The organism is Nonomuraea sp. NPDC049714, from assembly GCF_044465295.1.
Lineage (GTDB): Bacteria > Actinomycetota > Actinomycetes > Streptosporangiales > Streptosporangiaceae > Nonomuraea.
In genome coordinates this window covers 1-55,565 of sequence record NZ_JBITLM010000011.1, presented here as the reverse complement: position 1 = coordinate 55,565, position 55,565 = coordinate 1, and the positions used below count along the sequence as shown (strand labels likewise).

Below are 55,565 nucleotides of genomic sequence, written 5' to 3'. Positions count from 1 at the left end.
CGCGTGGGCTCGCAGCTCGCCCTGGACTCCTCGCAGGCCAAGGTCTTCCTGGCCTTCCTCCCCGACCAGTTCCACGCCGACCGACTCACCGGCAGCCTCCCCGAGTCCCAGCGCACCGAGACTCGCCGTCGTATCGAGGCGATCCGACAGGCCGGCATGAGCAGCTACGTCAACCACCGCGGCATCTGCGTCGTCGCGGCGCCGGTGTTCGCGGCGACCGGGATCTGCGCCACGATCGCGGCCGTCGGCACCGAGCGGATGCTGCCGGAGGCGCTGGACTCCCGGGAGGCCACGGCGTTGAAGGCCGCCTGCAAGCGACTGACCAAGGAGATGGGCGGCACGTGGCCCGAGGAGACCGACTGATTGCTGCCAGCACGACAACCGAGGCGCGGGCAGCCTGCGCTCGAACCAGGTGAGGAATGACAGACATGCCGACCAGCACCGACACCGACTGCGTGATCCGCTTGGACTCGCTGTCCATGCTCTACCCGACGAAGTCCGGCGGGACCGTCCAGGCTCTCGACGACGTCTCCCTCAGCGTCCGAGCCGGTGAGTTCATCTCCATCGTCGGCCCCAGCGGCTGCGGCAAGAGCACGCTGCTGCGGATCATCATGGGCCTGTCCCGCCAGACCTCCGGACAGGTCACCTTCGGGCCGTCGGAGGACACCCACCGCAACCAGCTCGGGATGGTCTTCCAGCAGCCGCTGCTGCTGCCATGGCGCACCGTGCGGAAGAACCTGCTGACGTCGCCGGACCTTCACCACGCCCGGGACGCCGCGACCCACGCGAAGGCCGCCGAGCTGCTGGTGATGCTCGGCCTGGAGGAGTTCGGCGACCGGTACCCCAACGAGCTGTCCGGCGGGATGCAGCAGCGGGTCGGGATCGGCCGCGCCCTGATGCACGACCCGCGCATCCTGCTCATGGACGAGCCGTTCGGCGCCCTCGACGCGATGACCCGCGACCAGATGGGACTGGACCTGCTGAAGATCTGGGACCAGGACCGCAAGACCGTGCTGTTCGTGACGCACAGCATCCCCGAGGCGGTGCTCCTCGCCGACCGCGTCGTGGTAATGACACCGCGACCCGGCCGGTTGGCGGACGTCGTCGAGGTCGCGCTCCCTCGACCGCGGCGGCTCGAGAACATCAACACGCCCGAGTTCGGCGAGATCGTCCTGAAGATCCGCAAGCTGCTCGACTCCGAGCACAGCGCCCACTAGGAGTCCTGATGTCCACCAACACCAAGCGCCACGCAGCCGGCCGCGAGGCACTCGCCGCCCCGGACGGCGGGACCGCGCCGGTGGATGCGCCCACGAGCTCGGACACCCCGACCCGACGCCGACGCCGCCGAATGCCGGAGATCACCTACAGCGTGCTGGTGTTCATCGGGCTGTTGGTGGTCTGGCAGGCCGTCGTGGAGATTTTCGACGTCTCCAACATCCTCGTCCCCGCGCCCACGGCCGTCGCCGGCTCCCTGGTCGACGGCTTCCAGGACGGCAGCCTGGTGACCCACTCGATCGTCACCCTGAAGGAGATCCTGATCGGGTTCGGCATCGCGGTCGGCTCGGCGCTGGTCTCCGCGGTGCTCATCACCCAGTTCCGGACGGTGGAGCGCGTGCTCTTCCCGCTGCTCATCCTGACCCAGACCATCCCGAAGGTCGCCATGGCGCCTCTGCTGATCGTCTGGTTCGGCATCGGGATCAGCTCGAAGGTGCTGACCGTGGCCCTGATCGCGTTCTTCCCCCTCCTCATCAACGCCATCCTGGGATTCCGGTCCGCCGCCTACGAGCAGGTCGAGATGCTCCGATCCTTCGGCGCGTCCCGCATGCAGGTCATGCGGCACCTGCAGATCCCGTCGGCGCTTCCGCACATCTTCGCGGGACTGGAGGTCGCCGTCATCCTGTCCGTGACCGGCGCCGTGGTCGCGGAGTTCGTGGGCAGCTCCGAAGGTCTGGGCTACCTGATCCAGGCGAGCAACTTCACTCTGGACGTGGCCAGGACCTTCGCGGTGATCGTCGTGCTGTCGGCCGTCGGCATCGCACTGCACGCGGTCGTCGTGCAGCTCGGCAAGTGGCTGGTCTTCTGGACCGCCACCCCCACCAACACCGCCAGCGAGGTCTGAGCCATGACACGGATGCGCGACGGGATCAACGGCGGCACGCTCGGGACCTGGATCAAGCTCTCCAGCCCCGAGAGTGTCGAGATCATGGCCCACGCGGGCTTCGACTTCGTGGTCATCGACCTCGAGCACACGACACTGGACCTGGGTGCCGCCTCGACCCACATCGCGATGGCCCGCGCCCTCGGGGTGGACCCGCTCGTCAGGGTGCCTGACCACGGCCTCAGCGTGATCCAGCGGGTCCTGGACGCCGGCGCGGCCGGTGTGGTCGTGCCGCACGTCGACACGGTTCAGCAGGCCCGGGCGGTCGTGCGGGCCACCTGCTTCCCGCCGCGCGGCGACCGCGGGTCCGGCGGCACCAGCCGCGCGGGTCGCTGGGGGCTGCTGCCACGGGCGGACTACCTCGAGTACGGCAACGAGCAGGCCCTGTGCGTCGTCCAGCTCGAGAGCGAGGTGGCGATCAGGAACACGAGGGAGATCCTGGCCCTCGACGGCATCGATGCCGCGTTCGTCGGGACGGCCGACCTCTCGATGTCGATGGGCGTCGCGGCGGGAAGCGACGAGGTGGACCGGCTCGTCACGTCCGCGCTGGCGGCTGCCGCCGCGGCAGGTGTTCCCATCGGCACCGCGTCCGCCACGAGTGACCAGGCCCGGGCCGCGCTGGCCCGGGGCTACGACTACGTGGTGGTCAGCAACGACACCTCGATCCTCGCCAGCGGAGGCCGGGCGATCGTGAACGCGCTGAAAGCGCCCGTCGCCGAGCGAGTCGCCCGGTGAGCGCGCCACGTGTCGCCATCGTGACGGGCTCGAGCTCCGGGATCGGAGAAGGGATCGCTCGCGCGCTCGCGGCCGACGGCTTCACCGTCGTGGTGAACTCGGCCACCTCGGTCGACGCCGGTGAGCGGCTCGCGGCCCAGCTCCCGGGGGCGAGCTACGTCCAGGCCGACATCGCCGATCCCTCCGACGCCGTGCGCCTGGTGGAGACGGCCGTGGAGCGGCACGGCCGGCTCGACCTGCTGGTGAACAACGCCGGGGTGTCGCGACCCGTACCCCACGCCGACCTGGATGCGATCACCGCTGACGACTGGCACCGGATCCTCGGCGTCAACGTCGTCGGGACGTGGCAGGTCTCCGTCGCCGCCGTGAAGGTCATGGAGCCCGGCGGCCAGATCATCAACATCACCTCGGTGGGCGGCTCGCGCCCCCTCGGCAGCTCGATCCCCTACTCCGTCAGCAAGGCCGCGCTCGACCACCTGACGAGGCTGCTGGCCAAGGCCGTGGGTCCAGACATCCGGGTGAACGCGATCGCCCCGGGGCCGCTCCAGACCCGACTGACCTCGGACAGCCTCGCCACGCGGGCGGCGCGCACCGGGGCGATGACACCGCTGGGCCGGCTCGGGCAGCCATCCGACGTCGCAGCGATGGTCCTGGCGCTCATCAAGGCCACCTTCGTCACCGGTGAGGTGATCCACGTCGACGGCGGCATCAACCTCGTCACCCACATGGACGCGCCTCGCAACGACGACGCGTGATCCGTCTTGGCCCTTGTGGTCAACCGGGGCGCTGCGCTGCGCCGATGGCACGCGCGACACCTTCAAGCCGGCCGGATCCTCGAAGCGCTCGGCCCAGGCCCGTTCGAGCACTTGGGTGAACACCTCGCTCGGCTGGGCGCCGGGGACGCCGTACTTGCGCGGTCACGCATGCGGACGCGGACGTACCGGGTGACCTCGGAAGGCCGCGTAGAGATCGGCGAAGGCATCGCGGTCGCCGCGCTGCGCGCGTTCATGTTGTCTTCGTCGCGGTGTGACGTCGGTGGATGCGTTCTTGGGCGTCGGCCACCTCGTTCCGGTACCGCTCACGCATGGCCGGGGTCTGGTCGGCCAGGAATGCCTCACCCATCGCGGTGTTGCGGCGGAAGGCTTCGGCCATCGCCACCACGATCGCATCACTGTGGGGGTCGTTGCCGGCCTCCTGGCCGGCACTGTCGCTGTCGCGGGCGGGTGTGTCCTGGCCTGGTTCGTCGTCTTCCAGGCGCGATGGCGAGCACGTCGTCAGTCACCGCGGCAGGGTGGCCGCCGACGCGGCCGACGGCGCGGGCGGCGTCCAGGCCCTCGCTGGTGGGCTCGCTGATGAGGTTGCGTTCCATCTCAGCCGCCATCTCCGCGACCATGAACAGCATCTTGTCGGTCGGAGGCGGGCCTGCCTTGACGGTGTTCAGCTGGTGGCCTCGATCAGCGTCGCCAGTACGGCGGCGACGGCGGGCGGGTCGGGTGGTTCGCCGTAGGTGACGGCGTGGATCCGGCGGCGGAAGCCGGTCAGCTCGGTGGCGTGGATGTCGGGCCGGCGGTGGGCCTGGAGCGCGAGGCCGGGCAGGGTGGTGATGCCCCTGCCGGCGGCGACGAGGGCCTGGACGACGACCATGTCATCGCTGAGTGAGGCGATGCGGGGGGTGAAGCCTGCTTGCCGGCACACGGCGATCAGTTCGTCCTGGCAGCGGCGGCAGCCGCCGATCCAGGCGGACTGGCGGTGGCCGGCGAGGTCGTCACCGGGTTGCCGGCTGATGAGGTAGATGGGGTCGTCGCCGAGGTGGACGAGGCGGAAGTTCTCCTCGTTCTCGAGTGGCGCGTCGGCGTGCTGGAAGACGAGTGCGATGTCGATCTCGCCTTGGCGGAGCATTTCGAGCGCCTCCACGGGGTGGCGGTCGATGAGGATCAGTTCGAGTCCGGGATGTGCCCGGTCCAGGAAGGCGGCCGCCTTGGGCACGATCGTGCTGAGCGCCGACGCGTTGGCGGCCAGGCGGACCCGTCCGGCCTGCAGGCCTACCTGTGCGGCGAGTTCGTTGGTGGCGGCGTCGACCCGTCCGATGATCTCGCCGGCGCGGAGGGCCAGCAGCCGTCCTTCGGGGGTGAGCCGGATGCCGCGGCCGATGTGCTGGATGAGCTTGGCGCCCGTGGCTGCTTCGAGGCGGGCCAGGTGGTGGCTGACCGACGATTGAGAGTAGTGCAGCTCTTTGGCCGCTTCGGTCACGGAGCCGTGTCGCGCCACCGCGGCCAGGACCTTGAGGTGGGTCAGGCTGAGCATTCATCGAAGATATCGATGATTTCATCGAAATATCAGCATTAGACGTCATGGATCGTGGGGTTCATGCTGGTGTCGACCAGAAAGACCCGCCCGAGAAGGAGCGCTCTGATGTCGGCATTACGCGTGCACAATTTCTCGATCTCGCTCGACGGCTTCGCCACTGGTGAGGGCCAGGCCGCCGACGCCCCGTTCGGGCACGCCGGTGAGCGCCTGCACGAGTGGATGTTCGCCACCCGGTACTGGCACGAGATGGGCGGCCGCAGGGAGGGCGGCAGCGGCGCCGACCACGCGTTCGCCGCGATGCACGGCCGGGGCATCGGCGCCGAGATCATGGGCGCGGGCAAGTTCGGCCCGCCCGGCTGGCAGGACGACCCCGACTACAAGGGCGCGTGGGGCCCCAATCCGCCGTTCCATTCGCCGGTCTTCGTGCTCACCCACCGGCCGCGGCCCTCGGTCGAGATGGACGGCGGCACCACGTTCCACTTCCTGAGCGCCTCGCCCACCGAGGCGCTCAGGGAGGCCCGGGAGGCGGCCGGCGGTCTGGACGTGCGCCTGGGCGGCGGTCCTTCGGTGGTCCGTGACTTCCTGGCCGCAGGGCTGGTGGACCATATGCATGTGGTGCAGGTTCCGCTCCTGCTCGGCCGCGGTGTCCGGCTCTGGGACGGGCTTGAGGCGCTGGAGGAGTCGTACAGCATCGAGGCGGTCTCGACGCCGTCCGGCGTCACGCATCTGACGTTCACGGCCAGGAACCGATGACCCCCTCGGCGATCGAGCCGGAGGCGGCGGACATGGAGAGCTTCATCAGGGACGTGACGTCGCTGGTCGGCACCATCGACGACCAGTATGAGCTCACCAGGCGGGTGGCGGCCCGGTTGTCCGCCCTGCTGGCGAGCGGCTGCCGGCTCCCTCCGGAGGTCACGCGGCCGTCGGACGAGCGTCACGTCACGTACCCGCTCCACATCGCCCCCGACGGGAGCTGGTCACTGGCGTCCGTCGTCTGGAACGTGGGCCAGCGCACCCCCGTGCACGGGCATGAGACGTGGGGGGTCGTCGGCATCTACGCGGGGGCCGAACGCGAGATCCGTTACCTCAAGCCCGCGGCGTCCGGGCCGTGCCGGGCGCTGACGCCCGCGGGTGAGCAGGTGTGGGAGCGCGGGCAGGTCACGGTCTGCTGCACGACCGACGACGACGTCCACGCCGTCGCGGCCGTCGGCGACGAGCCCACCGTCGGGATCCACGTCTACGGGGGCGACATCGGCGCCATCCGCCGGCGGCTGTACGACCCGGCCACGGGGGCGGTCCGCTGGTTCGTCTCCGGCTGGGACAGCCCGTCCGGCGCATGACCGGAGTCCCGCGGGCCCGCTGTCGTCGAGGCCTCCTGACATGCGTACGTCGAAACGCGTACGCCGGTACGGTCTTCAGGCGGACGACGGGGGACAGGTCGCGCCCGGCGCGGCCTGGCTGAACCTTCTGCACACGGCGCTCGCTGGTCACCACGTGTTCAGGTGTAGAGAACGTCCATGCCTGCCGCCAACGTTCAGCGAGTCCTGATTGCATCAGGACTCGCTGAAGGCCTCTCCCGCCCACAGCCCCGTGGGTGCGGATTCGCAGGGCTGCGGTGAGATCTCGGTGTGTCGGTCGGGCATGCAGCTGGCGAACGGTCCGGAGTCCTTGGACAACAGGACGGTCAGGTGCGGGTCATCGGGCGCGCATCGACGAAGCCCAGAAACGGGGCGAGTGTGACCAGCGGCCGAGAGTCGCCGGAACCGGTGCGGCCCACCCGCACCCGAGAGTGATCGCGGGAGCCCGAGAGAGGGGCACTGGCGAGGGCGAGATCAAGAAAGGCGGCCCAGGGTCACGGGCGCCCGGGCCACTTGAGGGAGCAGACATTGACCGTGCGGGTCGAGAACTTCGGGATCTGGATGAGCCTGGATCTCGGTGCGATCCGTCCGTTCGCGAGGCGCTTCACCCGGTAGGCGCCGGGCCGGCCCCGGAAGTAGTACGTGCCGTTGCTGTCGCGCGCGCTGCCCGCGACGCCCGGACCCACGACCGTGACCGACACGCCCCCCACGTGGGCACACCTGAAGACCAGCTTGAGGAGTCCGTACGGCGGTGTCGCCGCGGCCGAGGGAGGTGCGAAGCCGACGGTGGCCACGGCGAGGCTCATCGCGAGCGCGCCTGCAAGGGCAGAACGCCGGACAATGCTGAGCATGATGATCCTTTCCTGGAGAACTCGGCCACTCTAGCCTCGTCTCCCATATGCGCAGCGTGGTTCGGAAAAATGGTGCCGCGGGCGCAGAGGTACGCGTCCAGGTCGGCGGCACCCTTGAGCATGCCGCGGGCCCCGGACGGACTGGCGGGCCTGCTAGTCGCGCAGGGTCGCCTCCAGCGGAGCGGATCTGAACGATCAGCGGGGCGATCTGCTGCCGCGCGGCAGCAGGGCCGGGGCTTCGTCGGGGATCGCGGGTGCTTTCCCCGACCGCGCGGAGAAGAGGGAAGATCGCTCCTACCCCCGAAGCCCGAGTGGAGGGCCGGTATCGGTGCGTCCTGTGCCTGCGCTCTTGGCCCCGGTCCGTGCCGGGTCGTCGGCCTGCGGTAACGGTGTGAAAGAGGACCACTGTTTGGGCGACGAGAATGGGGACCACTCTGCACTGATGGTCTGCGACATGCCGCATTTGACGTAATGGGGTCCTTGGGCTATTCAACGGGTCACGCTGTGCGCGTTGATCAAGGTCGTGCCCGGAGACCTTTCCGTGTATGGATCGCGTTAATGGATCTTCGAGAGGATCCGCCGGGACCGTCGACCGCGAACTCGACGCCGGCGGGGTTTGCATATGCCGTAGCGGCATGTGGTCCAGTGAACGGTGAGCACGACGTTGAGAGGTTTCCTTCATGCACCTGCCTGCGATTCCCCGCTGGGTCAAGATCGGCGACGCTGCCGCATTCACCGGGACCACCCCCCGGGCCATCCGCCACTACCACGCCATCGGGCTGCTTGCCGAACCGGAGCGGGGCGCCGACAACCGCCGCCGCTACGGCTACGACGACATGATCCGCCTGCTGTGGATCCGCAAAATGGCGGACGCCGGTATCCCCTTGGACGACATCCGCACCGCCTTCGCGGGTGCCATCGACATCGAGCAGTCGCTCGCCCGGCTGGAGGAATCCCTCATCGCCAAGGCAGCCGCCATCGAACGCCGGCGGACCGCCGTCCGCCGCCTGCGCGAGTCCGGCAACCCCCTTGGCCTGCTCTCCCCGTTGGTCACCGACCGACTGCGCCACGTGCCGCCCGGGGCCCTGCGCCCTTCTGACCTCGATGCCCTCCTGGTCACCGAGCGCGTCTTCGGCCCGCTCGGCGCTGCCGTCCAGGCAGACCGGTTCATCGTTCTGGCCACCCAGCCCGACCTGCGGGCCGAGGACGACCGCCTGGCGGAGGCCGAGGCAGCCCTGGACGACAGTGTCTCCCCCGACGACCCCCGCGTGGACACCCTCGCCATCCAGCGGTGCGCACACGAGACCGCGTTGGACTCCGCCATCGAGGACGCCGGACTTGAAGAAACGTACGACGACCTCTTTGAGCAGTACGACGAGACTGCGGACGAGAACGAGAGCGAGACGACGATGAGCGCGTCGGAGGCCATCGGCAAGATGCCGTACGACTTCTCCCCGGCCCGCATCCGGTACGAAGAACGCGCCCTCGAACTGCTACACGCCCAGCGGCACGGCGACACCCCACAGACCAACTGATCAGCCCTCAACAGCCTCCACCGACAACGCCGACGACATCGGCTGATCATCCGACAACGGACCCGGGCTCTTCCGAACCGCGCCGGCCAGGGACCCGCGGGCCGACCTGGCCCGGCGACACGCACGCCATCGCCGCGCTCTCTCACTCGATAGGGGTGGCTCGATTTCCTTGCCGACCATGGCAACGGGCCGGTGGTGGTGGCCGCGGTGCACGGACTGGGCGGCATCGGCAAGTCGACCCTGGCCGCCCACTACGCCGCCGCACACGCCGGGACGTTCAACCCGGTGTGGTGGATCACCGCCGACACGCCGACAGCCGTGCAGGCCGGCCTGGCCGCTACGGCCACCGCGTTACCGCCGGAACTGGCCGCGGCGCTGCCGTCGGAGGCGCTGCTGCGCCCGGCACGCAGGCGAGCAATATCGTCGCGACGACCGCGAGTCCTCCGGCAGAGGGAGGCCACAGTTCGGCGCACATTCGTGCTGTCGCGCGCTGTCCCATGCCACCGATTGTCGCAAGCCGGATGCTACCGCTTTGACACCGATCGGTGCCGAACTGATACCGTCGCATTCTGTATCGATCGATGCGGAAATTTGTACAGTTCAGAGCCGCTCCATACGGCAAAGGGGAAACGAGGAACACCATGACCGAGAGTGATCTGCGTGACTGGTACATGCGCTACGCCGAGGCGCTCAACGCCCACGAGTTCCACCGCATGGACGAGTTCATCAACGACCAGGTGCTGCTCGGCGACCAGCCCGGTACCCGCGACGACGTCGTCACGGTCCTGAAGGGGATCGTCGACGCCGTTCCGGACATTCACTGGGAGGTCGACGAACTGCTGTTCGACCGGGACGGCATCGCCGTCCGCGCCATCAACACCGGCACCCCGGTGAAGGAGTGGCTCGGTGTCCCAGCCTCCGGCGCCTCGTTCAGGATCGTCGAGTACGCCATCTACAAGGTCCGTGACGGCCGATTCGTCCAGATGACGAACCTGCACGACTCGGCCGAGTTGCTCCAGCAACTGACCGCCTGACCGCCGAGAGGCTCTGGCTGATCCGCCGACCAGCCAGAGCCTCTCCGGGCGGTCAGTAGTCGTCTCCCTTCCGATGCGTCCGTGCTGCTCTTCGGAGTGCTGCCGCCTTCTGGGGTCGGGCTCTTGGGGCAGCGCCGTGCGTGCCTGGTCGGGGTCTGGGTCTCGGCGATCTCTTTGAGGTGGGCGTCCTGGGCTCGATAGGTGGAGGCCTTCTCGCGCGCGCCCGTACGTGCGAGGGTGGTCGGCGACGGAGGGGTTGAGCGATGAGATCGTTCACGGGAAAGATGGCCGTCGTCACCGGAGGCGGCGCCGGGATGGGACGCGAACTGGTCGTTCAGTTGGCCGCCGAAGGCTGTTCGGTCGCCGCGTGCGACGTCGACGAGGCCGGGCTGGCCGTCGCCGCCGAGCGAGCCGCCAAAGCCGCACCCGGCGGCGGCGATGTGCGGGTCACCACCCACCACTGCGACGTGTCGGACGAGGCTCAGGTGACGAGGTTCCGCGACGAGGTGGTCGAGCGGCACCGGACCGGCCACATCAACCTGCTGTTCAACAACGCCGGCATCAGCGGCGGCAGCAGCTTCGTCACCAGCCCGCGAGCCGAGTGGGAGCGTACGTTCGGCGTCTGCTGGGGCGGGGTGTACAACTGCACGCGTGCGTTCATGCCGCTCCTGATCGCCAGTGATGAGGGGTGCCTGGTCAACACCAGCAGTGTCAACGGGTTCTGGGCGGCCGGCCCCGGTGTGCCGATGAGCGCGTACAGTGCCGCCAAGTTCGCCGTGAAGGGCTTCTCCGAGGCGATGCTGACGGACCTGCGGATCAACGCGCCGCACGTACGGGTCGCGCTCGTCATGCCGGGGCACGTCGGCACGGAGATCGTGATCAACTCCCGCCGGATCCACGGCCACTCCGAGCCTGACGACATGACCGCCGAGGAGCTCGCGGACGCTCGCGTGCTCGCCGCCGCCGTGGCGGGCGTTCCCGCCGACCGGTTGAGTGATGAGGCGATTCGGGCTGCGGTCAAGAGCATGGGTGAGTGGTTTCGCGACAACGCGCCGCTGTCGGCCACCGACGCCGCGACCGTCATCCTTGATGGCGTACGCGCCGGCACGTGGCGCATCCTGGTCGGTGATGACGCCCGCGCGCTCGACGCGGCGATGCGTGCCGACCCGCTGGACCTGTACCGGCCCGACAGCCCGACCCTGGCGGCCGTGTTTCCCGACATGCGCCGTCGCGAGGAGTGATTCGGATTCGGCAAGCCGGTCACCCGGCGGTGCCGGAGATATCCGCAGCCGGGGATCTGCTGTGCCTCATGCTGCCCGGTGGTAACGGATCCGCGGAACGACGCACGTTTCACAGTCGCCTTGACCAGCACCTGTTACGGTTTGTGCTTGCCATGCTCCGGAATGCGCGCGCCATGCTGGGATGCGGATGGGCGCAGTTGGATCTTGGTTATAAACCTGGTGGCGAGGCGCCGGGAAGGGTGCCTCGGACGGACCGCTGGGGACGTTCAGGGTGCAGAAGCTGTACGACCGCTACGGGCGCGAGATCTACGAGCGCGCGGCCGCCGACCCGGCCTTCAGTGCGGCGATCAGCGACCTGGTGGCCTTGATGGGGGAGGAGCTGCCGCAGGAGGGGCCGTCCAAGCATGATGTCCAGTGTCATGCCGTATCGGATGCCGATGAGCACCCGCCGAGCAATCATGGGCGGGGTGATATCCCTTGACCGCCCTGGTTTGCGTTGGTTGGCAGAGTGTCCGTCAGGGAGGTGACTCTCCACGCTCGCCGACGCGGGCCGGCACTGCCCAGCATGCCCACAGTTACAGCGCCACCGATCATAGCCACCCGGACGCCATCACATAGGCTGACGACAATCGATATGAGCCGCGGGCGATCATGCGAACGCTAATCGCGGATCCGGGTCGGAGCAGTCGCTGAGTCACGGATCACCAGTTCGGGTTCGGGGTCGGTGATGACACCGCCTGCGCTTGGCCGCCCCGCGATCAGGTCGTACAGCGCCTCGACGCCGGCCCGGCCGAGTTGGTACATGGGCATCCGGACTGCGGTGACGGCCGGGCGCAGGTGTTGCATCAGCTCGACGTCGTGGATGCCGACCACTGACAGCTGGTCGGGGATGGCGATGCCGAGGTCGCGTGCGGCGGCCAGGACCCCGACCGCGCTCATGATGTTGTTGACGACGATGGCGGTCGGCGCGGTTGCCGCCTGCACGGCCTGCCGGAGCCCGTCGGCGCCGGCCTGCGCACCGAACCCGGTGGCCAGGTGCGGAGCCGGTGTCAGGCAGGCGGCGTCCATCGCCTGCTGGTAGCCCAGGTAGCGCTGCTGGGAAAGGTATCCCGAACCCCCGACGAAGACGATGTGGCGGTGGCTGAGGTTGACCAGGAACCGCGTCGCGATCTCGCCCGCGCGGCGATCGTCTACGTCGATCCAGGGATGGTCCAGTGCATGTTCCAGGATGAGGATCGGCTTGGGGTGGGAGCGGAGTTCGGCCATCACGTCGTCGTCCAGCAGTCCTTCGCCGCGGATCAAGATACCGTCGACCGTGCCCTGGCTGAGCAGCCGGGTCAGGAACTGGCTGCCGGAGCGCATCGTCTCGGCATCGCCCAGCAGGACCGTCGCGCCGTGCTCCGCAGCCGCCTCGTAGACCCCATGCCGCAGCGGTCCGTAGACCGGGTTGTCGATCTTGTTGAGGATCATCGCGATCATGTCGGTTTGGTTGAGCCGTAGCGAGCGCGCCGTTTGGTTCGGCTGGTAGCCCAATTGCTGCATCGCCTGGAGCACCCGGGTGCGGGTGGATTCCCTCATCCGGGTGTGGCTCGTGCCGTTGACCACCGCCGACACCACGGCGAGCGACACCCCAGCCGCCCGTGCGACGTCACGTTGCGTTGCCATGGTGAGAGCCTACTCGGTTCTTGACGTAACGTCTCACCATCCCTATTTTGAATTAACGTTACGTCAACAAGGAGCACATATGACATCGACACGTCGCACCGTCCTCCTGCGGTCCTCCTGGGCGACGGTGAACATCGGCGACGTGGCTCACTCCCCTGGCGTGGTGCGGGCGTTTCAGCGGTTCGCCCCCGAGGTCGAGGTCATCCTCTGGCCGGTGCGGCTGGAGGAGCGCGAACGATCCATGCTGCGGCACGCGTTTCCCGACGTGCGCGTCGTCGATGGCACTCTCGGCGGGGACGGGCCGAGCACCCCGGAGTTGGCCGCCGCCATCGACGGCGCGGACGTCCTGATGCACGGATCGGGCGCCGACGCCTTCCAGAGCACCGAGATCGATTGGTGGCGCGAGCACGTGGGCCGCCCGTATGGGTACTTCGGGGTCACCGTGGATCCGCTGTGCCCACCGACCATGGCGACGCTGCCGGAGCTGGCACAGATGGTCGATCTGCTCCCACCGTCCTATCTCGAGGACGACGTCAAGGACCGTTTCGACAGCGCCGACTTCGTGTACTGCCGCGAAACGCTGACCCTGGCCACCCTGCGCGGTCAGAAGATAACCGGGCCCGACCTCGCCTTCGGGCCGGATGGCACGTTCGCGTTCGACCACACTGACGCCGGCGCCGCCGCTCGCCTGCTGGAGGGTTTCGGCCTGCAGCCCGGTCGGTTCGCCTGCTTCGTTCCGCGGCTGCGCTACGCCCCCTATGCGAAGATCTACGGCACGGAACCGACCCGCGAGCAGATGCGGCGCGACGCGGTCAACCGGGCCACCGTGACGCACGACCTGGCGGTGCTGGCGGCGGCGATCGAGACCTGGGTACGCGTCAGCGGCCTGCCGGCCGTCGTGGTGCCCGAGATGAGCTATGCCGTCGAGCTCGCTCACGAGCAGCTTCCCAGCCTGCTCAGTCCACAGACGCTCGGTCAGGTCCGGCTCCTGGACCGGTACTGGCCGCTGGAGGAGGCGACCGGGGTCTACGCCGTCTCGTCGCTGGTGGTCAGCATGGAGTGTCATTCGCCGATCCTGGCCGCACGACATGCGATCCCGACCGTCTACCTTCGGCAGCCGACCGAGACCACGAAATCTCAGATGTTCGCCGACCTCGGCGCCCCAGACCTGGTGATCGAGCTCGACCATCGTGCCGCGGCGACGGTCGTCGCGGCGGTCACCGACATCGCCACCGACCCGGCGCCCGCGGTCGCCCGGAGCAGGAGGGTCGCGGCCAATGCCGACGACCGGCTGCGGGCGGCGGTGCAAGGCTGCGTCGCGGGCCGGCCCATCGGCCTGCCCGCACCGGTGGAGACCGGCGATGCGTAGCCTGCGCGATCGCTGGCGGCGCGACCGGGTCCTGCTGCTGCTGGCGCTTCCCGGGGTCACGGCGCTGCTGCTGTTCCACTATCTGCCGCTCGGCGGGAACATCATCGCGTTCCAGGACTTCCAGCCGTTCCTCGGAATCTGGCACAGCCCGTACGTCGGGCTGGACAACTTCGAGCCGGTGCTCACCGGCGACCCGGTGTTCCTCAACGCACTCGTCAACACACTGATCATCACGCTGATCCAGGTGGTCTTCGTGTTCCCGCTGCCGATCTGCCTCGCGTTGATCCTGAACGCGACCATCAGCGAACGGCTCAAACGCCTCACCCAGTCGATCCTCTACATGCCGCACTTTCTGTCCTGGGTCATCGTGGTCGCCCTGTTCCAGCAGATGTTCGGCAACGGCGGGATGCTCAACGCCTGGCTGCGCTCGGCCGACCTGTCCACGTTCCACATCGTCGGCGTACCCGAGTTGTTCAAACTCATGATCACATCACAGGTGATCTGGAAGGACACCGGCTGGTCGACGATCATCTTCCTCGCCGCACTGTCCAGAGTGGATCCGGCGCAGATGGAAGCCGCGGTGGTGGACGGCGCCTCGGCAGCTCGCCGCCTGTGGCACGTGACCCTGCCCTACATCCGCCCGGTGATCGTCCTGCTGCTGATTCTGCGGCTCGGTGACTCGCTGTCCGTCGGGTTCGAGCAGATCATCCTGCAGCAGGCACAGGTCGGTGCCGGTGCCAGCGAAGTACTCGACACATACGTCTACAACCACGGGATCGTCGGCGGCGACTGGGGCACCGCGGCCGCGGTGGGGCTGATCAAAGGCATTGTCGGTGTCGCGCTCGTGCTCGGCGCCAACCGGTTGGCCCACGCCCTGGGCGAGCAGGGGGTGTACGCCAAGTGACGAGCCGACCTGTGCCGACCGCGGTGTCCGTGGCGCGCCCCGCCGCGGATACAGGGCCGCGGCGGCCAAGCTCGGGCCTCAGCCAGCGTCCGGTCTGGATGGGCGAGCCCAGCAAGCTGGGGGTCGGCGCGCGGGGACTCGTGCTCGGCCTGGGCTGCCTGGCGGTTTTGGTGCCGTTCTGGGCGGTGCTCATGACCAGCATCGCCTCCCCGGAGGAGATCAACAGGGCGGGCGGCTTCGTGCTGTGGACGAACGAACCGACGCTGGACTCCTACCGGGCCGTCCTGTCCGGCGGAATCGTCACCCGTGCGCTGCTGGTGAGCGCCGGCATCACCGTGGTCGGCACGGCACTCAGCCTCGTCAGCACGATCGCTCTGGCGTACGCGCTGTCGCGGCCAGGTTCGTTGCTGCAGAAGCAGATCCTGCTGATGACGGTGTTCACCCTGCTGTTCAACCCGGGCATCATCCCGATGTACCTGACGGTCAAACAGCTTGGCCTGCTGGACAGCTACCTGGCACTGATTCTGCCGGTGCTGGTGAACGCGTTCAACGTCATCGTCATGCGCGCGTTCTTCCAGGAAATCCCACGCGAGCTGCGGGAAAGCGCCTATGTGGACGGTGCCGGGGAGATGCGCATCCTGCTGCGGATCGTCCTGCCACTGTCGAAGGCGGTCGTCTCCGTGATCGGGCTGTTCTACGCGGTGGCGTACTGGAACGCCTTCTTCTCCGCGATGTTGTACCTCCAGTCGTCGGAAAAGTGGCCGCTGCAACTGGTGCTGCGCACCTACGTCGTCAACAACACCCCGATCGGGTCCGACCAGCTCAGCTCGAACCTGGAGAACCTGCCACCACAGATTTCCGTCCAGATGGCGATTCTCGTCATCTCCGTCCTGCCCATCCTGTTCGTCTACCCCTTCATCCAAAAGCACTTCGCCAAGGGACTCATGGTCGGCGCCGTCAAGGGCTGACCGGTCGTCCACGCAATGTGGCAAGGAGACGTCATGGCACCCACCTTCAGCCGCCGCCACGTCCTGGCCCTCGGCGCGGCAACGGGGCTGGCCCCGCTGCTCGGGGCCTGCGGCGACGGCAGCCCGAGTTCGCCGAACAGCTCGGCCGGGTCGGTCAAGCTGCCCACCTACAAGCCCGTCACCGCGGCCACGCCCGACCTGGCCGCCGAGCCGGCCGGGGTGTCGCCGGGATACTTCACCTACCCGACCGCCTCCAGCGCCGCATCACAACCGGTGCAGGGCGAAGCCATCACGGCACTGACGTACACCTACGACCCGATCGCCCCCGCGCTCGGCTCGAACCCCTACTGGCAGAACCTCAACAGCAAACTCGGCACCGAACTGAAGATCACGTACGTCGCCTCTACTGACTACAAGAGCAAGGTCGCCACGACCATTGCCGGTGGCGATCTGCCCGACATTGTGGCTATCCAGGGCGTTGTCCAGCAGATGCCGGCCATGCTGAAGGCGACATTCACCGACCTCACCGAGTACCTGTCCGGGGACGCGGTCCTCGCCTACCCGAACCTCGCCGCCCTGCCCACCGATGCCTGGCGCAGCACCGTCTACGACCAGCGGATCTGGGGCATCCCCGTGCCGCGGGCACGGATCGGCACCGTGCTGTACACCCGGGCCGACCTGCTGGCCAAGGCAGGACTCGGTCTCCAGCCCAATTCGTGGGCCGAGTTCAAGGAGATGGCGGTCGCGCTGACCGACGAGCGGGCCGGTCGGTGGGCGTTCGGACAGATCCCGTTCAACACGATCCTTGAGATGAACGGGATCACCGGCAACTGGCCCGGCGGCGCCGGCGTCTGGCAGGCCGAAGGTGACGTCTTCACCCACTCCGGGACGACACCGCAGTTCATGCAGGCCCTCGAGGACACCGTCGAGCTCGTGAAGTCGGGGGTGATACATCCCGACCACGCGGGCGCGCCCAACACGAAGCGCAACGGGTGGATGCTGGCCGGCACGACCTCGTTCACCATCGGCGGGTACGCCGGGTGGGGCAAGTTTTACGGCCAGGCGAAAGACGTGCCCGGCTTCCGCCTGACCGGCATGCTCTCGCCCACCCGCGACGGCACAGGGACGCAGGTACGCACGCCCGGCCCGACCCTGTCCAGTTTCACCGCGATAGCCAAGACCGACAACGCCGACCGGATCAAGCAGATCCTCAAGGTCCTCGACTGGTTGTGCTCACCCTTCGGCAGCAGCGAGTACCTGGCCCTCCGGTACGGCGTCGAGGGCCAGACGTTCACCCGCAACGGCTCCGACCCGACCCTCACCGAGAGCGGGCGCAGCCAGGTATTCCTGCCGGTGCGGTACCTCGCCGAAGCATCGCCCGTCATCTACGAGCCGGGCAACCGCCAGGCCGTACAGGACCAGCACGACCACCAGGTCGCCGGCGTCCCGCTTGCCGTCGCGGACCCGACCCTCGGGCTGTACTCGGAGACCGCCGCCAGCAAGGCTGCCAGCGAGCAGCAGGAACTGGACTCGGTGCTGCTGGAGATCCAGCTGGGGAACAAGCCCGTCTCGGCGTGGCAGCCGGCCATCAAGAAGTTCATGGACCGGGTGGGCAACAAGATCAAGGCCGAGTACGAGGAGCAGGCGGGTGGTTGACGTGGACTCAGCTAACACTCTCACGGGGTTAGGGAGAAGACAGTGGTGAGACGGAGCACGTTTCGTTGGTACACGCGTTGTCGGGTCCGTGTGGCGGTCGTGCTGGCTCTGGTGGCGGCGGTTCTGTCGCCGGGCAGTGCCGCCGTCGCCGACATGTCGGATCTCGGCGGGCTGCTCGACCTGACGCGCCCGGGGCTCGGCGCGGTGGCGGCCAAGCTGGCCGCCGGTGATGAAGCGGGCGCCGCGAGCGAGCTCAAGGTGTATTACGCGGGCCGCGCCGACGTCCACTACCCGGCTCCGGCCGAGGGCCTGGGCGGTGGCGACTCGGGCCCCGACGAGCTCGCGGCGGGGATCTTCCGGTTCGGCGCCGAGACCCGCAACTTCTACAACAGCGCCGAGCAGCGGATCGACATCGACTGGCAGGACCTTTGGGGTGGGACGCAGACCACCCCGGGCGGCGCGCAGACTCTGATGAGCGACTTCACGTTCATCCCCAAACTGACCTACGCTTACGTGTCCGAGAGTGACCCGGCAAAGCGTACGGCGTACGCGGCGGCGTGGATGGACATCTCGCTGGACTTCTTCGCCGACAATCAGAGCTGGCCGCAGGGCCGCAACCTGTCGGCAGCCAAGCGGCTCGCCCAGCTGGTCAGCGCGTTTTCCGTGTTCCGGACCGATCCTGGCATCGACGCGAGCGATCTCGTGGCGTACCTGTCCGGCGTGCACGCCACGACGGACTTCCTCGTCGGCGTGATGCAGATACATGTCGGAAACAACTGGTACGTGTCGATGGCCCGCTCCGTCCACGCGGCAGCCGTGTTTCTGCCCGAGTTCTCGTCATCGCCTGGCTGGGAGTGGTTCGCGGTGCGCTCGGCCGAGCGGTTCCTGCGCGCGCACTTGAAGGGCGACGGTGTGTACCGCGAGCCGGCGTTCAACTATCAGGCATACGTGGCGGATATCCTCAACTCCGTCATAGCAGTCGCGGATGCCAACGGGCGAACCGTTCCTGATTCGCTCGTCCAGGGGGCGGACTGGATCGCGGATTCGCTGTTCGCGACCCGTCAGCCGAATCTCGAACCCGCGGCGATCGGCGACACGCCGAACAACTACGCGGGTACGTCGGCCATTCGCAGGAGCGGTGTACGCAACTCCTGGCCCGATTTCACCTGGGTCGCCTCCGGCCGAACGGAGGGGACCGCCCCGACGCTGTCGTCCACGGTGTTTCCGATCAGCTTCGCGGTTCAGCGTTCCGGGTGGGACGCCGATGCCCGGTACATGCTGATCAACAACCAGAATTCCAGTTACACTGCCTCGCATCGGCATCCGGACGACCTCAGCCTGGTGATGGCGGCGTACGGGCGTCCGCTGATCGTCGACTCCGGGGTGGGGGACTACAGCGCGACTCCGACGAACGACTGGATGCGCCGTACCACCGAGGCGCACAACACCATCGAGGTCGACGGACGTCCGCAGACCGCCGGCGTCCCCCGCACGACGTCGCTGTGGCGCTCGAACGCGGGCCTCGACATCTACCGCGGTGCGGCGATGGGCTACCGGCCGGTCGCGCACGATCGCGCGGTCTACTTCGTCAAGCCCGGCTTCTGGGTGGTCTCCGACGACCTCACCGGTGACACCGCCGCGCACAACTACCGGCAGCTCTGGCATTTCCCCGGTGATCCGGTGACCGTCAATCCGACGACGAAGATCGCCACGGTCGGGTTCGACACCGTGCCCGGAGCCGCACCCGTTGCCGGCGTGCGGCTCATCCCGGTGGCAACGGCCGGCGCCGCGGTAACCCCCAGGGTCCACAAGAATGGCGCCGTACGCGTCGGCGAGCAGGTACTCACCAACGTCGACTACCTGTCGTACGACTGGTCCTCCACCGGGCCGACGGGACTGGACACGGTCGTGGTTCCCGGCCAGGCCGGCGCGGCGCCCTCGGTGACGGCGAAGCGCATCGCCATGCCCGGGGTGAGTCACTCCGTGGCGACGGCGATGGAGATCGCCCTGCCAGACGCGACCGGACGCTTCTACCTTTCGCGCGAGGCGACTCCCTCGTCGAGGGCGTTCGGGGCCGCCACGACCAACGCCGAGACCGCGTACCTCGAGCGTGCTTCGGGCGGCGGGTTCACCCGGTACGCGCTGACCAGAGGGTCGTCGCTGATCGACCGAGACAAAACCGTTATCAGCGCATCCGCACCGGTGTCCGATATCAGTGTGGAACTGCGCGGCACGACCGCCCGGATCTCGCTCGGGGACCCGTTCACCGGCACGCTCTCCATCAACGCGCCGAAGGCGAACGCGGTGACGGTGAACGACACCCCGATCGCGTTCACCCGCACGGGCAACCTCATCACCGTGTCACTCGAGGAACACTTTGCCCCGGCACCCGTGCTCGACGACGAGTTCGACGATGCCGGCCTGGACCGTACCGTCCATGACTTCAACGGATCCTTTGGCGGCTGGACGCCGGTCCAGGGGACCTGGGCGCTGACCGGCGCACAGCCGGACACGCAGCTGGCACAGACCTCGACTGCGGACATGGTGTCGTTCGCGGCGCTGCAGGACGTACCCGATGACGTGGTCATGGCCGCGGACATCGTTCCCGGGGTACGCGGCCAGACGACGGCCCGTACCGGTCTCGCGTTCCGCTACCACGATTCCCGCAACTACTACCGGGCCGAAGTGCTCAACGCCACGTCGGGAGCGACGCTGCGGCTCGTGAAGATATACGACTCGACGACCACGGTTCTCGCGGAGACCGCACTGCCGATCGGCGCCAACGTCCCGCACAAGCTGGTCGTATCCGCGATCGGGAGGCATCTGAGCGCCGAAGTCGGCGATACGTCGATCTCCGCGGACGACGGACAGTTGCCGACGGGTGGTGCCGCCGCCTTCACGCATCGGCGGGCCGCGACCTTCGACAACATCGTGATCAGGGAAGGGCTCGATCAGGCCGGTTGGCGAGGAATAACAGGGTCTGTGTCCGTCGCCTCGGGCAAGTTGCATCTCACGCCGCCTGCCGATGGCCGGGCGCACGTACTGGCCGACTCGACACTGCCGACGCGCTTCTCCGAAGCATGCGACTATGTCGTGGAGACCACGGTCACGATCGACGGATCCGTCGGTAACGCAGGAATCTCGCTGCGAGACACCACGGACGCGTACGGGTATCGGATCCACGTCGGCAAGACGAGCAACGGAACCCAGTACGCGAGCATCATCCGCGAGGCTCACGCGTCGGGTCCCGTCACAGTGGCCACGGCATCCATCAGCAACCCGTTGACAGGTCCCGTGCGACTGGGTGCGGCGATTCACGGCGACCGCATCACCGTGACGTTGAACGGCGTTCAGATCCTGAAGGGTCGCGACACCGTCGTGCGCAGCGGCGGCGTCGGGCTTTACGCATCCACGGAGAGCTCGTTCGAGAACGTCACTGTCGCTCGGTCCTGCGGGGGGCGGTAGCACCTGCGGCCAAGTAGCCCCCGGCGCCGGCAACCGCTGGGACCTGTACCGCTTCATAACTCATCGCGTGGGGCTTGATCTGCGGTTTTGACCTCCGGTGACCAAGCGGGCAAGATCGCAATCCGTGTCGGTTCGGCTGCTGTACCTGTCCTTGATTCGGGTGTTCGGCTGGCTGGTGTTGCTGGGGCGTGGTCGGGCGTCCAAAGACGTCGAGATCATGGTGCTCCGCCACGAGGTGGCCTCATTAAGGCGCCAGGTCGCCCGGCCGGAGCTGGACTGGGCCGATCGAGCGGTCCTGGCGGCGTTGGCCGGTTTCCTGCCGATGGCCCTGCGCGCTCACCGACTCGTCACCCCAGCACTCTATTGGCCTGGCATCGGCGTTTGATCAAACGTTCGTGGACCTACCCCCACCGCACTGGCCGTCCCGGAACAAGCAAGGAGATCCAAGATCTGGTACTCCGTCTGGCCCGCGATAGCCGGCGGGTACATGGTGAACTCGTTCGCCTCGGCGTTCAGGTTAGCGAAGCGACCGTGCGACGGATCCTGCGTTCACGCCGGCACCGGCCGACGCCACGAAGCCTCGACACTTCTTGGCGGAGGTTTCTACGGCTGCAGGCAAAAGGGCTGCTCGCCTGCGACTTCTTCCACATCGACACGATCTTCTTGAAGCGCCTGTACGTGTTGTTCGTCATGGAGGTAGAAGCACGACGCGTTCACATCCTGGGCGTCACCGCCCATCCCACCGGCGCCTGGACGGCTCAGCAGGCCCGCAACCTGCTCATGGACCTCGGGCGCGGAGCCACCTCGTTCGACGAACGACACCCTCGATCGGTCCTGAACGAGTACGCCGAGCACTACAACAATCATCGCCCGCACCAGTGTCGTCAACGAGTACCACCGAGCCGCATGGCAGGCCGGACAAATCGCCAGCTCGGACCACGTGTACAAGTTTTGAAGCGGTACAGGCCGACGGGAACCGAGAAAGCCCAGGTAGAACGCGGTAGTGGTGAGTAGGGCGGGTGGGACTTGAACCCACGACCCACGGATTATGAGAATTCTCGGTTGACGTCGCTCGGTGCCGCTGCATGTTGATTTGTATGGCTGTGGCCGGGATTCTTTCCGCCATTGTGTCGGCCAGGGTCGCCGTCTGTCGGGCTGTATCGCGTACACGCGAGCGACCACCGAGCAATCACGTGTTCTTGACCATCACCATTATGTGCCATTCGCCCCCTTCCCGACATGGCTATGTGCCGTGACGAGGCTTCGACCCTCACTGCGGCCGAACGTGGACGAGCAACCACCGGGCAATCATGAGTAGACGATGTGCGACCTTGTCAGGATGACTTGCATCGCTTCGGAAGCGACGTGACACGGCAGACATGAGGATCATCTCGAATATCCGGTGGAGGCCGGCCTTGGCTTTGGCCTGGGTTTTGGCCTTCGCCGGATGCGCGCAGTTGCTCGGATGCGGCATCGCGGGGGCGCCCGGAGGCGCCGCCAGTCCCCGGGCCGCGGTGGACGCCTACGTGCTCGGGCTGAACCAGAACGACGCGGATGGGCTCGCTCTGCTGGCTCCGATCGGGAACGACCCGGCAGCCGACATCCGGCGGCGGCTGGAGGCGTACGGCGGCCGGCGGATCCGGCTGGAGAATGTCGACATCAGCCGCGAGATCTCGCCGGAGGTGGCGACCGCCCGGCTCGTGGGGCGCGGCACCTCTGGCCGCTATCGCGAGACCCTGGTGCTCACTCGCCAGGAGCGGCGCTGGTATGTAGCCCTGGGGGAGCATCCCCATCCGGCGAAGACCCCGGCCTCGACGGCTCGCCCTGCGAGCTAGAGGTTCTGCTCGTAACCGGCGACCGATGAGCGAGACGGGACAAGGAGCGTCCGCGACGGCCGATCGCGGGATCGTGATCTCCCGGGTCATCGACGCCCCGCGAGAGCTGGTGTTCGAGGCGTTCATCGAGGTGCGGCACCTGTCGCGGTGGTGGGGCCGGAGGGGTTCACCACCACCACGCGCTTGTTCGAGTTCCGCGTCGGCGGGGAGTGGGACTTCGTGATGCAAGGGCCGGACGGGACGGACTACCAGGAGTGGATCACCTGGACCGAGATCGTCCCGCCGGAGAGGATCGCGCTGCTGCACGGCGAGTACGGCGGCGACCCGAACGCCTTCGAGTCGGTCCTCGCGTGCGCGCCCGACGGGGCGGCGACCCGGATAGAGATGCGCACCGTGGCCGCCTACGTCACCGAGATCGTCCGGAAGGGAGCAGGGAGCTGTTGGCCGGGAAAGTGTTCTTCACCGTGTCGATGGAGCAGGGCCTCGATCCGGTCGGCGAGCCGGGCGATCTTCGCGTCCAGGCAGTCGATCTGGGCCAGCAAGAGGCCGGTAAGGCGGCCGCGCCCTTGAGGTCGGCGCCGACGGCGAAGATGAACGGCTTGTCAATCAGTCTTTGGGGCCGCCACCGCCGCCACGTACTGATCGACCTGCGCGGCCTCGGCCACGTTCAGGTTCTGGGCCTGCCAGCGCTGGCTGGTCGTCCCACAGTCACAGGTGGTCGCGCTGCTCCCCGAACACCTGCTTGATCCGCTCAACGCCGTGGTCATCCAGCAGATGCGGAGCGCGCCGAGCCGCTTCAGGGTCCGCAACTGATCGCGGTTGGCGTCCAACTGCTCCAGCGCGATCGCGGTCATCATGTCCAGGTCGCTCACTGGCCACCACTTGGGCTCGCCCAGGCTGTCCCGGCCGCCACCATCACCACGCGCCATGACTCAGATCGTCCCAGACCAGTACCGGCTGTCCGCCCTGCCTTCACCTGAAGACGCCGCCACGGACACCTCGAGCCAACTGCTACGCCGAACGCTGGATCCGCACCGTCCGAGCCGAATGCACCGACCGCATGCTGATCTACGACGAACGCCACCTTCGATCGGTCCTGAACGAATACGCCGAACACTACAACGCGCACCGCCCACACCAGTCCCGCCAATAACGCCCACCTGATCAAGACGAGCACATCGTGGTACCGCTGGAAGGCCGGATTCGGCGCCGAAAGGTGCTCAGCGGAGTCATCAACGAGTACCACCGGGCAGCCTAGCTGACACGAAGAAACACCAGCTCAGACCACGTATACGAGTTTTGAAGCGGTACACGCGTACAACCCCGACCTGACGCTGGCCTACATCCCCCATCTCGACTACGACCTGCAGCGGTACGGCCCGTCCGACCCTCGCGCCGCCGCAGCGGCCGCCGAGCTCGACACCGTGCTGACGTCGCTGCTCGACGCCGCGGCGGCGCAGTGTAGGACGGTCGTCTGCGTGTCGGAGTACGGCATCACCGACGTCTCCCGCCCCGTCGACGTCAACCGGATGCTCCGTGCGGAAGGGCTCTTGGGCGTCTACACCCAGGACGGCATGGAGTACCTCGACCCGTGGACCTCGCGCGCGTTCGCCGTCGCCGACCACCAGGTGGCGCACGTCTACATTTCCGACCCTGCCGACGTGCCGGCCGTCGCCAAGCTCTGCGCGTCCCTGCCCGGCGTCGCCGAGGTGCTCGACGAAAGCGGAAAAAGGCGTATGGCCTGGACCACCCCCGATCCGGCGAACCGGTCCTGCTCGCCGAGGCCGAGGCGTGGTTCACCTACTACTACTGGCTCGACGACGCCCGCGCGCCCGACTTCGCCCGCCTTATCGACATCCATCGCAAGCCCGGCTACGACCCCGCCGAACTCTTCTTCGACCCGGCGCACCCCGGCGCTGCCAAGCGCAGGGCTGGGGTGGCACTGCTGCGCAAGAAGCTCGGCATGCGCTACCTCATGAACGTCGTCGGCCTCGACCAGGGCGCTCGCGCCGTCCGCGGCTCACATGGGCTGCTTCCCGCCGACCCCGCGGACGCGCCGGTGCTGCTCTGCTCCGACCCGTCCGCGGCCAGGGAACGGTTCGAGGCAACGGAGGTCAAGGACCTGTTGCTCCGCCTGGGACTGGAGTCCCTTTCATCGTGACGTGGCTGGTCATAGCAGGGCCTGCCTGGCCGACGCCGGTATCCGGACCGTGATCACCGGGATTCGGATACCGCGCCCGTCAAGCCCTGGATCAAGCGGCCCCGCTACGCACCGTCCCGGAGCCGATCACGGATCCGACGCGAATCGCCGAGCTGAGCGTACGCAGACGGGACCGGCTCGGCGGGCTCCTCCATGAGTACTCACATGCCGCTTGAACTGCATGGATGGAATTATCGGCAGGCGCAATGTCGGGCCCGGTCCCCGATCCAGGCCGCTTCGAGGATCGCGGTCAGGCTGGCGGTGTCGGTCGGGCCTGGATGGTTCTGGATCAAGCGGGTGACGCCACTGGCCATCTCCGCGAAGCGCGGGAGGTCGGCGCGTGCCACGCCGATGTCCGCCAAGGTGGTAGGGATGCCGATGTCGGCAAGGAGCCCGTCGAGCCAGGTGAGGAACGTATCTGCGGCCTCGGCATCCGAGGCATCGGTCACGTCGAGCCCGCACACCCCGGCGAGGATGGCCAACCGGTCGCCGATGGCATCCCTGGCCGCGTCCAGCGCGTAGGGCAGCAGCAGCCCGACGCCCAGGCCGTGGGGCGTGTGGGTGGCTGCGCCGATGGGGTACTGGAGGGCGTGCGGAGCCGCGTTGCCTGCGTGGGAAAATGCGAGCCCGGCTAGCATGGATCCATAGGACATGTCCGCGCGCGCGTCCTTGTCGCCTCCGTCCCTGACGACATGGGGCAAGCTGCGGGCGATCCGCTCCGCGGCCAGGAGCGCGTAGTGATCGGTGATCGGGTTGCGGCCGAGGAAGACCTGCTCCACCGGGTCGCGCGGTCCGTGGGCCCGAGGTCGCGCGGTGTAGCTCTCCACCGCGTGACAGAACGCGTCGATGCCGGAGTGGGCAGTGACGGTCGCAGGGCAGGTGTAGGTGAGCTCGGGGTCGACGATGGCGAAGTCGGGCACGATGTGGACGCTGGAGACCCCCACCTTCAACTCGCGGTCCGGGTCGGTCAACACCGAGACGGGCGTGAGCTCGGAGCCGGTGCCTGACGTCGTCGGGACCGCGACGAGAGGCATGGTCGGCCCCGGCACCTTCGACTCGCCGTAGAAGTCGCGCGGCGTCCCACCGTGGCGCCGGATGACGCCGACGATTTTGGCGAGGTCGATCACCGTGCCACCCCCGATGGCGAGGATTACGTCGGCGTCCACCTCCGCGGCGACCGAGACGGCCAGGGCGACATCGGTGAGTGGCACGTCCGGAGTCGCGTCGGCGAACACCCCGACGACTTCGACCTTCTCCCGCACGGCGGCCACGATCTCGGCCACGCCCGGCTGCCCCAGAAGAACCCGGTCGGTCACGATGAGGACTCGCGAGCCACACTCGGCCACCACTCGTGGGATGTTCTGCGCGACCCCTTCGCCCACTATCAGCTGGCGTGGTCCGCGGACGGTCTCAAGCATGTCAGTGCCTCTCTGGAACGTCGGCGGTGATGTGCTGGGCGGACGTCCAGGTCACCTGCGAGACCGGGACGGCGTCGGCAAGGCCGGCTGCCGGGTGGCGCGGGCGCGCGCACCGGCGGAGTCGACGGCGTCCCCGGGTGCCGGCGGATTCGTGCCGGCCATGGCCCGGGTCCCGCCCCATGGGTGGAGGCCGGTCAGGTCATGTGCGCACAGGGCGCGGTGATCCTCGGCGGGCACCCGGAGCAGCAGGCCGGTCACGGTAGGTCGATCGCCGCGTAGGTGACGTCGAGGTATTCAAGGATGCCCTCGTGCGACCCCTCCTTGCCGATCCCGGACTGCTTCACGCCTCCGAACGGAGCCGACGGGTCTGAGATCAGACCACGGTTGATGCCGACCATCCCCGTCTCCAGCCCCTCGGTGAACCGGAGCGCCCGCTGGAGGTCACGGGTGAAGACGTATCCGACCAGGCCGTGCTCGGTGTCGTTGGCCTTCGCCATTACCTCGTCGTCGGTCGTGAACGAGATGATCGGCGCCACCGGGCCGAAGATTTCCGCCTCCAGCATCCGCGCGTCTTCGGGCACGTCGACGAGGACCGTAGGCGGGTAGAAGTGGCCCGGCCCATCCGGACGCTCGCCGCCCACCAAGACACGGGCGCCGCGATTGACCGCGTCCGCGACGAGCTCGTCGATCTTGGTGACCGAGGCCTCGTCGATCAACGCCCCGACGTCCACGCCGTCGTCGAGACCATGGCCCACCGAGAGCGCGCCCATCCGTTTGGCGAAGCGCGCCGTGAACTCCTCGCGCACCGGCTCCTCGACGTAGATTCGGTTGGCCGCGATGCAGGACTCCCCGATGTTGCGCATCTTGGCCACCATGGCACCGTCGAGCGCGACGTCCAGGTCCGCGTCGGCACACACGATCAAGGCCGCGTTGCCGCCCAGTTCCATGGAGGTGCGCAGCACGTTGTCCGCCGCCTGTCGTAGCAGCACGCGCCCGACCTCGGTCGACCCGGTGAACGAAAGCTTGCGGGTCCGACGGTCGGCCAGCAGTGCTGAGACCACCTCGCCGGCACGCTTGGTCGTCACGACGTTGACGACGCCCGGGGGAACGCCGACCTCCTCCATGATGCGGGCCAGGAACAGCATGGTGAGTGGCGTCTGGGCTGCCGGCTTGGTGATCGTCGTGCAGCCCGCCGCCAGCGCAGGAGCGATCTTGCGGGCACCCATGGCCAACGGAAAGTTCCAGGGCGTCACGAAGACGCACGGTCCGACCGGCTTCGGCACGGTGAGGATACGATATCCACCAGCGGGAGCGGTGTTGTAGCGCCCCTCGACGCGCACCGCCTCCTCGGCGAACCAACGGAAGAACTCGGCGCCGTAGGCCACCTCTCCCCGAGCCTCGGCGAGCGGCTTGCCCATCTCGAGCGTTATCAGCCGGGCGACCTCCTCGGATCGCTTGGTCAGTGCCCGGTACGTCGCGGTCAACAACTCTGACCGTTTTCGCGGCGGGGTCGCCGCCCACTCCGCCATTGCCTTGCTCGCCACGTCCAGAGCGGCGAGCCCGTCAACGACGTCGGCGTCCGCCACCTCGGCGATGGTCTTGCCGGTGGCCGGGTCCTCGACGACAAAGGTGGCTCCGCCGGCGGCGTCGCGCCAGGCGTCGCCAATCCGGAGCCGCCGGTGCTCGGGGGTCAGGACGTTCATCGGGTCACTCATTGCGTCGCCTCCTGTGATGTTCTTGGTGATGCCCAGCGTGACCTCAGCGATCGCGCCACGCGCGTTGACGAACGGGTCACACGACCTCGTCGGGGTCGAGGTTGCCCAGCGGGTCGAACGTGGCCTTGGCCCTGGCTGCAGGGCGACGCCCCGCGCCACCGATCGCCTTCTCCGGCCATGGCTGTTTCAGCGTCGTCAGGCCGTGCTCACCGGTGACGGTCCGCCGAGGCTCGATTGCCACGTACGGGCGCATGTTGACGTCGCCGCCCTGCGCGGTTACCTCCCGGCATCGGACAGCGCCAGCCCGGTGCCCGCATCGAACAGGTGCGCACGGTCCAGGTCGACCGTGACAAGCAGCCGCTCGCCCGGCGTACCGGTGACGGTGGGTCGTGCCTTGACCTTGAGGATCTCCGTCCCCACTCGGACGTCGACCACCGTTCGGTCACCGAGGGGCTCAAGGCCGTAGAGCTCACCCGACAACGATGCGTTCCCACGCTGCTCGACGGACAGGTCCTCTGCGCGCAGGCCCAGCAGCAGTGGACGACCGTCCTCAGCCGTGGTCCAGCGGGGCCGCGGCAGCGTCCAGCCTTCCGCCCCGACCAGACGATCTCCCTCGGCGTGGCAGGCGAGCAGGCTGATCGGCGGGCTCCCGACGAAGCCTGCGACCCACTGGTTGGCTGGACGCTCGTACACCTCGGTCGGCGTTCCGACCTGTTGCACCTTCCCCTCCTTGAGGACCGCGACCTGGTCGGCCATGGACAGGGCCTCGACCTGGTCGTTGGTCACGTAGACGAAGGTTCCCCCGAGGCTCCGGTGGATGCGGGTGAGCTCGGTGCGCATCTCGACGCGGAGCTTGAGGTCGAGGTTCGTCAGCGGCTCGTCCATGAGAAACGCGCGCGGGCGACGGACCAGCGCCCGGGCCAGGGCGACACGCTGCATCTCACCGCCCGACAACTGCGCGGGACGACGCTGCAGCAGACGTTCGATGTGCAGCAGGCTCGACATCTGCTCGACGGCAGCGGCGACCTCGCTCGAAGAACAGCGGCGTGCCCGCAGCGGCGAAGCGATGTTTTCGTACGCCGTGTGTCGCGGGTAGAGGGCGTAGCTCTGGAAGACCATGGCCAGGTCACGTGCGGCCGGGGCGTCACCGGTCGCGTCCCTCCCGTCCAGATGCACCGACCCGGCGTCAAGCTTCTCAAGGCCGGCGATCGCTCGCAGGGTCGTCGTCTTGCCTGCCCCGGAGGGCCCGAGCACGACGAAGAACGAGCCGTCCGGCACGTCCAGCGTCACCCCGTCCAGGGCCTGGACTTTACCGAAGGACTTGCACAGCCCATGCACTGCCACGGTTCCCATCAGGCCACCAGCTCTTCCGTGCTCACGTCGTAGACCGGCGGGGGGCCGCCGGTGTGCCGCAGCCCGACCGGTGCGTCAGCAGCGAAACGGACTGTCGGTGGCATCCGAACCCGTACGTCGCGCTGGCCGCCGTGGTCAACCACGTAGATGATTTCGTCGCCCAGCCACTCCGCCGAGACCACGCGGGCCGGGACCGAACGTTCCGCCCCTGGTTCCGTGACTTCCAGCGCCTCCGGCCGGACGCCTGCGACCAGGCAACGGTCGCGCGGCAGGCTTGGCGGTGGCGTGAGGACCAGTCCGCTCTGACTGCGCAGCTTCCCGTCGGCCACCTCCACCTCAATCAGGTTCATCGGCGGGGAGCCGATGAATGCGGCGCAGAAAAGACTCGCCGGACGGTCGTAGACTTCCAGCGGCGTGCCGATCTGCTCGACGCGGCCCTTGTTGAGGATGGCGATTCTGTGACCGAGCGACATCGCCTCGACTTGGTCGTGGGTGACGTAGACCATCGTCGTCCCCAGCTCCCCCTGCAGGTGCTTGATCTCCGTGCGCATGTCCGCCCTCAGCTCCGCGTCCAGATTGGTGAGAGGTTCGTCCATGAGGAATGCGCGCGGTCGTCGCACCAGGGCGCGAGCAAGCGCGACGCGCTGCTGCTCCCCGCCGGACAGCCGGTGCGGTCGCCGGTCCAGGAGCGGACCAAGCCGCATCAGCCGGGCGGCCTCGTCGACCCGCTCCTGCACCTCCGGCTTGGGCAGTCCCTCGGCCCGCAGTGGGAACGCCAGGTTGTCGCGGGTTCTCAGATGCGGGTAGAGAGCGTAGAACTGGAACACCATGGCGATGTCGCGCTCGGCGGGCGGCAGGTCGTTGACCAGCGTGTCGCCGATGCGGATGTCGCCCGTCGTCTGCCTCTCCAGGCCGGCTATGGCCCGCAGCGTGGTCGTCTTGCCGCAACCCGAAGGGCCGAGCATCACGAACAGCTCGCCGTCGCCGATGGACAGGTCCACGTGATCAACTGCGACCGTCCCGTCCGGGTAGCGCTTGTGCAGGGAGGTCACCTCGATGCCCGCCATCAGCGTCGCACCGCCCCGAGCGTCACACCGGCGACGAGGTGCTTGCGCACCAGGTAGGCGAAGACGAGCACCGGTAGGGCGAACACTATGGAGGCGGCGGCCACGAGACCCCAGTCCACAGTGGTTCCACCGATGAGGCCGGCGATGGCGGGTGGGGCCGTCCGCACGTCGTCGCCGGAGGTGAGGAAGATGGCGAACACGAACTCGTTCCACGAGAAGATGAGTGCGAAGACCGCCGTCGCGGCGATGCCGGGCACGAGCAGGGGAAGGGTGAATCGCCAGAACGCCTGCAAGCGGGTGTAGCCGTCGAGCATGGCGGCATCCTCGTACTCTGCGGGCACCTCGTCGACGAACCCCTTCATCATCCAGATCGTGAACGGGACGTTGAACGCGGTGTAGATGAGGATCAGGCCGAGCTTGGTGTCGATGAGTCCGACTTGGCGGTACATGAGGAAGATCGGGATCACGACCACCACGGGCGGCATGAAGCGGGTGGACAGGATGAAGAACAGTTGGTCCTTCTTGGCCTTCACGGCGAAGCGTGAGTAGGCCCAGGCCGCTGGGACCCCCAGAACGGTGGCCAGCACCGTGGAGACTCCGGCGACCACGACGGAGTTGAGGAACGAGACGGACAAGGCCGAGCGACCGCCGCCGGAGGCGACGAACACGTCCTTGAAATGGTCCATGGTGACCTTGAAGCCGAAGAACTTGGCCGGAATGGCGTAGACGTCCCGGTTCTCCTTGATGGACGTCTCGATCATCCACAGCACCGGAAAGAGCATCACGACGGCCAGCACGATCAGCAGCGCGATCTCCAGCACGGAGCGGCCCCGGCCGCCACGGCGGCGCGCGGGGGGCGTGTGATCCCGGACAGGACCTGTGGGCACGGCCTCGTCGACGGAGACGGCCATCAGTCCTCCTTGAGCTTGTTCAAGTAGCGCAGGTAGAGCTGCGTGAGCACGATGACGACGAGGACCATGAGGATCCCGTACGCCGAGGCGGTTCCGGTGTTGAAGCCCAGGAACGCGACCTTGTAGACGTGGAACGACAACGTCTCGGTGGAGACCCCCGGACCTCCGCTGGTGAGGATGTAGACGAGGTCGAACAGCCGGAAGGCCTCGATGGCCCTGAACAACACAGCAATGAGGAGCAGCGGCCACACCAGCGGAAGAGTGATGGTGCGGAACCGGAACCACTCGGACGCCCGGTCGATCGAGGCGGCCTCGTACAAGTACTTGGGGACCGCGGTAAGGCCCGCAAGTGCGATGAGCATGATGAACGGCGTCCATTGCCAGGTGTCGACCACGATCAGGGAAATCAATGCCGTTCGTTGCCCGGTGAGCCACTCCACCTGCCCCAGGCCGAGCGAGCCGAGCATGCTGTTGATCACGCCGAATTGCGCGTCGAGCATGAATCGCCAGAACAGCCCGACCACGACCGGCGACAGCATCATCGGAACCAGGAACAGAGTGGTCAGCAGTCCTCGCCCGTGCGTGCGCCGTGAGATCAGGTAGGCGATGGCGAAACCGAGCACGGTCTGCAGAGCGACCGCGCCGCACACGTAGATCAACGTCGTCAAGGCCCTCTGGTGGACCTGCGCCGAAGTCAGGATGGCGGTGTAGTTCTCGAACCCGATGAAATGGGCGGGCCCCCCGCGGGTAGCCGAGTAGTCGGTGAACGACAGGTACAACGCCCACAGCAACGGGAACACCGACATGGCGAGCAACAGCAGCAACGCGGGGGAGGTGAAGACCACGGTGAGCCAGCGGTCGCTCAAGCGGCGGGACCGACCCGGTGCAGGCGGCGTCGCAGACGCCACCTGCCCGGGGTGGTCGGTCGTCAGAGAGACGGGGTCACTCACAGTCCGCCGCCGCCCTTGCGGTTTTTGGAGTCGAGCACGCCCTGCTGCTCCTTGGCGATGTCGTCGAGCGCATCCTTCGGCTTCTTCGCGCCGTTGAGAGCCGCGTTCACGTTGGTGTTCTCAATGTCGACGAGGCGCGCGTACTCGGGCACGTTCCACATGTCCCGCATCCGCGGAACCGAGTCGGTGTACACCTGGTTGAACGGCTGGGCATTGAGGAACTCGGGCGACTCCAGGGCGTCCGTACGCGATGGCACGCCACCGGCGGCGGCCCACTTCTTCTGGATGTCAGCCCGCTCGAACCACTTCATGAAGTTCAGGGCCTCCGCCTGGTTCGTCGTGGAGGAGTAGGCCGACACGTGCATCCCCATGCCGCCGAGAGGCACCAGGTTCGTCTTCTGGCTCGGCAGGGTGGCGAAACCCAGCTTGTCGAGAATTCGCTCCCGCGTGGTGCCGAGCGTCGACTGCTTCGGGTCGAGCAGGCCGCCGCTCGCGGCGATCCAGTTGAACGCGATGCATGCCTTGCCCTGGGCGACCGCCGCGTTCACCTCGTCGATGAACCAGTTGCCGGAGCCCTTGGCGGTCAGCGGCTTCATCTTGTTGACCAGGACGTCCATCGCCTCATGGCCCGCAGCGTCGTTGAGGACGCCATCGATCTTGCGCGTCTTGGAGTCCCAGAGGTTGCCGCCGTAGACGCCGTTGACCGTGTTGTACGTTACGGCCGCGGCGTCGGAGCCGTTGGCCTGGTGGAAAGCCAGCCCGCTGACGCCGGGGTTGTCCGCCTGGCACTTCTCGGCGACTGAGATCATCTGGTCCCAGGTCTGAGGTGGCTTGTCGCCGATCAGGTCCTTGCGGTAGATCATCGTCCAGGTGTCGCCGAGCAACGGCAGTCCGTACAGGCTGGCGTTTTCGTCGCGCTTCCCCGTCTCCGCCTGGGGGAACTGGCCGTAGGCCGCCAGGAGGTACGGGTTGTAGGCCTTGACGTCGATGTTCTTCTTGACGAAGTCGGTGACGTCGAGGATGTTGCCGTTCGTCACGGCCTCGCCGATGTGTTGCGAGTCCAGGATCGGGATGTCGAAGTCGGTCTTGTGCGCTGCGAACTGGGTGAATATCGCGTCGTGCCAGTTCGCGTTCGGCACGGTGTTGACCTTGATGGTCACGTTCGACCGCTCCTTGGCGTACTCCGCGTTCGCGAAGGCTTCCAGCGCGTGGGCGGGGGGCCAGTCGAACCAGATGAAGCTGAGGGTCAGCGGGTCCTTGGTGAGCTCCGGGATGGTCGCCGGTGCCTTGGGGGCGCTCGCCTTCGCGCCGTCGTCCTGGCCGCAAGCCGCCATGGTCGTGGCCACCAACATGGCCACCATCGCCAGCTGCACCTTTCGACGGGGAACGGACAGTCGTCCTATTCGCTTTGGATACCGCATCCTCTTGCCTGCTTTCTGGGTGGGGGGACCTCTGGAGCAGTTGCTGCGTGCTTCGCCGAGCAGTTGCTGGGTTGTTCAGGCGTGTTGCAGGCGGTCGCAGGGCCTGGCCCGCAGACCGGCGTCACGAGTACGCCGCGACGTAATGGGGCTTCAAGCAGTCGAGAAGTCCTTCGGTCCTTGTTCGGCCCGGTGGTGAACCGAGTAGGACGTCGAGCATGCTCATAGGAGCTTCAACTGATCGAAGCGGAGCGATGGGTGCAGGATGGCTGGCATCCGTCACCTTTCCTATACGATCCGAGTGGGGGCGTCAACATCCCGCAGCGGTGCGACCGATGTCAACAGGTTCCCGAAGACGCAAGAAAGGACCTCATGTCACGATGGACGACGAAGCGATGATCGCGCGGCGCCGTGGAGCCATGACGGGCGGAACGCCGCCGGGAAGATCTCGCGGCCGGCTTGCCGACGAGGTGTACGACACGCTGCTCGGACAGCTGATGTCGCTACGGATCGAGCCTGGCTCCCGCGTCACGATCGACGTCCTGGCGCGAGAGCTGGGGGTCTCGCAGACGCCGATCCGAGACGCTCTCAACCGCATGGAGGCCGAGGGCCTGGTCGTGCGTGTGCCCCATGCTGGCTATCGCATTCCCCCCCAAATCACCCGTCACCGATTCGAGGACATGCTTGAGCTCCGCCTGCTCCTCGAGCCGGCAGCGGCGCGCAGATCCGCCGAACGCGCATCCTCGAAGCAGGTGGCCGGTCTGCGACGAATGCTGGAGGAGATGGCGGAGTTGGAGGGGGGCGACGGGCCCATGGCCTATGGCGCCTTCGGTCTACGCGACGCCGCTTTTCACGATCTCGTCGCCCTGAGCGCGGAGAACCAGGTCATCCGCGAAGCGCTCGCTCGCCTGCACACGCACGTGCACCTGTTCCGGCTTCTCCACGACACCCAGGTCACTCACTTGGCCATGGCCGAGCACGAAGAAGTTCTGGCCGCGATCGCCGCGCGTGACCCCGACGCCGCCGCCTACGCCATGCGTCGGCACATCCTGCTGTCCGGCGAGCGGTTCCGACGATTGTTCGACGAGGTCAAGGACGCGGACGGAATGGCGGTAAAGGCTTGACGGGCGGGCTGGGCCGAGGAATGCTAACCCAATCGGATCGGATTGGATCGGATTGGATCCACCTCACCCGCCCCAGATGCGAGGAGAAGCAGGTGCCCAGAGCACTGCTCCTGACCGGCGACGCCGCCGAGGAGCTCGACACCATGTATCCCTACTATCGCGTGCAGGAGGGCGGCTGGGACGTTGACGTCTCGTCACGGACGATGCGTGACGTTCAGCTGGTCATCCACGAGTTCGACCCCAACTCCGACGCCTACGTGGAGAAGAACGGCCGAAAGTTGCCGGTCGACGTGCCCTGGGCCGAGGTCGACGTCGAGCGCTATGACGCCCTCATCATCCCTGGGGGACGCGCCCCCGAGTGGATCCGGGTCGACGCCGACGTCAGGCGCATCACCGAGCACTTCTTCGCGCGCAACCTCCCGATCGCGCTGGTGTGCCACGGCGCGCAGGTGCCAGCTGTGTACGGGCTGCTGAAGGGTCGAAAGACGGCGTGCTTCCCCCCCATCACCGGTGACATGGAGAACGCGGGCGCGACGGTCGTCGACGCTCCCGACGTCGTGGACGGCAACCTCGTCTCCTGCCGGGGGTGGCCCGACATGCCGCAATTCGGCAGGGCGATGATGGAGCTCTTTTCGAAGTCGATCAACTCCGCATCGGCATGAGCACACCTGACCTGTCCCGGTGACGGCACTTCGGACCGTCACAGTCGACGGCTCCCCCGTCCACGTCATGGAGAGCGGCACCGGGCCCGCGGTGCTGATGCTGCACGGCTCCGGACCCGGTACGACCGGATCCGGCGCCTGGGCAACGACGGCACAGGCGCTGGGCACGTCCTGGCGCCTGGTGGCTCCTGACCAGGCGGGGTTCGGCCGTACACCGATCCCGGCGGGCTCCAGGGGTGGGCTCCGGCTGTGGACGGAGCAGGCCGCGGGCCTGATGGATGCTCTCGGTGTCGAGCACTACGCCGTGGTGGGTCACTCCATGGGCGGTGCCGTGGCGCTGGCGTTGGCGGCCGCGCGTCCCCAGCAGGTCACCCGTGTCGTGGCGGTCTCGACGATGGGCGCCCCCGGGGCGCCGCTGTCCGCCGAGCTCGACGCGGTCTGGGCCGCCCCCGCCGGCCCGCTCGGGGCACGAGACATGTTGAGTCGCCTCGTCCTCGACCAAGCGCTCGTGACCGAGTCGGCCGTCGCTGCCCGTGCAGCTGCGATGCGAGCGGGAGCGGCCGCATTCGCGTCGTTGTTCCCTCCACCTAGGGCACGTTGGGCCGACGACCTCACCCTCTCGGCGCAAACGCTGGCAGGGGTCCGCGCGCCCGTGCTGCTCGTCCACGGTGCCGAGGACCGAGTCACCCCGCTCGGGACGGCAGCCCTGCCCCTGCTCGAACACCTGGCCGATGTCCGTCTGTACGTGCTCGGCCGATGCGGGCACGTGCCGGCGCTCGAGCACCCGCACGACTTCAGGCAACTCCTGTCGTGTTTCCTCGGCCGGGAACGAGGTCACTAATTGCTGCGACAGGTCCGCAGCCCGTGCTCAAGCAGATCAGCATGAATCAGGCGTGATCCGCGCAGAAGCTAGCGCCCTCCCCGAGACCCGAGCCATGACGAGGCAGTGGCCGAGGTCATCGCTCGACATTGCGCCTGCCGACAATTACATCCGCCCAGGTCATAGACCTGCGATGGCTTCGCATGGCGGCGCGAGGTCCGGTCACCAGGAGAAAGGAGGGCGTGCGGCATGATGATCGACTGTGCTGCTTCGCCTGGCTTATCTGACCGTCACGAACGCTTTCGCCGCGCTGCGGTTGCTGCCCATGGGCGATCGGGACAAGGACGTGGAGATCCTTGCCCTGCGGCACCAGATCACCGTCCTTGAATGCCAACTCGGCGCCGACACCGGAGTAAGTTTCGCGCCCGAAGAACGGGCCTTACTCGCCGCGGTCCTGACCTCGCTGCCCCGAGAAGTCCTGCGCCGACTGCGGCTCGTCGTCCGACCGGACACCGTCCTGCGCCGGCACCGCGATCTAACGAAACGGCGTCATGCCCGCACCTGCCCACCGAAGCGGCCTGGCCGCCCGCCCACCGCCCGCTCCATCCGCACCCTTGTCCTGCGCCTGGTTCGGGAGAACCCCGGCTGGGGCTACCGGCGGGTCCACGGTGAGCTCACCACGCTCGGCATCAAGGTCGCGCCGTCCACGGTGTGGGAGATCGGCAGGCGCAGTCCTCATCGGCCTGGACCAAACGCGCGATGATCGGGACGGTGTTGCCGCCGGCCGAGGCCAGCAGGATCATCGCCCGCCGGTAACGCACTGTGCCCATCGTGCCGCGCCGTACGATGCGCTGCAGCTTCTCCCTCTTGGTCCGAGAGGCTGCGGAGCTTGACCGGATGCTGGACCCGATGGATTCCAGCTACCGCCGCAGCCTGGGCAAACAGCTGTCGGTCCACGGTTCCCGGCACCGCCTGGCCCGCAAGATCTGCCACGGCAACTCCGGTCGGATCCGACAGGCCTATCGGGAAGGCCCGGAGGATCAACTCGCGGCTCTTGGACTTGTCGTCCATGCCGTCGTTTTGGTCAGGGGTGGCGCCTCGGCCGAGCCCCGGCGGATCGAGGTGGGAGGTGATGCGCCAGGTGCTCGCAGGGCCGCGGCTTCCCGGTCGCCGACGTGGTCCAGGACGGCGACCACGTGCGGGCTGGGCGGGCCGGTGACCACGGACGTGTTCCCTGTTGAATCGACGCGTCTTCGGAGCTTCGTGAGAGGTGTGACAGGTGGGGGAAAGGTCTGTTGGGTGACGGCGAGATCGTTAGTGGTGCAGGCCGTATCCCCGCTTGAGCCTGCTCGCCGACGAGATGGCGGCGAGCAGGCTCTCGTGGTTCAGGCGTTCATGTGGGATCGGGCATCGCCGAGATCAGATGCGGTTCCACCGTTGGTTGGTGCCGCCGTGGCAGGTCCAGATGTTGAGCCGGACGCCGTTGGCGGTGCCGCTCTCGGGCACGTCCAGGCACTTGTTCGCGCCGATGGCGGTGATGGTGCCGTCGGCGTTGAAGCGCCACTTCTGGTTGTTCTGGCCGTTGCAGTCCCAGATGAGAACGCTCGTGCCGTCGGCGGTGCCGTTGTTGTTGACGTCCAGGCACTTGCTGCCATAGACGCGCAGTTCACCGGCGGATGTCGAGGTCCACTGCTGGTTGGCCTGCCCGTTGCAGTCCCAGATGTTCACTGGCGTGCCGTTGGCTTGAGACGCTTCGACCACGTCGAGGCACCGGCCCGATCCGACACCTTGGATCCGCGTCGTGGGATCGGGTGTGCCACCACTGACGCGGAACACCACGGTGCCGTGGGACGGGACACTCGCTGAGATGGCTCCCGTGGTCGTGGTGACGGCGTTGGTCCAGGCGTCGCGCAAGGAGAACGAGTTGCCGCTCAGGCCGATGGCGGAGGCGGTGGTGCTGATCGTGGTCGTGCTGCCGCCCTGGTTGAACAGGGCCACCGCGACGTCGCCGTTGCTGAGGCGTTTGGCCAGGATGCGGCGGGTGCCGTCGTTGCTGATCTGGGTGGCCTGCAGGCCGAGGGCGTCCTGGTTGATGGCGATCAGGCGGGGGTTCTTCAAGATCGTCGTGGTGGCGGCGTCCATGTTCCGGACGTCGTTGCCCGCGATGAGCGGCGAGGCCATGACCGCCCACAGGGCGAAGTGGCTGCGCATCTCGGTGTCGTTCATGCCGCCCCGGCCGACCTCCATCATGTCCGGGTCGTTGAAGGCCCCTGGCCGGGCGTAGCCCGACAGTGGCGCGTTGACGTTGACGATGTTCTGGATGCCCATCGGGTAGCCGTTGGTCTGGCCGGAGTCCCAGGTGTTGGTGATGTCCTCGGTGGTGCGCCAGATGTTGGCGACGTCGCCCCAGTTCCGCCGTGGGCCGGTCTTGTCGTGGATGCTGTTGGGGTTGATGCTGTAGAGGATCGGCCGGCCGGTGGCGGCCAGGGCGTCGCGCATCTTGGCGAAGGTGCGTACCTGGTCGTCGATGGTGCCGGTGGGTGAGCACCAGTCGTACTTGAGGTAGTCGACGCCCCAGGCGGCGAACTGGCGGGCGTCCTGGGCCTCGTGGTTGAGGCTGCCGGTCGCGCCGGGGTAGGAGCCGAAGTACTGGGCGCAGGTCTTGTCGAGCGGGGCCTGGTAGAGGCCGAACTTCAGGCCCCTGGCGTGCAGGTAGTCGCCGAGGGCCTTCATGCCGCTCGGGAACCTCGACGGGTTGGCCTGGAGGTTCCCGGCCGAGTCGCGGGTCGGGTCGAACCAGCAGTCGTCCACGACGACGTACTGGTAGCCCAGGTCCCGCATGCCGTTGCCGACCAGGGCGTCGGCAGTCTGCTTGATCAGCGTCTCGTTGATGTTGCAGCCGAAGGTGTTCCAGGTGTTCCATCCCATCGGCGGGGTACGGCCCACACCGTTCTCCAGCGCCTGGGCCTGAGGGACGGGGGTGAGCGCGACGGCCAGCGCCGTCAGCGCCAGTAGGACGCGTGTTCGTTTCCTGTTCAGCGGTGATCGGTGGTTCAGCATGGTTGGGCTCCTGTCACTGGAAGGAGGCGTCGTCGACGTAGAGGCCGTCGGCGCCCGCGGTGGTCTCGACGTAGAAGGAGGCGCTGGTCAGCGTCCCGGTCCAGGAGACGGTTGCTGTGCCGGTGAGGTGGGTCCAGCCGTTGGCGTTGACGCTTTGAGCCGGGGTGAGCTGTATGTAGCTCGTCGTGCCGTTCGCGGTCAGCGTCAGGGTCGCCTTCGCGCTGGGGGTGCCGCTCTGGGAGCGGACCCAGACGCTGGTGGTGTAGCTCTTGCCGTTGCTGAGGTGCGCGGTCACGTTCTGGTGGGGGCCTTGCCATGCCGCGGTGCGCCCGGAGTTGAGCAGCGACCGGCTGCCCGCGTGCGCGACGTCCGTCGCGGAGGAGAGGGTGCCCCCGGAAGTCGTCCAGCCCGCCGTGCCGTTCTCCATGGTGCCGTTCGCCAGCAGGTCGTCGCCGCTGCCGCTGCTCGGCGTGAACTGCCACCAGTTGAGGTTGAGCAGGTAGCCGCTGCCGCCGGCGAACCGGAGGTAGAGGTCACGGGTGCCGGTCGCGCCGGACACCGGGCAGGTGACCGTGGCCCAGTTCTGCCACCCGCCGGTGCCGGTGACGGTGCAGGTGCTTACGAGGGTGCCGGTGGCGCTGCCGAGCCGTAGCTCGATCCGGCCGCCGCTGGTGGCCGAGGCCACGCGGGCGGTGAAGGAGGAGGCGCCGTTGCCGAAAGCGACTCCCTTGACCTTGATGTAGTCGCCGTTCTCGATGTAGCCCACGTTCATGCCGCCTTCGCCAGAGGGCTCGGTCTCGACCCCGGAGGCCCAGGCGATCGTCTCGGCCTCCTGGCGGACGAACGGGTTGAGCGTGCCGGTCTGAGGCGGTCCGGCGGTGGTCATGGTGATGGTGGGGATGGTGCCGTCGGCGTTGTAGGTGAACTTCTCCACGGCCACTGACCGGGTGAAACCGCCTCCACCGGGGAGGGCGCCGTTGTGGTAGAAGAAGTACGACCCGCCGTTGAAGTCGATGATCCCGGCGTGGTTGGTGAAGCTGCTTCCCTGCCGGGGCATGATCGTCCCTCGGTAGGTCCACGGCCCGGTGGCGCTTGGGGCCGTCGAGTAGGCGATGAACTCGGAGCAGCATTCGGCGGCGAAGACGTTGTAGTAGAGGCCGTTGCGCTTGAAGACCCAAGGGGCTTCCTCATACAGGGTCGGGCGGGCGGGGTTGCCGGTGCGGGTGCCGTAGCCCGCGGTGGTGAGGGGGATCTGCGTGGGATTGCCGGAGTAGGAGATCATGTCCGTGTTCAGGCGGACGTACCAGAGGCGAGGGTTGCCCCAGTACAGGTACGCCTGGCCGTTGTCGTCGATGAAGACGTTGGGGTCGATCTCGCCGTTGTTGACCAGCGGGCGTCCGATGGCGTCCCGGAAGGGGCCGGTCGGGCTGTCGGCGACCGCGACGCCGATGGCCATCGAGCCGGTGGCGCGGTCGCGGACCGGCACGTACCAGTAGAAGCGGCCGTTGCGGTGGGCAACGTGGCCGGCCCAGGCGTTGGCGTCGGCCCAGGCGAAGGTGGCCAGGCTCATGGGCGAGCCGTGGTCCGTCCAGTTCGCCATGTCCGAGGACGAGTAGACGCGCCAGTCCTTCATGGTGAAGTACGTGGAGCCGTCTTCGTCGTGGCCGGTGTAGAGGTAGACGCGGCCGTTGTGGACGAGCGGTGCGGGGTCGGCCGTGTAGATGGTCTGCACGATCGGGTTGTCGGCTCCGGCCGCCGATGGGAACAGCACGGCAGGAAGCAGCAGGCCGACGGCACACAGAACCGTGCGCAGGGCAGATCTCACCGGTTGTCCTCCTCAGGTGGGGGGTGTTCGTGGGTCCCGGACACGGCGGATGCTCCCGGACGCTGGACCGCGTGGGCGCCGGAAGGTGCTGGGCGTTCAGCTTGGTGTTGGTCTCGATCCCGGTGCCCTGGCAGCACCAGAAGGAGTTGTAGGCCGTGCTCCAGGTGCCGCCGCCCCAGGCCGGGCCGACGCCCCGGCGTCCGCCGGGGTTGAGCGGGGTGAAGTAGGTGACGTGCCCGTGCGGGTCCGACGGGTTCTGCTGCCCGATCAGGTGGTTGAGCAGGGCGTTCTCGTAGTAGTCGAAGTAGTCGGCCCGGGTCGGCGACAGCAGCCACAGCTCCCGGGTCAGCTTGAGCATGTTGTAGGTGTTGCACGCCTCGCCGGTGTCCCTGGTCAGATGGGCGGCGATCGCGTCGGGTGGGCGGAAGTGTTCGGCCTGGCTGTTGGAGCCGTTCACGTACGTGTGCGCGCCGACGGTGATGGACCAGGCGTTGGCGGCGATGTCGCGGTAGCGGGTCGTGCCCGTCGCCTTGTACTCGCGGGCCGCCCCGATCCACTTGGGCACCTGCGTGTTGGCGTGCGATCCGTTGAGCCGGTCCTGGTTCGCGGCCAGTGGGTCGAACACGCCCGCGTGGTCGAATCGCTGGGCCGTGGCCAGCCAGCGGGAGTCGCCGGTCATCTGGTACAGGTCCGTCAGCACGGCGTTCATGCCGCCGAACTCGGTGCCGAGCATGGCCTGCATCCGGCTCGCGCCGAGTCGCGACGTGCGTGCGTCCACCCACCCGGCCAGGGCCAGCAGCACGGTCCTGGCCTGGGTGTTGCCGAGCAGCCGCCACACGTCCAGCAGCCCGGCCAGGGTCTTGTGGAGGCAGTAGTACGGCACGTTGCCGTTGGTCAGGGTGCGGTTCTCCACGGCCGTGATGTCCGATTCGGGGAAGCCGGACAGGTAGCCGCTGGAGAATCCGGCGGCGCCGTTGTTCGCCTGGCATCGGGCCAGCTCGGCCACCATGTGGCCGGCCTTGTCCCGGCAGGTGGTGTCCAGCCAGCGACCGGAGGTCAGCCGGACCTGGCCGAGGTCGAACTCGTACGCCGAGACGCCGATGTCGGATCTGGCCCAGGGGAGTGCGGCCAGAGCGGGGGAGGCGCCGGCTAACCGGTCGGCGACCGAGAGCGCGGCGGTCGCGCCCGCGGCCTGAAAGAGCTGACGACGGCTCAAGGACATCTGGAGCTCCTTGGGAATGGGGGGTGGTGACCGGCGTCCGCCGGTCACGCGTTCACCGGGTCAGGTCTTGACGCTGCTTTCCGAGGACGTTGTTAGCGTTAACATCTCGCGGGTCGAGTCATGGGGCCGTACGCGGGCTGCTCGGAAGGGGGTGGCGGGACATCCTGGGCTCCTCTTGGCCGGTAGGTATTGTTAACGCTAACAACCGAGCTTGCAGGTGTTGAGCTCGTTGTGCCGGAGTACATCCGACGGTCCGGCCTCGCGTCAACAAGAGGAATTTCTCGCCGGTACGCGCCTCGCCGCCGGAACGCCTCCTCGCGTGGAGTTTCTCCTCCGGGAAGATCGCATCACACTGCTTGTGCATGTGAAAGTTTCACAGAAGGTACGGATGGCAACAGGTAACTTGCGACCGATCAAAGGTTAAGTTACTGATCGATGGCGGTCGGCCTGCTCGATCGGAAGGGCGTTCGGCTCAGGTGCCCGGGGTGACTTGCGGTTGTTCCCCTGCGTGCGGCTGTGCGCCTGCCGATAATCACATCCACCCAGGTCATGACTCTGCGAGGGTTTCGTGTGGCGTACGCGAGTTCCGGTCGCCCGGGAGGCGGAACCGCGTACGGCAGGATGATCCGCTGTGCTCCTTCGCCTGGCCTACCTCAGCATCACCAGCACCTTCGCTGCGCTGCGATTGCTGCCCATGAGCGACCGGGATAAGGATGTGGAGATTCTCGTCCTGCGTCACCAGATCACCGTCCTTGAACGCCAGCTCGGCGCTAACTCCAGAGTGAGATTCGCACCCGAGGACCGGGCTTTTGTCGCTGCGCTCCTGGCCTCGCTGCCCCGCGAGGTCCTGCGCCGGCTGCGGCTTCTCGTCCGTCCGGACACCGTCCTGCGCTGGCACCGTGGTCTGATGCGACGGCGTCACGCTCGTACGGCCACATCCGCCCGGATCACCGCGGCCTGGCCCCCCAGGTTCTCCACGGCGGCGGCGACCTGTTTGGCCGCCTCGGCATCGCTGCGGTAGTTGACGACGACGTTCGCTCCGCCGGCGGCCAGGCGCATGGCGATCGCCCGGCCGATGCCTCTCCCGCCTCCGGTAATCAGGGCGACCCGCATGACGAGACTCCTTTCACTTGAGCAGTTCGATGACGGATGCCATGGCCCGGCGCGGCCCGCGAAGGCGGCGCGCTCCGCGACCACGGACGCGCCGTCGAAGGCGGCCGCCGATGAGCAGGGCGGGGTTCGGGCAGCGGCGCCGCAGCTCTCTGACGCCGCGTTCGAGGGTTGCGGCGCCGTTCGGCGCCGATGGGATGGGGCAGGCCGAGCGCCGCCGGCTCCCCGACGGCTGAGCTCAGGGCCCCGCCGAAGCGGAAGGGCCGCCCAACCGTCACGGCCTTCCCGCGATGAAATCGGCGATGGCCTGGGTCAACGGCCCCGGCTGATCCTCCTGGACGAAGTGCCCGGCTCCCGGGATCGTGACGTGGGGCTGTCCCTTGGCTCCCGGGATGCGCTCGGCCATCTTCTCGCCGTGGACGCGGCTGACCGGGTCGAGTTCGCCGTACGCGCACAGGAACGGGATCTCCAACCGCTCCAGCACGGCCCAGGCGTCACGATTGGGCCCGGCGGCCTCGTCCTGCGGGGAGATCGGGACGAGCAGCGGGAACTGCCGCGCGCCTTGCAGGTACGGCTCGCCGGGGAACGGCGCGTCGTAGGCGGCCAGCACGCGGGGGTCGATCTCCTTGCCGGAGCGGTGGTTGCGCGTCACGACCTCGCCCACGCTGAACGGGTTGGAGCGCTGGCTGGACTGCAGCCAGAACAGGAAGAACGGACCCATGTCCTGGTCGCCCGCGGGCAGCATCGTGTTGGTGGCGACGACGCGGCGGAACCGGCCAGGATGTTCGGCGAGCAGTCGCAGGCCGAGCAGCCCGCCCCAGTCGTGGCAGACCAGCGTGATGTCGTCGAGGTCGAGCACGTCGAACACGAGCCGGCGTAGCCAGTCGATGTGGGACTGGTAGGTGTAGTCGAAACGGTCGGCCGGCTTGTCGGAGCGCCCGAACCCGACCAGGTCCGGCGCGACACACCGATGCCCGGCGGCCACCAGCGGCGGGATGACGTTCCGCCACAGGTAGCTCCAGGTCGGCTCGCCGTGCAGGAGCAGGACCGTCTCTCCCGACGGCTGCCCGGCGCTCTCGTCGACGTAGTGCGCGCGGAGGGTTGTGCCGTGCCCGTCACCGGCGTCGATCTCGGCGTAGTGCGGGTCGAAGGGGTAGCCGGGCAGGTCGTCGAAGCGGTCGTCCGGCGTCCTCAGGACGTGCATGGCTGGTCTGTTGGTCATGCCCCCTAAGAGCGGGACGACGCCGGGAGAGTGACGCCGCCGGCGGCAATGTGACCTTCCGCACACCCGCTCAGTAGTGCGCGGCCAGGTCGAGCGGCAGCGTGGCGACGGCATGGCGACGGCATGGCGACGGCATGGCGACGGCGGCGGCGAGGAAGAAGCAGGACCCAGGTAGAACGTCGAGGAGTAGTCGCTCACCCGGATGTGGGTGTAGGCCGCGCAGACGAAGAAGAGGATGAGGCCGATCGCGGCGGCCGTCCCGACCAGGGGCACGCCGAGCAGCCCGAGGGCCAGGCCAATCGCCCCGGCCGACTTGAGGGAAGCCGATCGGGAAGATCAGCCACGACATCGAGACCTCGGCCGTGGCCAGGGCCACGACGACGTAGGCGGTGGACATGAGAGCTCACAAGAGAGTCGAAAGTCATTCCCCCCTTGGAGAGCTCCCACCGCCGGAGTGTGACTTCGTCAATCGTGGATGGTGTTTTCGTAGTCGCGACGCTTCTCCGGCGGGTAGTACTTCTCCTCCCAGCGCCGCACGTTGTCGTACCCGGGCCGGACGAACACGTCGCCATAGCCGACGTAGTCCTCGCGCTCGAACATCGCGGCGTTGTAGTCGTCGATTGGGGCCAGCTCACCGGCCTCCCGCAGCCGCAGCAGCAGCCGTCACACCTCCAGTACGCCCGGCAGGATGAACGGCGCGACCTGGATCGCCTGCCCCCACTCGCTCAGTGTGGCGATCGGCCGCGTCGGGCCCGCGTGCTGGGAGGCGATCGCGTACGCCGGGCCGAGGGTCTCGGCGAGCGCGATCCGCACCTCCTCCCAGGAGCGCAGCCCCTCGTAGAAAATGACGTCCGCGCCGGTCTCCCGCTTGTACAGCAAACCCCGGCGGATCGCCTCTTCCAGGCTGCCGCCCTCGGCACCGTAGCCGTCGGTGCGGGCCACGATGACGAAGTCCTCGTCCAACTCGTCGCGCGCGTCCACGGCCGCCTGGAGCCGGCCGATCGCCTCGGAGCCCGGCACGAGCCTGATCCCCGCCTGGCCGCCGACCTTCTTGGGCTCCTCCTGGTCCTCGATGTGGATCCCGGCGACCCCGGCGCGGATGAACTCCTGAACGGTACGCCGGGTGTTCACCGCGCTGCCGTAACCGGTGTCTGCGTCGCAGAAGATCGGGATGTCGACGGAGCCGGCGATCGTCCTGCACTGCTGCACGACCTCGGTCATGGTCAGCCAGCCGACGTCGGCGACACCATCGGTCCACCACGAACTCATGCCCCCCGCGTGGGCGGTGTGTTTGAACAGCATGCCGGGGCCGGCTCGCGGCCGAACGGGGTGCAGGTGAACCTGCCGATCCGTCATTCAGCTCTCAGGGATGTGCTGGAAACCACGCGTCGCGTCGCGCTCCGGCCACGTCATTACGTGACCTTGATAGACCGCATCTGACGCTATCTTCATGGTGGTCGTGGGCTCGCATGTCACACATCGCGGCTCGGATGACTCCCAAGGGATATCGGAGCTTCCTGCATCGGCAAGTGATCCCTCCGCTGATCACGCCGGGTACCCGGCGCGTGGCACCCGATCGGCAGGACCGGCCACTCCGACGAGGAAGACCAGAGGCCAACAGCCGACCGATGAGACAGGCAGATTCATCTGGGAGACGTCATGAACAAGCTCGAGCAGTACCTCCTCGATCGGTCGCGTTGCAGGCCGGGAGACCGGATCAAGTTCAGGGAGCTGACCGACATCCACAGCGTGCCTGTCCTGCTGCCCGCGAGCGGTGGGCTGACCCACCTGCAGTTCCGCCGGTACGCGGGCTGCCCGATCTGCAACGTCCATCTGCGCTCGGTCGCTGTACGCCACGAGGAGATCGCAGCCGCTGGGATCCATGAGATCGCGGTGTTCCATTCGCCGGCGGCGGACATGCTGCCGCATCAGGGAGCGCTGCCGTTCACGGTGATCGCCGACCCGGGCAAGGAGCTCTACCGAGCCTTCGGGGTCAGTCAGTCGCTGCGAGCCGTACTGCATCCTCGCGCGTGGCTCACCCCATTGCGTCCCAGCGCATACCCCGTGGTGGCCCGTGGCGTGATGAAGGGTGGCCGGCCGTACCCCCGGAGCCGGGAGAACGTGACCGGCCTGCCCGCCGACTTCCTCCTCGGCCCCGATGGGCGGGTCTGTGCGGTGAAGTACGGCAGGCACGCGAACGATCAGTGGACCGTCGACGAGTTCCTCGCCCTCGCCAAGGAGAGCACATGAAGATCCGGGCCGTTCTTATCGGCCCTCGTCTCCGGCACGAGTTCACCCACGCACCCGCGGTCCGGGCTGAACGTGCGTTGATCAGCGAGGAACGCGACGCGGCCGCCGCGCCGAAGGAAGCCGACGTCCGTCCCGCCACACTCGTGATCGGAACCCGTCGGTGGCCAGGCCCACAGCTCTAGCCGATGTCACACTCGCTCGACGCGCCGGGCTCTTGAGGGGTATTCGTCCTGACAAGGAGTTCCATGATGCATGACACCGCGGCCGATGCCTCCCAGGTGTTCGCCGACCACCGTGAGTTGCTGTTCTCCATCGTCTACAACATGCTCGGCAGCGTCGGCGATGCCGAGGACGTGCTCCAGGAGACCTGGCTGGCGTGGTCGGCGAGGGATCTGACCCGGATCGAGAACCCGCGCGCCTATCTGGTCCGCATCGCGGTCAACCAGGCCCTCGCCCACCAGAACACATTGCGGAGGCGCAGGGAGACCTACCTGGGCCCGTGGCTTCCCGAACCGCTGATCACCGACGACGACGCGTCCGAGCCCGCCGTACGCGCGGAGTCGGTGTCGATCGCGATGCTGGTGGTGCTGGAGACGCTCACTCCGCTGGAGCGGGCGGTGTTCATCCTGCACGAGGTGTTCGCCTACCAGCACACCGAGATCGCCTCCATGCTCGACCGCACTCCGGCCGCGGTCCGTCAAATCGCCCACCGGGCGCGCGAACACGTCCGAGCGCGGCGTCCGCGTACTCGGATCGACCGGCGAACGCACCAAGAGGTGACCGAACGGTTCATCGGCGCCGCGTTCGGCGGTGACCTGGCCGCCCTGATGGAGATGCTCGCACCCGAGGTCACCCTCTGGTCCGACGGCGGCGGCAAGTCCGCGGCGGGCGGCCCTCGCCCGATCCACGGCCGCGACAAGGTCGCCCGGCTGCTGGTGGCGAACACGCGGGGCACCGAGGGTGTGGACCTCCAGTACCGCCAGGTCAACGGCGATCCCTCCGTGGTCGTGTTCGCGCAGGACGCACCCTTCGCCGTGATGGTGCTCGACCTCGCCGCCGACGGCGAGCAGGTACGCGACATCTACGTCGTCAGCAACCCCGACAAGCTCGCCTCCATCCCGGACAAATCCACGAGGTGAGATGTCACATCTCGCTCCTGGAAAGACTCAAGGGGCTGATACGACGAGTTAATGGGAGCGATGACATGGCGAAGGTGATCGGTGCGGGCTTTGCTACCAGTGACTGAGTCGGACGTCACACTCAGGGACGCGGATTGGCAACCGTCGTAGAGCTAGACCTCTTGGTCCCCTGCCAGGACCCAGGTGCCCGGTCCGGGCGCGGCTCCCGGTCCGGGCAGCACACTCACCGAGTCGGCGTCCACCGTGCCGCCGCAGTGTGGGCAGGTGACCACCGGGCTGAACGGCCGCCCGCACGAGTGCACCAGCAGCGCGGGTGGTCCGCCCGGCGGGGTGGCCCATCGGTCCCCCCATGCCATCAGGGTCATCAGCGCGGGCACGATGTCGCGACCGGCCTCGGTCAGGTGGTACTCGTGGCGCACGGGCCGCTCCTGGTAGATGACCTTCTCCACCACACCCGCCGCGGTCAGGCGCTCCAACCGCTGGGCGAGCAGGTTGCGCGAGATGCCGAGGTCCCTGGCGAGGTCGTCGAACCTGCGCAGCCCAAGATAGAGGTCGCGCAGAATCAGCGGCGACCACGGCTCAGCGACCACACCGGCCGCCTGGGCGATGGAGCAGTGCATCTCGGCGAAACGGTTCATAACCCTCAGCCTAGTCAGTTGCTTTTCTGAATCTACCCTCTTAAGTTCAGAATCCGTACTCACTGTGGAGGTTGTCATGCCCGTTGCCCGAGCCGAGTCGACCAGCCTGCGTTACCGCGAGGCGGGCGAGGCCAAGGACCTCGACGCGCTGATCGCCACCCTCGCTCCCGACGTGGTCTTCCACTCTCCCCTCAGCGCCCGCGCACGGTTCGCCGGACACCGGCAGATGCGCGAGCTGTTCGGCGTCGCCCTCAACGTTATGGGCGGCCTGCGCTACCACACCGACGTCGGCGACGAGCGGACCCGCATGCTCGCGTCCTCCGCCCATCTGAACGGCCAGGAACTGGAGGAGAGCACACTGCTGCGCCTGAACGACGAGGCCCTCATAGCCGAGATCACGATGTGGATACGGCCGCTGCCCGCACTGACGGCCGTGATGGCGGCACTGGGCCCGGGACTGGCCCGGGCCGCCGGCAAGCCGGTGCTCTCGGCGCTGGTCGGGGCAGCGGTCAAGCCGCTCATCCTGATGACCCGCGTTGGCGACCGCACGCTGGTCCCCCTACTGGACAAGCCCTCCGGCTGACGACGGTCCACTCCAGAGCGCACTGCTCATTTGCGTGATCTGCCGGCCGAGCACGGGCCGTGATTCGCGTCTACGACAGGTTCCGATCCTGCGCGACGACAGGGTCTTCCAGTACCTGATGCGGAACGTGATCGCCGAGGCCGCCGCCCGCGGACAGGCGGACCTGGAGTGGTCAGCGTGGACTCCACCACGGCCCGCAAGGTGCGGCTGAAGGCGGCCCAACTGAGCCGCTCACAAGGCAGGCCGACCGGGAGGGTCCACTGTCCTTGTCCTGCCCCGGCCAGGCCGCCGACAGCCCGCAGTTTCGCGCCTTCCTGGCGGGTACCAAGGTCCGCCTCGCCGGTCTCCATCTACGCGGGGCCACCTTGTGGATCCGAAGCCTTCAGCCCGCCTGAAGATCCGAACTCCGTAGAGGCCCTGACCGGAAGATAGCCACCTTGGCAAGTCACGCGGCAGCGGACCTCGGCCGGTGATCGCCGGTTGGGTCTGAGCGGGTCATCATGGGTCAGGCGGTGGCGAGGGTGACGGTGAAGCCGAGGGCTTCGAGTTGCCGGACGTGGTTGCGGATCTTCCGGCCGGTGTCGATACGGCTGTTGTGGTAGATAGAGCCGAGGCCGTGGTAGCGGGCGACGGCAACCAGGGCCTTGAGTTTGCCGCGGCGTTTGACGATGCGGCGGAAGCGCTCGCCGAGGAAGGTGTCGGTCTTGCTGGCCGCGGCGGCGGCCTCGCCGAGCACGCCCTTGAGGTAGGGGTTGCCCTTGCCGCTCTTGCTGGAGCGGTGCTTGGCTCCGGACTGGATGGTGCGCGGGCAGAGTTCGGCCCACGACACCAGGTGCTCGGCGGTGGGGAAGCGGCTCATGTCGAGCCCCACCTCGGCGGAGATGCCCGCACCCTCGGCGGGCTGCAGCGCTTCGAGCAGGAGCTGTCGGGCTACCTGCACATCCAGGCGACCAGGCGCAGACGCTCGCCTACGGCCTGACCGACTCCCCCGCCGGCCAGCTGGCCTGGATCGTGGAGAAGTTCAAGGACTGGACCGACGCCAAGGACGTGCCCGAGGAGGCGGTCGACCGCGACCGGCTGCTGACCAACGTCATGATCTACTGGCTCACGGGTACGGCGGGCAGCTCGGCGCAGCTGTACTACGAGTTCGCCCAGGGGTGGGCGATGCCGGAGCCGCTCAGCGTGCCGGTCGGCCTCGCGCTGTTCCCCGCCGAGATCGCGCCGCCGGTGCGTGCGTGGGCCGAGAAGACCAACCCGGTGGTGCACTGGAGCGAGTTCGACCGGGGCGGCCACTTCGCCGCCATGGAGGAGCCCGACCTGCTGGCCGCCGACGTCCAGGCCTTCTTCAGGGGCCTTCGAACGTGACGCCTCAGCCTGTGTGACCAGCTTCCACAACGCCGCCTCGCCGACCTCGCTCAACGTCGTCATCGAGACCGGCCGCCAAGAAGCACACCACCTTCCCCCTGTCGCAGTAGGCTGCGCGCTCCTTTACCGAGGCCATCGAGGCCGGGCTGTGATGTAGGCCACATCCACCCGCCCCGCATCACATTCAATCCCCTGGCTTCACTCATAGAACGTGACCGGCAAACAGCAGAGGCGCGACAAGAGGAGAAGCAAATGCGATACAAGCGCTACACGACCGCGGTTTTCGCCGCTACTGTCGCCGCCATAATCACGGCGCCAATGACATCGCCAGCTTCGGCCAGCACGACCATGAAAGCCCAGAGCGCAAGCGCTTCCGCCGTCATCATGCGCGATGCCTCGGACTGCCCCGACGGATGGGTCTGCGTCTGGGAGTGGATCGGATACGAAGGCGCCGGAAAGAGGTGGAGGGAAGCAGGACGTCACAACCTGGGCGACGTCGGATGGCGGGACCGGATCACCAGCATCTGGAACCGCACCGATGTCCTCGTGGGCATGGTCAACTCCCGCTCCTGGCCTCAGGGTGACGAAATTCTTCCCGTAGGCCCAGGCGGCTACTACTACGATCTCGGAACGGAAAGATACCCTGGCGGGGGGACCTGGAATAACAAGATCGATAGAATCTTCATTTAGTTATGGGCGAGTCACCCGATCATAAATGGCATCACGCCATGCTCTAGAAGACTCTCGATCGGAGGGCGGTGGAACGTGCTAGATCTCTGCGTAGCGCCGCCCTGTTCAGCGACCAGTCCCCGGAAGCGGCGGCACTAATAACCTCGCCTTAGGAAGCTGACGCTGACGGATAGGGCCACCGGACGGGACCTGTTCCAATAAGCGCAGCGGCGAATGCAGTAGGCCGAGTTGACCGCCATCGGCCTGGGCCGACAACTCCTCGGTCGCCGATGTTCCCGGCAGAAACACTGTCCCCCGCCGCCTTGTGGCCTGAATCTCTATTCCCTGATTCGCGTCACACTCCAACTCTCTGGTCTCACTCTTGAGACGGCCAGCATACAAGCATGCCCTGGTCAAGGGAGAAGCAGCAGTTAAGCGGACGGCGGCCTTTACCGCTGTTTGCCGACCGAGAGGAAATCTGTGAACAAGACGCGCGCCACCCTGACCGTCATGGCGCTCGCTGGAGCCCTCGCCTCATCAGTGAGCGCTCCAGCGGCCGCAAGCCCTGCCGCTACCCAATCCCTCGAGACTCAGGCGGAGCCCACCAAAGCGCAGAGGCTCGCCCGCCTTGCGAGGCTTACCGCAGTCGGGAACGCAGGGGCACAGTTATGGGTCAGCGAACTAACAGATGCTCACCAGGGTAGAAACTATTGGCGCTGGAACTGGACGACTGACTACTGCTCGAGTTCCCCGGACAAGCCTGGGGGCTTCAATTTCGAACTCGCCTGTTGGCGACATGATTTCGGCTACAGGAACTATAAGAGCCTCAGGTCGTTCAGCTCGCCGAATAAGGAGCGCGTCGATAAGGCGTTCCTCTACGACATGGAAAGGGTCTGCAACCGCGCGTACGGCTTCCTTGAGGTGCAGCGCGCCACGTGCAGAAGGATCGCCAAGCAGTACTACAACGCCGTACGACTCGCCGGGATCCTGTGAGGCAATGCCCCGAAGGCTACCTGGGGCCACGCCCCACGGCCTTGCGTTCACACCCCGAACAGCCACCAATCACTACTGGACGCGGAGGAGGCACACATCATGACCATCACTACGGAGGACCTGCGGGTGCTGCGCACCCCGGAAGCGCGCTTCGAAAATCTGCCGGACTACCCGTTCGAGCCGCACTATGTCGCGATCGACGGCGGACGGCTGCGGATGCATTACCTGGACGAGCGGCCCGAGGATTCAGCGGCGTCGGGGGAGACCGTCCTGCTGCTGCACGGCAATCCCTCGTGGAGCTATCTGTACCGGCACGTCATTCCACCGCTGGTGGCGGCCGGGCACCGATGCGTGGCCGTCGATCTGATCGGGTTCGGCAAGTCCGACAAGCTCGCCGACCGGTTCGCCTACACCTATGAACGGCACCTCGACTGGCTGCGCGAGGCCGTGTTCGACAGGCTGGACCTGCGCGAGGTGACCATGGTGTGCCACGACTGGGGCGGCGCGCTGGGCCTGCCCCTGCTGGCCGCACATCCCGAACGGTTCCGCCGGGTAGTGGCCACCAACATGCGGGTTGTGGTGGCTGCTGATGATCTGCGGGTGTGGGTGTGGGTGTCGGGACTGGATGCGCTGTTTGCGCGGGTGGCGGGCCGGTTCGGGCGGGTGGAGCCCCGCCGTCAAGCGCGGGCGTATGTGATGGGGCTGCTCGCGCCGGTGGAGCGGAAGAACGGCTGGCAGCTGGCGGAGGCTGCCGGCGACGACGGGCCTGATCGCATGCAGCGGTTACTGAACCAGGCCAGGTGGGACGCCCGTGGTATGCGCGATGACCTGCGGGCTTATGTGGTGGAGAATCTCGGTCACCGGGACGCGGTGCTGATCGTGGACGAGACCGGCTTCTTGAAGAAGGGCACGAAGTCGGCCGGAGTGCAGCGCCAATACTCCGGGACTGCGGGCCGGACGGAGAACTGCCAGCTCGGGGTGTTCCTGGCCTATGCCTCCCCGCTGGGGCGGGCGTTGATCGACGCGGAGTTGTACCTGCCCAAGTCCTGGACGGACGACCGGCCGCGCTGCCGCGCTGCCGGGATCGGTGATGAGGTGGAGTTCGCGACCAAGCCTGCATTGGCACGGCAGATGCTCGCCCACGCCTTGGACGCGGGAATGCCGGTGTCGTGGGCGACAGCGGACGAGGCGTACGGGATGGACTCGAAATTCCGGCGCTTCCTTGAACAACGCCGGGTGAACTACGTGGTCGCCGTGCCCAAAAGCCAGGTTGTCGCGATGGGACTGCGCGATGGCGACACCCGCGCCGACACCCTGGTCGCCGCCGCTCCACCCGAGGCATGGAAACGCCTGTCCGCCGGGAACGGCACCAAGGGGCCCCGACTGTATGACTGGGCGCTGGCCACGGTGCACTTCGAGACCGAGCCCGGCTACCAGCGATGGCTCCTGGCACGCCGCGCCCTCACCCCGAACGCCAAGGGCCAACCGGAGATCGCCTACTACCTGTGCCACGGCCCTGCCGGCACCACCCTGGCCGAGCTTGTCCGCGTAGCCGGCGCCCGGTGGGCGATCGAGGAGTGCTTCCAAACGGCCAAGAACGAGACCGGCCTGGACCACTACCAGGTCCGCCGGTTCGACGCCTGGCACCGCCACATCACCCTCGCCATGCTCGCTCACGCCTATCTGGCCGTCACCGCCGCGCACGCCCCAAAAGCCCAAGCGGCCTGGTCCGCCTCACACCCGCGGAGATCCGTCGTCTCCTGGCACACCTGACCACGACAATCACCCGACCGCTCGACTTCGCCCTCGCCTGGTCCACTCGCCGCCGCCAGGACCAGACCCGCGCCCGCAGCAGCCACTATTGGAAACGCTGGCTCAGACATCACGAAATCAGGTTGTAGTACTAGTACTCCAGCCGCACTTGCTCGGTGGGCTGAGGGTCGTCGATGAGCTGGTGCATGATTGACCCTTTTTCATCCTCCGGCGGTCTGAGCAACGGGGTGGTCCTGAAGGACGGCAATGGCCTTGCAGAGATGGCCGGCCTTGCTCGGGCCGTAGCTTGCGAAGGATTTTCCAGCTCTTCAGCTGGGCGTTCGCGCGTTCGCCGGGTCCGCGGAGCCTGACGTGGGCACGGTTGGCCTGCTTCTGGGACTCGGGCTTGTTCTTGCCCTTGTACGGGGTGAGAACCGGGCCCTCGGCTCTGCGGGTGCCGAATATTCATCCGGGCAGGTCAAAGACATAGTGGACGGGCTCGGTTTCTGGTGGGTATCGCGAGCGCTGCGCATGATGGCGGCATGATGGTCGGTCGTGTTGCTGCGCTTGGCCTACCTCACGGTGACGACCACCTTCTCGTTCCTACGGCTCCTGCCGAGAAGCGATCATGACAAAGACATCGAGATATTGGTGCTGCGGCATCAGCTGGGGGTGTTGCAGCGGCAGTTGGCCAAGCCCGCGTTCACGCCGGATGACCGGTTCCTTCTCGCTGGGCTGCTTCACCGTCTGCCGGTCGCCAGGCTGCGCCACTTGACGTTGCTGGTTCGGTCGGACACCATCCTGCGCTGGCACCGCGATCTGCTGCGGCGCCGTGACGCGGCGGCCTGCGTACCCCGGCGGCGTGGACGCCCACGCACCGTCCGGTCCATCCGCGTCCTGGTGTTGCGACTGGCACGGGAGAACTGTCAACGACGGTCGAATCCTGACCCCCTGGCGACGTCTGAATCTTGACCCCCTGATGTTGTCGTTGGTTATTGTTCGTGCTCAGGTCGGGCCG

The 55,565-nt window shown here is 67.5% G+C and carries 54 protein-coding genes and 5 pseudogenes (1 of these 59 running past the window's edge); 34 read left to right on the top strand and 25 right to left on the bottom strand.

The features are described from left to right. The 5 genes from ACIBQX_RS35415 to ACIBQX_RS35395 all read left to right on the top strand — a co-directional run. Window positions 1-363 carry the 3' portion of an IclR family transcriptional regulator gene (locus tag ACIBQX_RS35415; protein ID WP_397012351.1) on the top strand. The gene continues 417 nt to the left of window position 1, outside the view, so only the last 363 of its 780 coding nucleotides appear in the window; the start codon falls outside the window, past its left edge; its stop codon occupies window positions 361-363. Between the two features lie 65 nt (window positions 364-428). Next, a complete protein-coding gene (locus ACIBQX_RS35410; RefSeq protein WP_364121001.1) occupies window positions 429-1,217 on the top strand; it encodes an ABC transporter ATP-binding protein in 789 nt (262 codons plus the stop codon). An 8-nt stretch (window positions 1,218-1,225) separates the two neighbouring features. Then, a complete protein-coding gene (locus ACIBQX_RS35405) occupies window positions 1,226-2,119 on the top strand; it encodes an ABC transporter permease (RefSeq protein ID WP_397012349.1) in 894 nt (297 codons plus the stop codon). A gap of 3 nt (window positions 2,120-2,122) precedes the next feature. Further along, a complete protein-coding gene (locus tag ACIBQX_RS35400) occupies window positions 2,123-2,893 on the top strand; it encodes an HpcH/HpaI aldolase/citrate lyase family protein (RefSeq protein ID WP_397012347.1) in 771 nt (256 codons plus the stop codon). Next, window positions 2,890-3,648 (top strand): SDR family NAD(P)-dependent oxidoreductase, encoded by a 759-nt coding sequence (locus ACIBQX_RS35395; protein WP_397012345.1) that lies wholly within the window; start codon window positions 2,890-2,892, stop codon window positions 3,646-3,648. Before ACIBQX_RS35400 ends, ACIBQX_RS35395 begins: the two co-directional genes overlap by 4 nt. Window positions 3,649-3,898: 250 nt before the next feature. Here ACIBQX_RS35395 and ACIBQX_RS35390 read toward each other — a convergent pair whose 3' ends face one another. Together ACIBQX_RS35390 and ACIBQX_RS35385 are read right to left on the bottom strand one after the other, a co-directional pair. After that, window positions 3,899-4,045: a hypothetical protein gene (locus ACIBQX_RS35390; RefSeq protein WP_397012343.1), complete on the bottom strand. Its 147-nt coding sequence runs from the start codon at window positions 4,043-4,045 to the stop codon at window positions 3,899-3,901. A gap of 285 nt (window positions 4,046-4,330) precedes the next feature. Further along, window positions 4,331-5,197, bottom strand: coding sequence for a LysR family transcriptional regulator (locus ACIBQX_RS35385; protein ID WP_397012341.1), 867 nt, complete (start codon window positions 5,195-5,197; stop codon window positions 4,331-4,333). 108 nt (window positions 5,198-5,305) lie between these two features. Between ACIBQX_RS35385 and ACIBQX_RS35380 the strand changes: the two genes are divergently transcribed. Then, window positions 5,306-5,953 (top strand): dihydrofolate reductase family protein, encoded by a 648-nt coding sequence (locus tag ACIBQX_RS35380; protein WP_397012339.1) that lies wholly within the window; start codon window positions 5,306-5,308, stop codon window positions 5,951-5,953. Then, window positions 5,950-6,540, top strand: coding sequence for a hypothetical protein (locus ACIBQX_RS35375; protein ID WP_397012338.1), 591 nt, complete (start codon window positions 5,950-5,952; stop codon window positions 6,538-6,540). The genes ACIBQX_RS35380 and ACIBQX_RS35375 overlap by 4 nt, the downstream gene beginning before the upstream one ends. 512 nt (window positions 6,541-7,052) lie before the next feature. Here ACIBQX_RS35375 and ACIBQX_RS35370 read toward each other — a convergent pair. Beyond that, window positions 7,053-7,409 (bottom strand): hypothetical protein, encoded by a 357-nt coding sequence (locus tag ACIBQX_RS35370; protein WP_397012336.1) that lies wholly within the window; start codon window positions 7,407-7,409, stop codon window positions 7,053-7,055. Window positions 7,410-8,089: 680 nt separating this feature from the next. Between ACIBQX_RS35370 and ACIBQX_RS35365 the strand changes: the two genes are divergently transcribed. The 4 genes from ACIBQX_RS35365 to ACIBQX_RS35350 all read left to right on the top strand — a co-directional run bounded on the left by ACIBQX_RS35365 (window position 8,090) and on the right by ACIBQX_RS35350 (window position 11,700). Beyond that, window positions 8,090-8,944, top strand: a complete 855-nt coding sequence (locus tag ACIBQX_RS35365) for a MerR family transcriptional regulator (protein ID WP_397012334.1) — start codon at window positions 8,090-8,092, stop codon at window positions 8,942-8,944. A 641-nt stretch (window positions 8,945-9,585) separates the two neighbouring features. Then, the gene (locus ACIBQX_RS35360; protein ID WP_397012332.1) at window positions 9,586-9,978 is read left to right on the top strand and encodes an ester cyclase; all 393 of its coding nucleotides are present in this window, start codon (window positions 9,586-9,588) and stop codon (window positions 9,976-9,978) included. A gap of 263 nt (window positions 9,979-10,241) precedes the next feature. Next, window positions 10,242-11,219, top strand: a complete 978-nt coding sequence (locus tag ACIBQX_RS35355; protein WP_397012330.1) for an SDR family NAD(P)-dependent oxidoreductase — start codon at window positions 10,242-10,244, stop codon at window positions 11,217-11,219. A 271-nt stretch (window positions 11,220-11,490) separates the two neighbouring features. Continuing rightward, window positions 11,491-11,700, top strand: coding sequence for a hypothetical protein (locus ACIBQX_RS35350; protein WP_397012328.1), 210 nt, complete (start codon window positions 11,491-11,493; stop codon window positions 11,698-11,700). Window positions 11,701-11,879: 179 nt separating this feature from the next. Here the strand turns inward: ACIBQX_RS35350 and ACIBQX_RS35345 are convergent, their stop codons facing one another. Continuing rightward, a complete protein-coding gene (locus ACIBQX_RS35345) occupies window positions 11,880-12,884 on the bottom strand; it encodes a LacI family DNA-binding transcriptional regulator (protein ID WP_397012326.1) in 1,005 nt (334 codons plus the stop codon). Window positions 12,885-12,963: 79 nt separating this feature from the next. Here ACIBQX_RS35345 and ACIBQX_RS35340 point away from each other — a divergent pair, with 79 nt between their 5' ends. The 6 genes from ACIBQX_RS35340 (at window position 12,964) to ACIBQX_RS35315 (ending at window position 21,631) form a co-directional block, all read left to right on the top strand. Continuing rightward, complete coding sequence (locus ACIBQX_RS35340) at window positions 12,964-14,253, top strand: polysaccharide pyruvyl transferase family protein (RefSeq protein WP_397012324.1); 1,290 nt, start codon at window positions 12,964-12,966, stop codon at window positions 14,251-14,253. Then, the gene (locus ACIBQX_RS35335; protein ID WP_347779519.1) at window positions 14,246-15,157 is read left to right on the top strand and encodes an ABC transporter permease subunit; all 912 of its coding nucleotides are present in this window, start codon (window positions 14,246-14,248) and stop codon (window positions 15,155-15,157) included. Before ACIBQX_RS35340 ends, ACIBQX_RS35335 begins: the two co-directional genes overlap by 8 nt. 98 nt (window positions 15,158-15,255) lie before the next feature. Further along, entirely contained in the window at window positions 15,256-16,125 is an 870-nt protein-coding gene (locus ACIBQX_RS35330) for a carbohydrate ABC transporter permease (RefSeq protein WP_397012322.1), read from the top strand. A gap of 33 nt (window positions 16,126-16,158) precedes the next feature. Continuing rightward, entirely contained in the window at window positions 16,159-17,781 is a 1,623-nt protein-coding gene (locus tag ACIBQX_RS35325) for an extracellular solute-binding protein (RefSeq protein WP_397012320.1), read from the top strand. Window positions 17,782-17,871: 90 nt separating this feature from the next. Beyond that, on the top strand, window positions 17,872-21,246 hold the full coding sequence (locus ACIBQX_RS35320; RefSeq protein ID WP_397012318.1) for an alginate lyase family protein: 3,375 nt from the start codon (window positions 17,872-17,874) through the stop codon (window positions 21,244-21,246). Between the two features lie 124 nt (window positions 21,247-21,370). Continuing rightward, window positions 21,371-21,631: a hypothetical protein gene (locus ACIBQX_RS35315; protein ID WP_397012316.1), complete on the top strand. Its 261-nt coding sequence runs from the start codon at window positions 21,371-21,373 to the stop codon at window positions 21,629-21,631. A 218-nt stretch (window positions 21,632-21,849) separates the two neighbouring features. Here the strand turns inward: ACIBQX_RS35315 and ACIBQX_RS35310 are convergent, their stop codons facing one another. Then, window positions 21,850-22,134, bottom strand: coding sequence for a hypothetical protein (locus tag ACIBQX_RS35310; protein ID WP_397012314.1), 285 nt, complete (start codon window positions 22,132-22,134; stop codon window positions 21,850-21,852). A gap of 527 nt (window positions 22,135-22,661) precedes the next feature. On the opposite strand from ACIBQX_RS35310, the gene ACIBQX_RS35305 reads away from it, so the two are divergent. Further along, window positions 22,662-23,081 (top strand): hypothetical protein, encoded by a 420-nt coding sequence (locus tag ACIBQX_RS35305; protein WP_397012313.1) that lies wholly within the window; start codon window positions 22,662-22,664, stop codon window positions 23,079-23,081. Window positions 23,082-23,228: 147 nt separating this feature from the next. Continuing rightward, window positions 23,229-23,651 carry an SRPBCC domain-containing protein gene (locus ACIBQX_RS35300; protein ID WP_397012311.1) on the top strand — a complete coding sequence of 141 codons (423 nt, stop codon included), beginning with the start codon at window positions 23,229-23,231 and terminating at the stop codon, window positions 23,649-23,651. Between the two features lie 32 nt (window positions 23,652-23,683). Here the strand turns inward: ACIBQX_RS35300 and ACIBQX_RS35295 are convergent, their stop codons facing one another. After that, window positions 23,684-24,010: a hypothetical protein gene (locus tag ACIBQX_RS35295; RefSeq protein ID WP_397012309.1), complete on the bottom strand. Its 327-nt coding sequence runs from the start codon at window positions 24,008-24,010 to the stop codon at window positions 23,684-23,686. Window positions 24,011-24,057: 47 nt separating this feature from the next. Here ACIBQX_RS35295 and ACIBQX_RS35290 point away from each other — a divergent pair, with 47 nt between their 5' ends. Then, window positions 24,058-24,234: an integrase core domain-containing protein gene (locus ACIBQX_RS35290; RefSeq protein ID WP_397012884.1), complete on the top strand. Its 177-nt coding sequence runs from the start codon at window positions 24,058-24,060 to the stop codon at window positions 24,232-24,234. 172 nt (window positions 24,235-24,406) lie between these two features. Then, window positions 24,407-25,295: pseudogene (locus ACIBQX_RS35285) on the top strand (alkaline phosphatase family protein); the annotation flags it as partial. A 177-nt stretch (window positions 25,296-25,472) separates the two neighbouring features. Here ACIBQX_RS35285 and ACIBQX_RS35280 read toward each other — a convergent pair. The 8 genes from ACIBQX_RS35280 to ACIBQX_RS35245 all read right to left on the bottom strand — a co-directional run bounded on the left by ACIBQX_RS35280 (window position 25,473) and on the right by ACIBQX_RS35245 (window position 34,056). Next, a complete protein-coding gene (locus ACIBQX_RS35280; RefSeq protein ID WP_397012307.1) occupies window positions 25,473-26,699 on the bottom strand; it encodes an iron-containing alcohol dehydrogenase in 1,227 nt (408 codons plus the stop codon). A gap of 254 nt (window positions 26,700-26,953) precedes the next feature. After that, window positions 26,954-28,414 carry an NAD-dependent succinate-semialdehyde dehydrogenase gene (locus ACIBQX_RS35275; RefSeq protein WP_397012882.1) on the bottom strand — a complete coding sequence of 487 codons (1,461 nt, stop codon included), beginning with the start codon at window positions 28,412-28,414 and terminating at the stop codon, window positions 26,954-26,956. A gap of 76 nt (window positions 28,415-28,490) precedes the next feature. Next, the gene (locus tag ACIBQX_RS35270; RefSeq protein WP_238499846.1) at window positions 28,491-28,655 is read right to left on the bottom strand and encodes an FAD-linked oxidase C-terminal domain-containing protein; all 165 of its coding nucleotides are present in this window, start codon (window positions 28,653-28,655) and stop codon (window positions 28,491-28,493) included. 35 nt (window positions 28,656-28,690) lie between these two features. Beyond that, window positions 28,691-29,704 (bottom strand): ABC transporter ATP-binding protein, encoded by a 1,014-nt coding sequence (locus ACIBQX_RS35265; RefSeq protein ID WP_397012305.1) that lies wholly within the window; start codon window positions 29,702-29,704, stop codon window positions 28,691-28,693. A 62-nt stretch (window positions 29,705-29,766) separates the two neighbouring features. Further along, on the bottom strand, window positions 29,767-30,768 hold the full coding sequence (locus tag ACIBQX_RS35260; protein WP_397012303.1) for an ABC transporter ATP-binding protein: 1,002 nt from the start codon (window positions 30,766-30,768) through the stop codon (window positions 29,767-29,769). A gap of 65 nt (window positions 30,769-30,833) precedes the next feature. Continuing rightward, a complete protein-coding gene (locus tag ACIBQX_RS35255; RefSeq protein ID WP_397012301.1) occupies window positions 30,834-31,745 on the bottom strand; it encodes a carbohydrate ABC transporter permease in 912 nt (303 codons plus the stop codon). After that, the gene (locus tag ACIBQX_RS35250; protein WP_397012299.1) at window positions 31,745-32,611 is read right to left on the bottom strand and encodes a carbohydrate ABC transporter permease; all 867 of its coding nucleotides are present in this window, start codon (window positions 32,609-32,611) and stop codon (window positions 31,745-31,747) included. The genes ACIBQX_RS35255 and ACIBQX_RS35250 overlap by 1 nt, the downstream gene beginning before the upstream one ends. A gap of 80 nt (window positions 32,612-32,691) precedes the next feature. Next, complete coding sequence (locus ACIBQX_RS35245; RefSeq protein ID WP_397012297.1) at window positions 32,692-34,056, bottom strand: extracellular solute-binding protein; 1,365 nt, start codon at window positions 34,054-34,056, stop codon at window positions 32,692-32,694. A 437-nt stretch (window positions 34,057-34,493) separates the two neighbouring features. Here ACIBQX_RS35245 and ACIBQX_RS35240 point away from each other — a divergent pair, with 437 nt between their 5' ends. The 4 genes from ACIBQX_RS35240 (at window position 34,494) to ACIBQX_RS35225 (ending at window position 37,482) form a co-directional block, all read left to right on the top strand. Further along, window positions 34,494-35,237: a GntR family transcriptional regulator gene (locus tag ACIBQX_RS35240; protein WP_397012295.1), complete on the top strand. Its 744-nt coding sequence runs from the start codon at window positions 34,494-34,496 to the stop codon at window positions 35,235-35,237. Window positions 35,238-35,329: 92 nt separating this feature from the next. Then, window positions 35,330-35,899 (top strand): DJ-1/PfpI family protein, encoded by a 570-nt coding sequence (locus ACIBQX_RS35235; RefSeq protein WP_397012293.1) that lies wholly within the window; start codon window positions 35,330-35,332, stop codon window positions 35,897-35,899. Between the two features lie 19 nt (window positions 35,900-35,918). Then, a complete protein-coding gene (locus tag ACIBQX_RS35230) occupies window positions 35,919-36,740 on the top strand; it encodes an alpha/beta fold hydrolase (protein ID WP_397012291.1) in 822 nt (273 codons plus the stop codon). A 241-nt stretch (window positions 36,741-36,981) separates the two neighbouring features. Continuing rightward, window positions 36,982-37,482, top strand: a complete 501-nt coding sequence (locus tag ACIBQX_RS35225; protein WP_397012289.1) for a hypothetical protein — start codon at window positions 36,982-36,984, stop codon at window positions 37,480-37,482. Here ACIBQX_RS35225 and ACIBQX_RS35220 read toward each other — a convergent pair. Beyond that, window positions 37,454-37,634, bottom strand: a pseudogene (locus ACIBQX_RS35220) (IS630 family transposase); the annotation flags it as partial. The gene ACIBQX_RS35225 and the pseudogene ACIBQX_RS35220 overlap by 29 nt on opposite strands. Between ACIBQX_RS35220 and ACIBQX_RS35215 the strand changes: the two are divergent. Further along, a pseudogene (locus tag ACIBQX_RS35215) lies at window positions 37,617-37,802 on the top strand (Tn3 family transposase); the annotation flags it as partial. The pseudogenes ACIBQX_RS35220 and ACIBQX_RS35215 overlap by 18 nt on opposite strands. Before the next feature lie 336 nt (window positions 37,803-38,138). Here ACIBQX_RS35215 and ACIBQX_RS35210 read toward each other — a convergent pair. The 7 genes and pseudogenes from ACIBQX_RS35210 to ACIBQX_RS35180 all read right to left on the bottom strand — a co-directional run bounded on the left by ACIBQX_RS35210 (window position 38,139) and on the right by ACIBQX_RS35180 (window position 46,427). Further along, window positions 38,139-39,779, bottom strand: a complete 1,641-nt coding sequence (locus ACIBQX_RS35210) for a glycoside hydrolase family 27 protein (RefSeq protein WP_397012287.1) — start codon at window positions 39,777-39,779, stop codon at window positions 38,139-38,141. A gap of 13 nt (window positions 39,780-39,792) precedes the next feature. Next, a complete protein-coding gene (locus ACIBQX_RS35205) occupies window positions 39,793-41,604 on the bottom strand; it encodes a family 43 glycosylhydrolase (RefSeq protein WP_397012285.1) in 1,812 nt (603 codons plus the stop codon). A gap of 157 nt (window positions 41,605-41,761) precedes the next feature. Further along, window positions 41,762-42,613 (bottom strand): annotated as a pseudogene (locus ACIBQX_RS35200) (beta-L-arabinofuranosidase domain-containing protein); the annotation flags it as partial. A gap of 1,131 nt (window positions 42,614-43,744) precedes the next feature. Continuing rightward, entirely contained in the window at window positions 43,745-43,939 is a 195-nt protein-coding gene (locus ACIBQX_RS35195; RefSeq protein WP_397012283.1) for an SDR family NAD(P)-dependent oxidoreductase, read from the bottom strand. Between the two features lie 271 nt (window positions 43,940-44,210). Next, entirely contained in the window at window positions 44,211-45,158 is a 948-nt protein-coding gene (locus tag ACIBQX_RS35190; RefSeq protein WP_397012880.1) for a haloalkane dehalogenase, read from the bottom strand. Between the two features lie 465 nt (window positions 45,159-45,623). Next, window positions 45,624-45,758, bottom strand: coding sequence for a hypothetical protein (locus ACIBQX_RS35185; protein ID WP_397012281.1), 135 nt, complete (start codon window positions 45,756-45,758; stop codon window positions 45,624-45,626). 63 nt (window positions 45,759-45,821) lie between these two features. Next, window positions 45,822-46,427, bottom strand: a complete 606-nt coding sequence (locus ACIBQX_RS35180) for an oxaloacetate decarboxylase (RefSeq protein WP_397012279.1) — start codon at window positions 46,425-46,427, stop codon at window positions 45,822-45,824. Window positions 46,428-46,817: 390 nt separating this feature from the next. Between ACIBQX_RS35180 and ACIBQX_RS35175 the strand changes: the two genes are divergently transcribed. Together ACIBQX_RS35175 and ACIBQX_RS35170 are read left to right on the top strand one after the other, a co-directional pair. Next, on the top strand, window positions 46,818-47,408 hold the full coding sequence (locus ACIBQX_RS35175; RefSeq protein ID WP_397012277.1) for a peroxiredoxin-like family protein: 591 nt from the start codon (window positions 46,818-46,820) through the stop codon (window positions 47,406-47,408). Between the two features lie 245 nt (window positions 47,409-47,653). Continuing rightward, window positions 47,654-48,547 (top strand): RNA polymerase sigma-70 factor, encoded by an 894-nt coding sequence (locus tag ACIBQX_RS35170; protein WP_397012275.1) that lies wholly within the window; start codon window positions 47,654-47,656, stop codon window positions 48,545-48,547. Window positions 48,548-48,699: 152 nt separating this feature from the next. Here ACIBQX_RS35170 and ACIBQX_RS35165 read toward each other — a convergent pair whose 3' ends face one another. Continuing rightward, window positions 48,700-49,185 carry a winged helix-turn-helix transcriptional regulator gene (locus tag ACIBQX_RS35165; protein WP_397012273.1) on the bottom strand — a complete coding sequence of 162 codons (486 nt, stop codon included), beginning with the start codon at window positions 49,183-49,185 and terminating at the stop codon, window positions 48,700-48,702. A gap of 76 nt (window positions 49,186-49,261) precedes the next feature. Here ACIBQX_RS35165 and ACIBQX_RS35160 point away from each other — a divergent pair, with 76 nt between their 5' ends. Continuing rightward, the gene (locus ACIBQX_RS35160; protein ID WP_397012271.1) at window positions 49,262-49,768 is read left to right on the top strand and encodes a nuclear transport factor 2 family protein; all 507 of its coding nucleotides are present in this window, start codon (window positions 49,262-49,264) and stop codon (window positions 49,766-49,768) included. A 505-nt stretch (window positions 49,769-50,273) separates the two neighbouring features. Here the strand turns inward: ACIBQX_RS35160 and ACIBQX_RS35155 are convergent. Continuing rightward, on the bottom strand, window positions 50,274-50,708 hold the full coding sequence (locus ACIBQX_RS35155) for a transposase (RefSeq protein WP_397012269.1): 435 nt from the start codon (window positions 50,706-50,708) through the stop codon (window positions 50,274-50,276). 71 nt (window positions 50,709-50,779) lie between these two features. Between ACIBQX_RS35155 and ACIBQX_RS35150 the strand changes: the two genes are divergently transcribed. From ACIBQX_RS35150 to ACIBQX_RS35135, 4 genes are all read left to right on the top strand, one after another. After that, window positions 50,780-51,133: an alpha/beta fold hydrolase gene (locus ACIBQX_RS35150; RefSeq protein WP_397012267.1), complete on the top strand. Its 354-nt coding sequence runs from the start codon at window positions 50,780-50,782 to the stop codon at window positions 51,131-51,133. Window positions 51,134-51,385: 252 nt separating this feature from the next. Further along, window positions 51,386-51,823 carry a peptidase inhibitor family I36 protein gene (locus ACIBQX_RS35145; RefSeq protein WP_397012265.1) on the top strand — a complete coding sequence of 146 codons (438 nt, stop codon included), beginning with the start codon at window positions 51,386-51,388 and terminating at the stop codon, window positions 51,821-51,823. Window positions 51,824-52,312: 489 nt separating this feature from the next. Continuing rightward, on the top strand, window positions 52,313-52,795 hold the full coding sequence (locus ACIBQX_RS35140; protein ID WP_397012263.1) for a phospholipase: 483 nt from the start codon (window positions 52,313-52,315) through the stop codon (window positions 52,793-52,795). Between the two features lie 99 nt (window positions 52,796-52,894). Further along, window positions 52,895-54,568 (top strand): IS701 family transposase, encoded by a 1,674-nt coding sequence (locus ACIBQX_RS35135; RefSeq protein WP_397012261.1) that lies wholly within the window; start codon window positions 52,895-52,897, stop codon window positions 54,566-54,568. A gap of 200 nt (window positions 54,569-54,768) precedes the next feature. On the opposite strand, the pseudogene ACIBQX_RS35130 reads toward ACIBQX_RS35135, so the two are convergent. After that, window positions 54,769-54,982: pseudogene (locus ACIBQX_RS35130) on the bottom strand (transposase family protein); the annotation flags it as partial. A 120-nt stretch (window positions 54,983-55,102) separates the two neighbouring features. Here ACIBQX_RS35130 and ACIBQX_RS35125 point away from each other — a divergent pair. Next, on the top strand, window positions 55,103-55,519 hold the full coding sequence (locus ACIBQX_RS35125) for a hypothetical protein (protein ID WP_397012259.1): 417 nt from the start codon (window positions 55,103-55,105) through the stop codon (window positions 55,517-55,519). Window positions 55,520-55,565: the final 46 nt, after the last annotated feature.

What these genes read in the sequence shown, in the direction of transcription:
- ACIBQX_RS35210 (WP_397012287.1), bottom strand. Translation starts at nt 39,779, where the DNA reads ATGCTGAACCACCGATCACCGCTGAACAGGAAACGAACACGCGTCCTA.
- ACIBQX_RS35185 (WP_397012281.1), bottom strand. Translation starts at nt 45,758, where the DNA reads ATGTTCGAGCGCGAGGACTACGTCGGCTATGGCGACGTGTTCGTCCGG.
- ACIBQX_RS35390 (WP_397012343.1), bottom strand. Translation starts at nt 4,045, where the DNA reads ATGGCCGAAGCCTTCCGCCGCAACACCGCGATGGGTGAGGCATTCCTG.
- ACIBQX_RS35400 (WP_397012347.1), top strand. Translation starts at nt 2,123, where the DNA reads ATGACACGGATGCGCGACGGGATCAACGGCGGCACGCTCGGGACCTGG.
- ACIBQX_RS35365 (WP_397012334.1), top strand. Translation starts at nt 8,090, where the DNA reads ATGCACCTGCCTGCGATTCCCCGCTGGGTCAAGATCGGCGACGCTGCC.
- ACIBQX_RS35295 (WP_397012309.1), bottom strand. Translation starts at nt 24,010, where the DNA reads ATGGCGCGTGGTGATGGTGGCGGCCGGGACAGCCTGGGCGAGCCCAAG.
- ACIBQX_RS35255 (WP_397012301.1), bottom strand. Translation starts at nt 31,745, where the DNA reads ATGGCCGTCTCCGTCGACGAGGCCGTGCCCACAGGTCCTGTCCGGGAT.
- ACIBQX_RS35180 (WP_397012279.1), bottom strand. Translation starts at nt 46,427, where the DNA reads ATGAGTTCGTGGTGGACCGATGGTGTCGCCGACGTCGGCTGGCTGACC.
- ACIBQX_RS35375 (WP_397012338.1), top strand. Translation starts at nt 5,950, where the DNA reads ATGACCCCCTCGGCGATCGAGCCGGAGGCGGCGGACATGGAGAGCTTC.
- ACIBQX_RS35160 (WP_397012271.1), top strand. Translation starts at nt 49,262, where the DNA reads ATGCCCGTTGCCCGAGCCGAGTCGACCAGCCTGCGTTACCGCGAGGCG.
- ACIBQX_RS35170 (WP_397012275.1), top strand. Translation starts at nt 47,654, where the DNA reads ATGATGCATGACACCGCGGCCGATGCCTCCCAGGTGTTCGCCGACCAC.
- ACIBQX_RS35325 (WP_397012320.1), top strand. Translation starts at nt 16,159, where the DNA reads ATGGCACCCACCTTCAGCCGCCGCCACGTCCTGGCCCTCGGCGCGGCA.
- ACIBQX_RS35135 (WP_397012261.1), top strand. Translation starts at nt 52,895, where the DNA reads ATGACCATCACTACGGAGGACCTGCGGGTGCTGCGCACCCCGGAAGCG.
- ACIBQX_RS35385 (WP_397012341.1), bottom strand. Translation starts at nt 5,197, where the DNA reads ATGCTCAGCCTGACCCACCTCAAGGTCCTGGCCGCGGTGGCGCGACAC.
- ACIBQX_RS35330 (WP_397012322.1), top strand. Translation starts at nt 15,256, where the DNA reads ATGGGCGAGCCCAGCAAGCTGGGGGTCGGCGCGCGGGGACTCGTGCTC.
- ACIBQX_RS35240 (WP_397012295.1), top strand. Translation starts at nt 34,494, where the DNA reads ATGGACGACGAAGCGATGATCGCGCGGCGCCGTGGAGCCATGACGGGC.
- ACIBQX_RS35355 (WP_397012330.1), top strand. Translation starts at nt 10,242, where the DNA reads ATGAGATCGTTCACGGGAAAGATGGCCGTCGTCACCGGAGGCGGCGCC.
- ACIBQX_RS35145 (WP_397012265.1), top strand. Translation starts at nt 51,386, where the DNA reads ATGCGATACAAGCGCTACACGACCGCGGTTTTCGCCGCTACTGTCGCC.
- ACIBQX_RS35190 (WP_397012880.1), bottom strand. Translation starts at nt 45,158, where the DNA reads ATGACCAACAGACCAGCCATGCACGTCCTGAGGACGCCGGACGACCGC.
- ACIBQX_RS35165 (WP_397012273.1), bottom strand. Translation starts at nt 49,185, where the DNA reads ATGAACCGTTTCGCCGAGATGCACTGCTCCATCGCCCAGGCGGCCGGT.
- ACIBQX_RS35360 (WP_397012332.1), top strand. Translation starts at nt 9,586, where the DNA reads ATGACCGAGAGTGATCTGCGTGACTGGTACATGCGCTACGCCGAGGCG.
- ACIBQX_RS35340 (WP_397012324.1), top strand. Translation starts at nt 12,964, where the DNA reads ATGACATCGACACGTCGCACCGTCCTCCTGCGGTCCTCCTGGGCGACG.
- ACIBQX_RS35175 (WP_397012277.1), top strand. Translation starts at nt 46,818, where the DNA reads ATGAACAAGCTCGAGCAGTACCTCCTCGATCGGTCGCGTTGCAGGCCG.
- ACIBQX_RS35140 (WP_397012263.1), top strand. Translation starts at nt 52,313, where the DNA reads ATGGCGCTCGCTGGAGCCCTCGCCTCATCAGTGAGCGCTCCAGCGGCC.
- ACIBQX_RS35245 (WP_397012297.1), bottom strand. Translation starts at nt 34,056, where the DNA reads ATGGTGGCCATGTTGGTGGCCACGACCATGGCGGCTTGCGGCCAGGAC.
- ACIBQX_RS35410 (WP_364121001.1), top strand. Translation starts at nt 429, where the DNA reads ATGCCGACCAGCACCGACACCGACTGCGTGATCCGCTTGGACTCGCTG.
- ACIBQX_RS35195 (WP_397012283.1), bottom strand. Translation starts at nt 43,939, where the DNA reads ATGCGGGTCGCCCTGATTACCGGAGGCGGGAGAGGCATCGGCCGGGCG.
- ACIBQX_RS35335 (WP_347779519.1), top strand. Translation starts at nt 14,246, where the DNA reads ATGCGTAGCCTGCGCGATCGCTGGCGGCGCGACCGGGTCCTGCTGCTG.
- ACIBQX_RS35275 (WP_397012882.1), bottom strand. Translation starts at nt 28,414, where the DNA reads ATGAGTGACCCGATGAACGTCCTGACCCCCGAGCACCGGCGGCTCCGG.
- ACIBQX_RS35405 (WP_397012349.1), top strand. Translation starts at nt 1,226, where the DNA reads ATGTCCACCAACACCAAGCGCCACGCAGCCGGCCGCGAGGCACTCGCC.
- ACIBQX_RS35380 (WP_397012339.1), top strand. Translation starts at nt 5,306, where the DNA reads ATGTCGGCATTACGCGTGCACAATTTCTCGATCTCGCTCGACGGCTTC.
- ACIBQX_RS35280 (WP_397012307.1), bottom strand. Translation starts at nt 26,699, where the DNA reads ATGCTTGAGACCGTCCGCGGACCACGCCAGCTGATAGTGGGCGAAGGG.
- ACIBQX_RS35370 (WP_397012336.1), bottom strand. Translation starts at nt 7,409, where the DNA reads ATGCTCAGCATTGTCCGGCGTTCTGCCCTTGCAGGCGCGCTCGCGATG.
- ACIBQX_RS35345 (WP_397012326.1), bottom strand. Translation starts at nt 12,884, where the DNA reads ATGGCAACGCAACGTGACGTCGCACGGGCGGCTGGGGTGTCGCTCGCC.